Genomic DNA, 57,671 nt, shown 5'->3' with positions numbered 1-57,671 from the left:
CCGAGGTACCCATGCGCAGGCGACAAGCTCTCCAAATCGCAGCAGCCGCAGCGTCGCTCCCATGGACGGGGTGTGGGGGCAACACGCCGAACCCCGCGGCAGGGCAAACGGCCTCCCCGACAACGGCTCCCGGCAAGAGCGCTGCCCCCACGCCAGAACCGACCGCGCAGCCGAGCGCGACCGCGGCTTCTTCCGGGCAAGCCCCTCCGGAGCCCGTCGCGAATCCGACGCCGGAGCCCGCAGCCAAGCCGCCCGAGCCGTCGTTTTCAAGGGTGATTTGCAGGGTAGGAAAGAACCACGGCCATGTCTTCGTGGTGACGCTGGCCGACGTCCTTTCGGGAGCCGACAAGACCTATCAGATCGCAGGGACGGCGAAGCATCCGCACGAGGTGACGCTCACGGCGGAGGATATGAAGACCCTTTTGAAAGGGGAGCTTTTGCGCGCCAAGAGCACCCAAGGCCTCACGCATACGCACCGCGTGCACGTACGATGTGCGCCTGCGGAGGATCCGCCGGAGTGGGTGAGCGTCTGCTCAGCCGAGTTCACCGGGAAAGACGAGCACGAGGTGGTGATTACCGCCGCCGATATGGACTCCGGTGCGGACAGGACCTACGATGTGCAAGGTCTCGCCGGGCATCCGCACAAGCTGACGCTGACCGCGGCGGATTTTCAGAAGCTGAAAAAAGAGGGGGCGGTCTCGATTCAGACCTCCCGCCTGGACGAAGATTCCCACCTGCACGTGGTGATCATCCGGTATCGGCCTCCGAAACGGGGGTAATCAGGGACAGAGGGCGGGGTCCTCGAGCCGCGCGGCGGCTTTGGGATCGAGCGGGGCGTCTTTCAGGCCCTCGGCAAACGCAGCCCACGCCATGGCGTCGTCCGCCGTCAGCTTGATGGCCGCGCACACGGCTCGTTGATGCGCCACCCGCGTCCACGGCGAATGGAGCAGCACGTCGAGGCCCGCCAGCGCGTCCGCATTCTCGGCCGCCGTGGGGGCCATCGTCGTTACAACTGCTCGAATGGCCTGCTGGAGCACGTCGGTGTCCTCGGTCGTGCTGAGCAGCTCGACGAAGAATGTGCGCCACGCGGGGATGTCGGCGGGTTCGAGCCCGCTCAGGTACGACCGGAGTTCCATGGTCGCGAGCCAGCGCGCCCTCGCCGTGTTGGCTTGTTTTGCGACGCTGCCCCAGGTCGACATGGCGAGTGGCGCCGGGATGTCGAATGCGGTGAGGTAGCTCAGCCGGAGATAATCGAGTTCCCCGGACGAGAGCCCTGTCGCGAGGCTCGTCCAGTCGTCCGCGAAGGCGGTCACTGGATCGAACATGCTGCACGCGCCATAGCCGTAGACCTGGAGCAAATCGAGCGAGAAGGGCGGCGGCGGAACCAGGAGCGCCTCGTTTAGCGTGGTCGTCCAGGCGGCCGCCGTCGCTGGCTCGAGCCCCGGGTCGCTGGCCACCGAGCAAGCGGTGCTCAAGGCATTGGCTTGCGTCCACTCCGAGTCGAGCCCTGCCATGAACGCGCCGAACCCCTCCGGTGTGGCGCCCGGTAAGGTCGACGACGTGAAGATCACTTCATCCTGGGCTGCCGAGCCGATGTCGAGAAATCGGGCCTCCGCCGCCGGGCTCATGGGCACGAGGAGCGGCAGGACGCTCGCGTAATAGGCATTCATGGATTCCTCGTCTACCAAGAAGGAATCCCAGGGGAGGTGGTGGTCTTTGGGATCGATCACGAGGAACTCGCCACTCGCCTGCGGCGCCACGTCGAAGGGCTCCCCGATCGGGAGCGTCTCCGTGCGTACCGAGCCGTCTTCCGCGACCCAGCCGATATCGAACGGAACCATCAGCACCCCGTCGGGGTCGTGGACCGTCACGGTGGCGCCTCCGGAGGGCAGAGCGGCGATCGTCAGCGTGGGAAGGCCCTTCGCGTCGACCGCGTGTTTTGCTCGTGCCGTGGCCTCCGGACCGAGCGCCTCTGCGAAAGTCCCGAGGAAATCATCGGTCCCGATGGCCCCGAAGCGGTGCTCGTCGAGGATGTTCCGCAGCGTCGACCAGAAGGCCTCCTCTCCCACCAGGCTTCGTATCTGCGTCAAGAGCCAGGCGGCGCGGGTGTAGGGCCCCGTGGTGTACTTGTCCGCGATTTTCAGCGACGTGTCGCGGATGGCTTCGCCCTCCATCGCAAAGAACTCATTGGCGTTCAACGTGAAGGGGCCGTCCGTGTCCGTGTGCGCGCGAAGCCCTTCCGGCTCGAGGAGCGTCGCAATGCCCTCCTTGATCCAGAGGTCGTCCCAGCTCTCGATCGTCACGAGATCCCCGACCCACTGGTGTGCGATCTCGTGCGCCGTCAGCGAGAGCTCGGCGCCGAGCGGCTCCGTGCCCGCGCCTTCGTAATGGAACGAAATGCTTGCATTCTCGATGCCGGTCGCCGGCAGGTTTGGCAGGTGCACCACTGCGTATTTTTCGAAAGGATAAGGACCGAGGAGCCCCTCGAAATGGTCGAGCATGCCCACCATCTCCCCGAGCACTGCCTCGAAATGCCCCTGCAGCCCGCGCCGGTGCCAGATGGAGACGGGAAGGTCGCCCTTCATCGTGCTCTCCACTTCGAAATCGCTGATCGCGAAGGCCATCAGGTAGGTCGGCAGTGTGTACGTGGTCTCGTACTTCATCCGGTGGGCCCCGTCCCCCTCCGGCTCGTCGGAGACGAGGCCTCCGTTGGCGATCATCTTTTCGGCGCCATCCATGCCCATGGAGACGGAGAAGATCGCGCGGTCCGACGGCGTGTCGTGGCAAGGCATCCATCGACGCGCGCCGATCGGCTCCGACATCGTGAAGACCGCGCGCACGTTCAAGGGGTCGCCTTTGCGGTTTTCGATGACGGGAATCAACGAGCCGCTCGGCGCTGCCTCGTAATCGACCTCCAGGGTGATCTGCGCACCCGTCCCGAGAGCGGGCACCGCGGAGACGTCCACCTGGAGCTGCTCCGCGCTGGCATTCGCCGAAAAAGGCAAAGCTCCGCCGCCTGCGAGCCGCACGGCTTTCACCTCGGCCACGGCGCTGTCGAGCGTGATCGTCGTCGTCCCCTTGGCCAAGGGCGAAAGGGTGATCCCGACCGTCGCGGCAAGGCGGCCTCGCACCCAGTCGTAATCTCCCTTCAATTCGTATCGCTCGACGTCGACCTCGGCGCTTCCGGAACCGGGCGGCTCTGGCTCTGGCGCGGGCGTGCATCCGGCGACGAGCGACGACGCCAGGAGGATGCTGGACGTCCAGCGCAGGCCGGGACGCGAGGGCCGTCTCGTGAAGTTCATGGATTCTCCTCGAAGGGACAAGGAAAGACGCCACCCTGGCGCCGATGGGCGACCGGCCGAGGCAAGGCTCGTCAGGCGCGCGCGCGCCCGATTGCAGCGGGTGTGCCAAGATGCCGTCCGGCGTTCCGGCGTACGAAAGAGCGGACGGCGCGCGGCCGGTTCGCGCAACGTTGCCCGAACTGTGAAGACCCACTTGCGCAATCTGCGCAACGTGATCGTGGGACCGACCTCCCCCGTCGCACCGAGGAGAACGATTTTCAGGTCTCCTGCCCTCGAATGCTCGTCCTTTGATGCGCGACTTGCGTGGCCGGCTGCCAGCGCCCTCCGCGCTTGGCCCGTCGCGGTCCTCTCGGTCTCCCGCAGCGGCAAGCACATCACGCGCGCCGCGATGGTCATGCTCTCGACGAATTCCTCGCGCGTCGCGCTGCCGTGCTTCAGTCCGCGTCAACCATCCTTGACAGGGATGACGTGAATTGTAAACCTCGTCGCGTGCGATCGTCAGATCCTCCGCCGGGCCCCGCGGCGAGCCGCTCGCTCCGCAACATGAAGATCGCCGCCGTGGCTGCGGTGGCTCTCGGGCTTGTCGTGGCGCAGCGATTGGGCCTGTTCGAGGTCTTCAGCGAGCCCGCGCGCATCAAGCAGGCGCTCGTGGAGCTCGGTCCGGCGGGGTATTTCGCGTTCGTAGCGGCGTACGCAGCGCTCCAGCCGTTTGGCGTGCCAGGCACGATCTTCATCCTGGCGGCGCCGCTCATCTGGCCGTGGCCGGTGGCGTTCGCGCTCTCCATGGCCGGCACCATGGCGGCGAGCGTGGTGGGCTTCTCGTTCGCGCGCTTCGTCGCGCGTGATTGGGTCTCGAAGCTCGTACCGGCGCGCTTCCGTGCCTACGAAGAGGCCCTCGAAAAGCGAGCCTTCTTCACCGTGTTCCTGCTCCGGCTCATCTTCTGGATGCCGCCCATGCTCCACGTGTTTTTCGGCATCTCTCGGGTGCGGTTTCAGACGCATTTTTGGGGATCGCTGGCCGGGTACTTCCTGCCCCTGCTGGCGACCGCCTATTTCGGCGAGAAGGTCTTCGATGCCATGCGCAACGCGCCGCCTTCGGTGTGGATCGGAATGGGCGTGGCGACCATTACCATCATCGTCGTCTTCTGGATCGTCACCCGTCGCTCCATGCGAAAGGTCATTCCTTCCTGACCTGCGGCGATAGGTCTGGATACCATTGCGGGCGTCGCCGTCCACGATGCATTTTAGGCGGTTTCCATCGATGACGTGCGGGTCGCCCGCGCGCTCGGAGAGATTTCGGGCGTGGCGTAATCGCCCTTACGGCGACGGCGACCACGGCGGCGCGGGCTGAGCGTAGTCAGCCGAGGCGCCCCGTTGTAGGATCCGGAGTGCGTGGTGCGACTTGTGCTTCCAAACGCAGGCAGCACACAGCCGCACCCAGCGCCGCCGCCGATCGTCCGCTCCTCGCAGCAGATTTCATGGAGATGCAGAGCCCCTCCGCGTACACGATCACCGAGACCCTTTTCGAGGGTCGGGGGACGATCGTGCTCCGCGCCATCCGAGTAAGTGATGGCCGCCAGGTGATCCTCAAAGCGCTCGATCCGAAGAGCAGCCGCCCGCAGGACATCGAGCGATTGAAACACGAGCAAGCGCTGGGCGAGGCGCTGGACCTGCCGACCGTCATCAGGCCGCTCGCCCTCGACACGTATCACGGGCAGCCGGCGCTCGTTCTGGAGGACACGGCGGGCACGCCCCTCGATCGCTTGCTCGGAGCGCCGATGGAGACGGAGCGTTTTTTGCGGCTCGCGATTCACATCACGACCGCGATCGCTGACATCCACCGGCAGGGCGTCGTCCACAAGGACATCAAGCCCCAAAATATCATCGTCAATCCCGTGACAGGGGAGGCAAAGCTCACGGATTTTGGGATTGCGTCCCGCCTTCCCCGTGAGCACACCTCGCCGCAGAGCCCGGACAGAATCGAGGGCTCGCTGCCGTACATGTCGCCGGAGCAGACGGGGCGGATGAACCGAGCTGTCGATTCCCGCACCGACCTCTATTCGCTAGGCATCACCTTCTACGAAATGCTCACGGGCAGGCCCCCGTTCGAGGCCCGAGACCCGCTCGAGTGGATTCATTTCCACCTGGCGCGTGTCGCCCCATCCCCCTCCGAGGTCGTCCCCGAGGTACCCGAGGCCATTGCGCACATCGTGATGCATCTCCTCGCGAAAATGGCCTGCGACCGGTACCAGAGCGCGCGCGGCGTATTGCACGACCTGGAGAGGTGCCTCGCGCAATGGGTCGAAGGCGGGCGTATCGAGCCCTTCTCCCCGGGCGCGCTCGACGTGCCAGACCGCCTCCAGATCTCGCAAAAGCTTCATGGCAGGGAGGCGGAGATCGCCCTCCTGTGCGACGCCTTCGAGCGTGTCGTGGCCACGGGGACGCCGGAGCTCGTGCTCGTCGCCGGGGACCCGGGGGCCGGCAAATCCGCGCTCGTCCACAAACTCCACGAGCCCGTCGTCCGCGAGCGGGCCTTTTTCGTGTCGGGCAAATTCGACCTGATCAACAGCGATATTCCTTATTCCACGATCGTCCAGGCCTTCCAGGAGCTCGTGCTCGGGATCCTGGCCGAGAGCGAGGAGCGGATCGCTGCATGGAGGCAGCGGCTCGCGGCGGCCCTCGGGATCAACGGAAAGCTCATCGTGGACGTGATCCCCCCGGTCGAGCTCGTCCTCGGCGAGCAACCCCCGGTCCCGGTTTTGCCGCCTGGCGAGGCGCGAAACCGGTTCCATCTCGTGTTCCGGCAATTCATCGGGGTCTTCGCGCAGAGGGAGCACCCGCTCGTGCTCTTCGTCGACGACATGCAATGGGCCGATTCGGCCAGTCTCGCGCTCCTTCAGGACCTTCTGACCGATCCCGAGATGCATAACCTCCTCGTCGTCGGTGCATACCGCAATAGCGAGGTCCCCCCCGCCCATCCGATGATCCTGGTGACAAACGAGGTGCGGAAGGCGGCCGTGCGTGTCTCCGACATCTTCCTCGGCCCCCTTGCCAAGGCTCACCTCGCGGCGTTCATCAGCGACACCCTCCGCTGCTCCGTGGAGGAGGCCGAGCCACTCTCGGATCTGGTACACGAAAAGACGGCCGGCAATCCATTCTTCGTCATCCAGTTCCTCACCGCGCTGTACGAGGAGCACCTGATCGAATTCGACGAAAATGCCGTAGCCTTTCGCTGGGACGTGGCCCGGATCCGCGAAAAATGCTTTACCGACAACGTGGTCGACCTGATGGTCGACAAGTTGAAGCGGCTCCCAGCGGATACCCAGGACGTGCTGACCAGCGTCGCGTGCCTCGGCAACCGCGCCGACGCGGCCACCCTCTCGATGATTCGCGGCGACGGGGAGGACGAGGTGCACGCGGCGCTCTGGGAGGCCGTCCGCGTCGGGCTCCTCCTCCGTTTGGGAGATGGCTACCGTTTCGTCCACGATCGCATTCAGGAGGCGGCCTACTCGCTCCTCTCGGAGGAAGTCCGCGCGGAGGTGCATCTGCGGATCGGCCGGCTGTTCCTGGCCAACATGCCCGAGGAGGCCATCGAGGAGCAGATTTTCGATATCGTGAGCCAGCTGAATCGCGGCGTCGCGTTGATCACCGACCCGCGCGAGAGAGAGTCGCTCCGGCGGCTCAATTTCCTGGCGGGAATGAAGGCAAAGGCCACGGTCGCCCATGTGTCGGCGCGCAATTACCTGGCCCAGGCGACGGCGCTCTTGCCCAAGGACGCCTGGAGCGCGCTCTACGACGACACGCTCAGGCTCTCTCTGGAGCGGTCCGAGTGCGAATACCTCGTCGGCAATTTCGAATTGGCGGACGAGCTGTTCAACCTGATCCTCGCGCATGCACGCTCCAACCCCGACCGCGCCGCGGTGTATGGCCTGCGCATGCGGCTGTACCAGGTCTCCGGGAGGTACGACGACGGGGTGACCGTCGCGCTCGAAGCGCTGCGCCTCTTCGACGTGACGTTCCCCGATTCGGACGAATCATTGAAAGCGGCGACGGAAGCCGAGGTCCAAGTCATCCGGACGAACCTCCGCGGTCGTCGCGTCGCCGACATCTTCGACGCGCCCGTGGCCACCGATCCCGACGGACGGACGATCATCGGCCTGCTCGTCGAGGCGGCGCCCTGCGCGTACATCGGGCGGCCGAAGCTCTTTCCCCTGCTCGCCCTCAAAGCCGTGAGCTCGTCCCTGTGGTACGGGAACACCCAGGAATCGTGCTTCGCTTATAGCGTTTATGGCATGATGCTCGTGTCGGCCTACGGCGACATCCCGCTGGGCTACGCGTTCTCCGCGATGTCGCTGCGGCTGAACGAGAAGTTCCACGATCTCCGGCTGAAGGGGACGCTCCTTCACCTCCACGGCGACCACATCAACTTTTGGCGAAGGCCCTTCGCCACAGGCGTCCCCATCCTCGAGAAGGCCTTCCAGGCGTGCCTGGAGGTCGGCAATCTCGTTTATGCCGGCTTCCTCGCCTTCGAGACCGTCTGGCAAGCCGTGGAGAAAGGCGACCCGCTCGACGAAGTGCTCCGGGTGTCGCAAAAATATGCAGCGTTTGCCCGGCAAAGCCATAACATACCGGTCTACGAGACCATTCGGCTCGAGCGACAGTTCGTGGCTTGCCTGAAGGGCGAGACGCAGGGTCCGACGAGCTTCGACGACGCCACGTTCCACGAGGCCACATGCCTCGCGGGGATCCGCCGGGCGACGTTCGGCTGTGGCCTCGTCTTTCACGACATCATGAAGCAGATCACGGCGTTCACCTATGGGCGTCATGCCGAGGCGCACTCGTTCGCGGCGCGCGCGGCGGCGAACCTCGGCGCCGCGATGGCCATGCCGATCGAGGCCACCCACCATTTTTTTCACGCGCTCACGATGGTGCAGCTCCTCCCCGACGCTCCCGCCGACGAGCGGGAAGAGCTCGCGGGGATCCTCGGGGGCGTGCTGCAGAAGCTCGCGTCATGGGCGGAGAACTGCCCCGAGAACTATCTCAATCGATACGCGCTGGTCTCGGCCGAGGTTGCGCGCGTCGAGGGGCGCGATCTCGAGGCCATGCGCCTCTACGAGCAGGCCATCCGGTCTGCGCGGGAGAATGGCTTCGTCCATAACGAAGGCCTCGCCTACGAACTCTCGTCGAGGTTTTACCGGGCGCGGGGGTTCGAGCAGGTGGCCGACACGTACCTCCGCGACGCCCGCGCCTGTTATGCGCGCTGGGGGGCCGATGGCAAGGTGAGGCAGCTCGACGAGCAGAATCCGCGCCTCCAGGAGCACAGGCCTTTCACGCCGACCGCCACTTTCGCGCTGCACACCGAGCAGCTCGATCTGCTTTCGGTCGTCAAGGCATCCCAGACCATTTCGGGCGAGATCCTCCTCGACGAGCTGGCCCGTACGCTTCTCCGGGTCGTCCTCGAAGAGGGCGGCGCACAGAAGAGCTACCTGCTCCTCCGCCGTGATGGCGACCTCTCGATTGAAGCAGAGGCGCGCCTTGAAGAAGAAGGGGTGGTGACGAAGCTCCTCCCCTCGCTCGTGGTTTCGTCATCGCCCCTCGTCCCGGCCACGATCGTACGGTATGCGCAGCGAACGAAGGAGCGGGTGCTCCTCGACGACGCGACGGCCAGCAAGTTTGCCTCGGACCCGTACATCGCTCGCGAGCGGCCCAAGTCGGTCCTGTGCCTCCCCATTCTGAGGCAGGCCCACGTGGTCGGTTTGCTTTATCTCGAGAACAACCTGCTCATCGGCGCGTTCACGCCCGGTCGGCTCGTCGTGCTCTCGCTCCTCGCGGTCCAGGCCGCCATTTCCCTCCAGAATGCGCGGCTCCTGTCCGACGAGCAGGCGGCGCGGGCTGCGGCTGAGGAGGCGGAGCGACGCTCGGCGTTCCTGGCCGAGGCTGGAGAGCTGCTTTCGGAGTCGCTCGATTACGAGGACACCCTCGCGCGCCTCGGGCGCCTATGCGTGCGATCCATGGCTGACTGGTGCGTGATCGACACTGTGGAGGGGGAGGAAATTCGGCGCATCGCTGTGGTGCACAAAGATCCTGCAAAAGCGGCGCTGGTCGAGGAGCTCCGGCAGCGATATCCGCCCTCCATGGGGTCGCCCCACCCGGCGGCCAGGGCCATTGCCACCGGTGAACCGGTCCTGCTCCCCGACCTCGACACGCGCCTCCAAGGCCATACCCAGGACGAAGGGCATGAGAGGATCATCCGCGCGCTCGGGATTCGATCGCTGCTCGCCGTGCCTCTCCTGGCGCGCGGACAAACGCTCGGGGTGCTTTCCCTCGTCTCGGGCGCATCGGGCCGCAACTATGGGAGCGCCGATGTCGAACTCGCGAAGGAAGTGGCGCGCCGGGCTGCGAGCGCGATCGACAACGCGCGGCTTTATCGCGCGACCCAGGAGGCCATCCGCGCGCGCGACGAATTCCTGTCCATGGCGTCGCACGAGCTCAACACACCGCTTACGTCGCTCATGCTCTCGCTCCAATCGATGGGCCGGGCCGGCCAGTCGGGCCCCTCCAGCGACCCGCAGATCATGGCCAAGCTGGCCGAGCGCGCCTTGCGGCAAGGCGCGCGCTTGCGCCGTCTCAACGATGAGCTCCTCAGTGTCGCGCGGATCCACACGGGCCAGCTCCCGCTCGAGCTCGGCGCCGTCGACCTCAGCGCCCTCGTCCGGGACGTGGTCGATCAATTCAAATTGCAGATTTCGCAGGCTCGTTGCTCGGTCTCGATCCGCGACAGCGTTCCGGTCGTGGGGAGCTGGGATCCCGCGCGGATCGAACAGATCGTCGTCAACCTGATCTCCAATGCGATCAAATTCGGGGCCGGCAAACCCATCGAGATCTTCATCGATCAAGAGGCTGGGATCGCGCGGCTCGCGATCAAGGATCACGGAATTGGCATCGAGCCTGCGCAGCAGGGACGCATCTTCGAACGCTTCGTGCGCGCCGTGCCCAGCAGGTATTACGGCGGGCTTGGGCTTGGCCTTTACCTCAGCCGCAAGCTCGCCGAGGCGCACGGCGGCTCGGTCCATGTCCAGAGCGAGCCTTCCGCCGGAGCAACGTTCATCGTGGAGTTGCCTGTTGCCGGGCCCTCCATCCTCACCGGCCGAGGCGAGGGGTAGGGTCGTCAAGGCATGCCTGTTGCACAGGTCCGCGCTCGGGAGGCGCGTGCGCCCCACCCATGAGGGACACCAACATGCTTGCAAAGACGAACCTTTCTTTTCTCTTCGCCATTGCCACGGCTGGCGCTTTGTTGCTTGGCTGCGGAACCGACGACCCCCCTCGAATCGACGGCACCGGCGGGAGCGGCGCCGGCGGCGCGGGTGGCGCGGGTGGCGCGGGTGGCACAGGTGGCACAGGGGGAACGGGCGGCTCCACGCCCGGCTGGGCGTTGCCTGCGTGCGAAACGGTGAGCGGGACGTCCGCCGTGACGTTCACGCTCGACGACGGCGCAAACCTCGCAAAGACCCCGGGCGAGCTCCAGGGAATCGGATACACCTACGGGCTCGCGGCGCTCGATACGCCGAACACGCTGCTCGCCGAGCACAAGGGGAAACTCCTGCGCTCCGGAGACGCGGGCTGCACCTGGAACGAAGTGGGCACGCTGACGGGGAGCAATTTCAGGATTACGGCCGCGAAGGGAGGTCTCGCGTACGCATGGGCCGAAAATGGCGACGGGTTTTATCGAATCGATGAAGCCGGCCCCCACGCCTTTTCGACGCCCGCGGCGAACATCATCGGCGTGGGCGTCGATCCTGCCGACGGCAAACATCTGCGCCTGGGCGACGCGAACGGCAGCCTGCACGACTCGCACGACGGCGGTGAGACGTGGTCGAAGCAGGGCACCCCTCCCGCCTCGGGCAGCTTCATCGGGTATCGTTTCGCCTTCGATCCCGGAAACCTCGACCATGTGCTCTTCGGCCAGTCCGTGGGCGGCGGCGCCGTGACGTTCGACGGCGGCGCGACATGGAAGCAGAGCGCGGGACTCGGCGCGAATGGCGCGAACTTGTTCGCCATCGCGGTGTCTCCTGTGGAGGGGGACATCGTATGGGCCGAGGCGCTGGAGATCGGACCCGACATCCGTCACATTTATCGATCGAACGACGGCGGTTTGACCTTCGGCGCAGTCGTCACCGACTCGGCGGACATCAAGCTCATCAATGGTACGCTGCTCGTACCACATGCGACCGACATTGGCGTGCTTTATTTCGTCTTCGGCATGGAGTACAATGACTACGGGACAGACCTCTTCCGGTACGACCACATGACCGGCAAGGTCACGAAGACACACAACGCCAATGACGATGTATCGGCCATCGTCGCCTCTCCCGCGGATCCCAAGCTGCTCTATCTGGGGCTCACGGTCGAGAACGGCGGCGGCTGAGGCCGAGCGGGAGCGCCTATCCAAGCCGCATGGCGAATGCGATTCCGCTCTGCAGCGTGCTGCGGGTGACGATATTGCCGAGATCCACGCCGAGACTGATGAGCGTCTGGGCCCACCTCGGCGCGCTCCGCGCTCTCGAGCCCCACCAGGGTTCGTCCGGCCGTATTGACATAGAGGACCTTCCTCGCGAGCGGGCAATGACAACGAAATCCGTGCAGCACTCGAGGGCGGCGCTCATGAGGCGCCGCTCGTCCCCTACACGTTGGAGGAGCGCCTCCTTGGCGCGCAGGACCTCGATGATCCGCTCCTGCGCGGCGACCTGCGCCTCGAGCGCGGCGATGCGCCGGGAGAACGCCTCCAAGGCCCCTCGTTCGCCGCCCCCGCCCTTCGCAGCGTCATGCATGAAGACGCAGCTATCCGAGCAGCTGATCGAGGTGAGGCGCGTCGTGATCAGTCGGATCGTTTCGCTGCCACTCGCCAAGCCGGACGCGACCCTCGCGCACGGGTTGATTACGTGCTCGCTTTTAGGCCGACGATCGAAGTCAGCAACAACATGAGAAACCCGATTCGGGCCGGCGTCGCAGGCTCCTCGAACAGCACCATGCCGACGATCGCCGTCCCGAATGCACCGATGCCCACCCACACCGCATAAGCCGTCCCGATGGGGAGCGACTTCGTGGCGGTCGCGAGCAAGTACATGCTCGCCACGATCGCCGTGATCGTGAGCACGCTCGGGAGCGGACGCTTGAAGCCGTTCGTGTACTTCAATCCGACGGCCCAGCAGACCTCGAGAAACCCTGCGACGATGAGGGATACCCATGCCATGACGTGCACTCCTTCCTTCGGGTGCGTCGTCTTGGCCTGACCGGGTACGGCGCGTCTCGTCCGGGCCGGCGCTCGTCCGGCTTCAGAAGCCTAGCGCTGAAGAGGGGGACAGGCAAGCGCAGGACGAGTTCGGCTGCGCGGAGGCAGGCTCGCGAGCGTCATGGTGCTCGAGATGTCGAGCCCGATCATCGTCTGCGCCACCGTGGGCCGGATGCCCATAATGATGCCCTCGGCCCACATCAGGCGAATGGAAGAGATCCTCTGCAGGAGGTGACTTGCCGAGGCAAATGTCGGAATTCGTCGGAAGAAAAGCGACGCGAATAATGATTGGATTGCATCTCTGTGCTCAGCCCGTCTTCTCTCGAATTCGAGACCGCCTGCGGCGCCAACGGGCGCAATCCCGGAACGCGGTTTTGATTTCCCGATGAGCTTCTCTGGCTTGCGGCCCGCGGCGTCTGTGCGCATTGTCGCGCCCGTGACCTCGACAGCTCACGAGCCGATCGTCCTCTCCCCCGAGCAAGAGGAGACCCACACCCTCCACACGTCCTTCCACGATACGGCGCAGACGCAGCGCAAGTGTCAGTGGGTCACGCGCAAGAGCGACGGGAAGAACGACGGCCCGGTGCGCTGGTATCACCCGAACGGCGCGCTCTGGCGCGCCGGCACCACGAGCGTCGAGCCCATCGGGACGTGGCACACGTATCGCGAGGACGGCTCGCTGATGCTCGATGAAGTCGCGCAAGGCGGCGACGTCTGGCTCGTGACGGCCTTCGAGCTCGGCAATCGCGTGCGGGAAGGCAAGCGCTCGCGAAATGCCCACGGCCAGCAGGTGTTCGAGGGCTACTGGACGATCTTCAAGGACGGCATGCCCACGCATCAGGAGCATTGTCCGCGCGGCGACGCGTGGGGCAGCTCCCTGAACGCGACGCGACCGATGCCCGACGCGATGCGCGCGGCGCTCCTCGCGCCCGACGTGCCTGACGCGCTCGCCGCGCTCCGCCGCACGCTTCCCTCGCCGAATGCGCGCGCCGTGCTTTGGAACGGCGCCGACGGTTTGCTCGACGAGGGCTTCGCGCTGAGCCCCGAGGCCGCTGTCGCGCTCGCGTTCGATCCACAGGCCTGGGGCCACGACCCGGAGCCCAAGCGCGCGCTTCGCTACGTGTTGCCGATCGCGGCGGAGACGCTCCCGCGGGTGATCACGCGCGCCGAGGCGATCCCGCCGAACCGGCCCGATGTGACGCACGCGTGCGGGATTCTCTTGCCGCGCCTCCTCGAAGCCACGGGGACACCGCTCGACGCGCGCTGGGACACGCTCCTGATTCAAGCGATGACGGTCGCGTTCAGCCAACCGATCGTCGCGGTCCTCGGCGAGACGCTGCTCACGCTGCCACCCGAGCGGCGTGAGGCGCTCCTGCTCGCGATGCCCAGGATCGACTGGCAGTTCGCGCGCTTCGTGCCCACGCCGAAGATCCTCGCGCTCGCGCTCGACGATCTCGTGAAGCGTGTCCCCGATGCGCGTGGTCGCGACCACTGGAACGAACGCGTGATGCAGGAGGCGCTGGTCGCCTCGGGGTCTGCCGCGGTGGCGCCGCTCGTCGCGTGGATCGAGGGGCCAGGCAAGCAAGCGGCATGGCGTGGGGTTGCGCTGCGCGCGCTCGGCGCGATGGGCGGCGCGAGCGTGGCGAGGGTGCTTCTCGCGCATGCCGACGATCGCTACGAGCTCGTACGAAATGCCGCACGCGAAGCGCTCCGGATGCTCGGAGAGGCAGCGCGGCCGGTGCTCATCGAGGCGTCGAAGGGTGAGGGGACGCTCGCGCGTTGGGCGCGGGACGAACTGCGCGCCGTCGAGGCGTTGCCCTCGACGGCCGATGTCGCGTTGCGGGAGCTTCAGGCGTCGCTCACGCGCGAGGAGCGCACGCGGTACGCGGAGATCGTGGCCCCGGGCCGGGGTTACGCAGGTGTCTGGCCGGAGCCCGCACTCGTCCACGTGCGCGCAGCGATCCAGTCCGATCCGACGCGCGCGCTGGCTGCGTTCGCCGAGCTCGACGTGGTGCACGGGTTCTTCGGGTTCGCGTTGGCCGAGATCGGCAAGCATCCCGGCATCGCCGCGATCGTCGCGGATCTCCTGGCCGCGGATCGCGGCATCCACGGGCTCGACGGGACGTTGCTCGAACGCGCGCCCGCTGTGCTCGATCCGCTCGGCTTTCGGCTGGAGCAGCGACTTCCCGGCAACACGGCAAAGATCGCGGCGCACGTCGCCGAGCATCATGCGTGGGAGGGACGACGCGTGCTCATCGCGTGCGCGCGCAGCGAGGACGCGCCGGTGCGCGAGCTCGCGGTGCGCGGCCTCGTGCGTGCGGGCATGCGCGTGGTGCCCGAGGTGCTTTCCTTGCTCGCGCGGGACGACGACGAGAGCGTCGTCTCGGCTGCGCGTGTGATCTGCGCGCTGCCGGATCCGGAGGCGGTTCCGGCGCTCGAAAAGGCGCTCGCAGACGCGACCGGCGAGCGGCTCGCAGCGCTGACGCTCGCGATCGAATCATGCCGCACGAGGGCGCTCGCGACCGATCACGCGGCGCTCGATGCGTACCTCGCCGAGCGCGCGCGAGAGCGAGGCGCGAACGTCCCGCGGCTCCCCGGGCTGCCGGTGGTGCGCTTTCGTGACGGCGTGGTGCTCTCCGAGGACGCGCGCCGTGGGATTCTGGCCGCGCTCGCTGCCGACGATGCGAGCGCGCCCTACGGTGGCCTCGCTGCGATCCGTCGCGAGATCGACGACGGCGATGCGGCCGAGCTACTCGCGGTGATGCAGCGCGAGATGCTCGGGCACAAACCGTGGCGCGTGCTCGCGGTCGGCACGCTCGGCAGCGACGCGCAGATCGACGCGCTCGGCGCTGAGGCACAGACGCCGCTCGAGATCGAGGCGTTACGCCGGAGCGGCCGTGGCGTCGCGTTCGAATGGCTCGATCACCTCTCGGAGCACGGCAAACCGGCGCTCGCGTGCGCCGCGCAGGACGCGCTCCGCCGCGCGTGCGAGGAGCGTGGCGTCGATCGTGATGGCCTCTTCGAACTCACGACGCCGCGCGCGCCGTACGATCCCGAGAAGACGCGCGCGGCGCTACGGCGGCGGCTCGAAACGGCGATGATCGTGGGGCGGAGCTACGACGCCGAGCACTTCCGCGCATTCGTGCTCGAGCACCCGGTGGTGCGTGCGTTCGTGGCCGGGCTCGTGTGGAAGGACGCAAAGGGCCGGTTCGCGATCCTCACGGCGGAGGGCGCGGTCGACGCCGCGGGTGCGGTCGTGGATCTCGTGGCACCGGTGACGATCCCGCACCCGATCGAGATCGACGACGCGGCGTTCTCGGCGCTGCGTGCACGGCTCGCGGCGCTCGCGCTGGTGCAGCCCTTCGTGCAGCTCGAACGCCGCTTCACCCGCGACGCCCAAGCCCAGCTCTCCGCGCTGATCGCCGCGACCCAGCCGAAGCCGCTCGCGGCCTTCGAGGGCCTGCTGCGGCAGCGCGGCTATCACCGCGGTACGGTCGAGGAGGGAATCGTGACCGAATCGCGGCGTCCTCTTGGCGACGGCTGGTTCATGATGGCGCGGCACGACGCGATATGGGTCCGGCAGCGCGGCCAGAAGACGTGCGGCCTCCAGGACATCGAGCCAATCCGGCAGCCCGCATGGGCGGCGCCGACGCCCGCGCTCTGGAGCGAGGCGCTCGAGGACGCACGCGTCGTGCTCGAGGCCGAGGCGGGGACGAAGAAGGCGAGAGCGCCCAAGAAGCCCAAGGATACCGCGGATGCCGGCGAGCCCAAGGCACGCAAGCCGCGGAATGATCCTGAGGTGTGAGCGTTTGCGTGCAGGCACCTCACTCCGGACGTACGATGCCAATCTGATCGCCGCCATGGGTACCTTCGACATTGTCGTGGCCGATGCAACGTGCCCGCGCTGCGGCCACCTGCAACCCTATCGTATCCAGTACAAATACGGGCATTGCCGTCTGCACGAGTATGCGCCCGGCGACGCGATTGGTTGGTTCGATCCGCCTGGGCGTCGTGCACCTCGGATCGACATGGGGGAGAACGTGGGTGGCCTGGTTGCCGTGTCGGGCACGCCTGAGACCGCGTGTCGCTTCTGCGGAGTCGAGCTGGACGATGCAACGGTGTGGTTCGGGGACAACGTCGTGGAGAGCGTCGAGGTGGGCGTCCCCGTGCAAAACGACGATTTTATCCCCGTCGCCCCTCCGCTGGAATGGCTGCACGTCTGGTCGCAGCGGTGCGCGGGCAGCGCAAACGAGGATCGCCTTGAAGCGAGCTGCCGGGGTCGCCGGTGGACGCTGGTCGTTGCGGATGGTGCGGGTGGGCTTTCCGGCGGCGCGCTCGCTGCACGACGGGCCGCGGAAGCGGCGTCGGCCCTGGGGGCAGACATGGAGCTCACGCCTGCGGCCTGGGGCGAATGGCTCGCGCGACTCGACCAAGAAATGTCCGCCGATCCCAAATGCGGCGAGACGACGTTGGTCGTGGTCCAGGTAAGCGGCCGTGAGCTGTGGGGCGCGAGCATCGGGGACTCGGGGGCCCTCCTCGTGGAGAACGGGCGGGTCGTGGAGTTGACCGCGATGCAGAAGCGCAAGCCGCTTCTCGGCAGTGGGGCCTGCACGCCCACGGCGATCGAGCGGCAGCTTCTCGTGGGACGCCTCCTCCTGGCGACCGACGGTCTTCTGAAGTATCTGCCTCGATCGAGGCTATCCGAGGTTGCTCTTGCGGGGGACGTCCGCTCGGCCGTCGAGGCGCTCGTCGATGCTTTGAAGCTCCCTTCTGGGAGTTTCCACGACGATGTCGCCGTGATCCTCGGCGAGCGTGTATTGCGGTCGCAGTCGAACGGCCTGTAGCTGTTCCATCTCTCGCTTGTGATCTTTGCTCACGGATCGGTCATGGCCAGCTTCCGCGCGCTCACCGCGCTGGGCGTTGAACTCGGCGAACGGTACACCGAGAGAACGCGAGCGCGCAACGGCGCGCATCTTTCTCGCGCTCGTGGGACACGTCTCGCATCTGCGCGCCGGGCTGCTAGGCTCTCCGTGCGAAGATGTCCCTCGTTCGTCGTAACCGGGATCGTGCATGGCTCGTCGCGCTCGTGATGATCGGGTGCACGCCGCATGCGGGGCGCGCGGCGGGGGAACACGAGCCGCAGCCGCGGGGCAATGACGTCGCGGATCCGGTGTGCGAACCGTTGCCCGAGACGCGGCCCCCGGGGGTGGTGTTACGCGTCGGGCGGGTCGATGGAGAATCGCTCACGCACGTGCTCGACGTGGCGTTGGTCGCCGATGCCAAGTGCCCCACGCGCCCGCTCCTCGAGGCTCCGGCGTGCGTGCGGTTGGCCAATGACGCAATGGATTACGTGTGGCGCGAGCTCGTCACGGTCGCACCCCACGAGATCGCGGTCGAGCGCCACGGCGAGTGCATCCACTGCGGCGGTCCATGGTTCGCGATCGAGTGGCCCGAGGGCCGCTGCGATCGCGGCACCGACCCCTTCCACGACATCGCCCGCACGTCCTGGGACCGCTTCGACCGGGCCGTGCACCTCCTCGAAGCTGCCGCCGCCGCGGGGGGCATCACGCCGGCGGCCCCGCCGCGGTGATGGGCCTTCGGTATCCGTCGCAAGCGCTCTCATGAAGCATCATCAAGATTGCAAAGGAATTACAATATTCCGCTGAAACCGGCGCGATGCGCAAGCGCCAATGCGTGCCCCGGTTCCTGGATCCGTCGTCGGGATGCACGCGCAGAGGCACCGCTCCGATGCCTCGCTGCTGGGAATTGATGGGTCGAGGCAAGCTGTGGTACGTCCTCGAAGGGATTCGATCGGAGGATATGTCATGCAAGCTCCGCCTCCGGCGCTGAATACGAGGCGCTGGACCATCCACGAGATCATCGACGCGGCCGTTCTCGTCGTCCTGACGGCTGCTGGATTTCTTCACCCCGAGAGTTCGGGGACCTGGTTCTCGAGCCTCCTCTTTTCTTTCGCCGTTCTCGTGATGCCCGTATTGTCAGGCGCGGCGATCGTGACGTGGCTCTCGCGCCGCCTCGGGACGCGGATTCAGGGGCCACGTATCAAGCCGGCGCCCATGGCGCGGGAAGCCTTCGAGACGGCGCGCGCCATGTACGTCGCCGCTTGCCTCATGGCCTGGCCCCTCACGGCATGGCGATTGGGGCATCCGACGGGGCTCGTCTGGAACCTCGACGTGCACGGCGTGAGCGTGGCGGCTGTCGTCGTGCAGACCGCTCTCGGCGTCATCGTGATCGACGCGTGGCTCTACTGGAAACACCGGCTGCTGCACACTCGGCTCTTGTTCGGATTCCATAAATCCCACCACGTCTTCCGCGATCCCACTGCCTTCGCTGGCTTTGCGGTGGGTCCGATCGAGGCGCTTCTCACCTTCTGGCCGATTCTCCTTCTGTGCATCCCGGAGGCGCTGCACTGGGCGCCCCTCTATTTCGCGCTGGTCGTGGGATTCGTGAACCTCAACTTCTATCTCCACTGCGGCGTGACCCTGTCGTGGGTCGAGAAGACATTGCCTCGTATCTTCCTCAATACCTCGGCCTTCCACAACGTCCACCACGCCCGGGCAAACACGCATTTCGGCGAAGCGCTCTACCTGTGGGACGTCCTCTGCGGCACGCGGCTCAAGGCCGCCGAGGCAACGGCCACGGGATCCGCGCCCAACGCCTCCTCCTCCGTTTAGACTGCCGCCACGATCTTCGAACGTCCCTTTCTACGCGCGCTCTTCCTCTTCCAACTCACCCTCGCCGCTGCCTGCGGATCCTCCTCGAACCATGGAAACTCCGGCGCTACCGACGGGGCTGGCGGCAGTGGGGGCAGCGGTGGCGCAGGCGCCGGCATGCCCGCCGGCTCGGGCGGGGGCGGCGCTGCGGGAGGCGGCGGTGGCGCAGGGGGCAGCAATGCCGATCCCTGCGCCAAACCGTAGCCCGACGCGACGAACACCGGGATTCCGGCGGGCACGCCCGCGCTCGCGGTGATCGAGAACGATCTACACACCGAGTCTCCCCGGACCACACCACCGTGCGGCGGAGCCAAGCACACGCCGGCCCTGGAATGACGCGCAACGACGGCGATCAATTCGCTGCGTCGCATATTCTGCTCGAAGACAATCTCTTCGACAAGCTGACACCCGGCGCGCACGTCGACGGCATCCAGGACATGGGCGGGTCGATGTCGTGATTCGGCACAACTGGATCGACCCGTCCGCGCTGCCCGTCGAGAACGGCGGCGTGAATGCGGCCGTTTTCGTCAGCCCCGAGTTCGGCAATCCCTCGACGGACGTGACGGCCGAGTGCAACATGCTCCTCGGTGGGGGAGATGGTATCCGCTGCGGATCTATGGGACCACGGGCTCGGTGGTGGTGCGCGGAAACAGATTCGACCACTCTTTCATAGGCATCCCCGTGCACCTCGTCGATACGACCGTGACCACCTGGATAGACAACGCATACTCCGACGACGGCGAAGGGATCCCCGCGCCCTAGCTCATGGCGCGGGGGCCTTTCGGGCACGTCGTGCAGCTTTCTGGATGAGCTTCCGCGCCGTCTGGCTGCGTGGTATCATCCACCAATGCGCACCACGATCCTTTCGCTGCTCGGCCTGCTGCTCGTCCTCGGTTGTTCGTCCGGTCAGGGCACCGGTTCTCCGACGGGTGCAACGACTGCATCCTCCGGCGCGGGTTCGGGGGGTGGGGGAAACGGCGGCGCGGGGGCCGGCGGCGCGGGCGGCGAAGGTGGTCTCAACCTCACGACCTCCAGCAGCGGTACGGGCGGCGATACCGGCGAGGAGTGTTTGAGCACCTTGACCATGCGGGTGCGCGACTTCTCCGAAAGCCATCCCGACTTCCAGTGGAGCGACCACCCCAACTTTGGTGAAATCGTCGGTATTCGCCAGGGCATCCTGGCTGCCGAATTGGCCAAGCAGCCCGATGGCAGTTTCAAGCCCGTGTACGTTGCGGGCAATGATGTCAGCCCCGATGGCCCGACCTATGCGCCCTTCACCGGTGTCGCCAATTTCGACTCGTGGTATCGGGACACCCCCGGCGTCAATTTTGCTACCAATGTGCAGATCCCGCTCACGGGCAATGGCACCACGCTCGTTTACGACGACGCGAATTTTCATCCGATAGATGCGACGTTCGGGTTCGGGAACGAAGGTTTCGAGCTGAATGGCATGCCGAACAACTGGCATTTCACCACCGAAGCGCTCGTTTCCTTCCGTTACAAGGGCGGGGAGGTGTTCACGTTCCGCGGGGACGACGACATCTGGGTGTTCATCAATCACCGCCTCGCTATCGACCTCGGCGGCCTTCATGGTCCCGAGCTGGGCACGGTCGATCTCGACCAACGCGCATCGGAGCTCGGCTTGGTCCTCGGCGGCGTGTACGATTTGCAGGTCTTCCATGCGGAGCGGAATTACTCGGGATCGAATTACCGCTTCGAGACGAGCAATTTCTGCTTCTTGCCGGTGGACCCGCCCAAATAGCGCTACGCGATTGCTTCGCGGGAACGAAGCCAGACGCACCGAGGGTTGCGCCCGGGCCTCGTCGGCGCGACGAGCCATGTGCCACCTCCTCGCGCGCGACGGAACGGAGAAGAGCCCGGGCGCTGCGAGGCGCGGACAGGCCGCATGCTGACTGTGCGGGGCAGGCCCCCGTGTGCGCGACGTTCGACGAGGTGCCGAGGTCATCTCGGGGGATGCCCCCGGGGTCGTGCCGGCCAACGTCGCGTCCTCGCCCCCTCGCTGCGAACGTTCTGGCCTGGAAACGACCTGCGGGAGGCTCCGGGCGCGATGTTGTCCTCTGCTTGCGCGCGGTGATCCAGCGGGCGTCGCAGGGTGGGCAAAGGGCGGGCCCGAGTGCCGAGTGCCGAAGAGGCATCTTGTTTTTCTCGAGCGGTCCGCGATGACGCGAACTCCCTGAAAGACTCGTGCCAACGATGGCGTCGAATCTTCGTCGACGCTTCCCATTAATGCGCATGTTGGCACACACAAAATAAGCTTGAAATTTGACACGGACCGGGTACTTTATAAGAGCGCCCGAAGGCGCCCCCGATCGACCGGCAGGAGGGGAAGGGCGAGGGTCCGTGGATGTGGACCCATCGATACCTCCGGCTCGTCGGTCTCGCTGAAATTCATTCGTCCGAGTTTGGGCGATTGCTTCATCGCTGAAAGGGGAGATATGTCGACCGACCTCCACGCGCGGGAGCTCCATGGTTCCGGGCTCGATCACGCCATCCTCATGCCGGCGCGACGGCGCCGCGGCAAACCCTGGCTTGCCTTTGCGGCAGCTCTGTCGGGCGCGATGGTGTCGGTGAGCTCTGCCCGTGCGGCGTCCTATACACTCTTCGAGAGCGGCCAAGTCCGGCCTCTCGCGCTTTCACAAAACGGCCAGCGGCTCTATGCCGTGAACACCCCTGATAACCGGCTTGAGGTATTCCATGTCACGCCGTCGGGGCTGCTGCATGTCGGATCTGTAACGGTCGGACTCGAGCCCGTCGCTGTCGCGTCGCGAAACAACGACGAGGTTTGGGTGGTCAATCATCTTTCCGACAGCGTGAGCGTGGTGGACGTTACGGTCCCCTTTGCGTCGCGCGTCGTCCGTACGTTGCTCGTCGGCGACGAGCCTCGCGACATTGTGTTCGGCGGCCCCAACCGTAGCCGGGCGTTCATTACCGCGGCCCACCGCGGCCAGAACGCTCCATTTGATCCCCAGCTCACGACGCCCGGCATTGGGCGCGCGGATGTTTGGGTGTTCGACGCGACGAACCTGGGGGCGAGCTCGCTCGGAGGTGTCCCCCTCAACATCATCCGTCTCTTTGCGGACACGCCGCGGGCACTCGCGGTGAGCCCGGACGGGCAGCGTGTTTACGCGGCCGGCTTTCATACGGGCAACCGCACCACGAGCATTCATAGGAACCTCGTCCTTGCCAACGGCGGGATGCCGCCGCCGCACACGAATGCTCTCGGCGAACCCCAGCCGCCGACCGCGTTGATCGTGAAGTACGACGGCAATCACTGGGTGGACGAGAGCGGGACACCTTGGGATGCAGCCGTGAGGCTCTCCCTCCCCGACAAGGACGTGTTCGTCATCAACGCCATGGCTAACCCTCCCGCGCAGTTCGCCGGGACCGCGGGCTCTTATACCGGCGTGGGCACGGTCCTCTACAACATGATCGTCAACCCCGCGAACGGGAAGGTGTACGTCACGAACACCGACGCGAACAACCTCCAGCGGTTCGAGGGGCCGGGGATCTTCACTGGGTCGACGGTTCGGGGTCACCTGCATGAAGCTCGTATCTCCGTGCTGTCGAATGGTACGGTCACGCCGCGCCACCTCAACAAGCATATCAATTATGACTCTTGCTGCGCATCGCTGCCCAACGCGGCAAATGACAAGAGTCTCGCCACGCCCGTAGGGATGGCCATCACGAGCAATGGATCGAAGCTGTACGTCGCGGCACTCGGCTCCAGCAAGATCGGTGTCTTCGATACGGCTGCGCTCGAGAACGGCACATTCATCCCGAGCGCTGCGAACCACATCGTCCTCGACGACAGCGACGAGCCTGTCGGCCCGACGGGCCTCGTCCTCAACGAGTCCAACAAGCGGCTCTACGTGCTCACTCGGTTCGACAATTCGATCGCGATCGTCAACACGACGACAAGGTCCGTCCTCGATCGCGTCCCGCTCTACAACCCCGAGCCTCCGAGCGTCGTCGCGGGCCGGCAATACCTGTACGACGCCCGATTCAGCTCAGCCAACGGGGAATCGTCCTGCGCGAGCTGCCACGTCTTCGGCGACATGGATAGCCTCGCCTGGAATCTCGGCAACCCGGACATCGCGACGAGCGACCTACCGGGACCGATAGCCAGTCCGTTCCCGAAGTTTTTCCCGACGTTTGATGGTTTCTCCGCGCTCAAGGGACCGATGACGACGCAGAGCCTTCGTGGAATGGCGAACCATGGCCCCATGCATTGGCGAGGTGATCGCACCGGAGGCAACGCCGAGCCGAGTGCGCAGCCGAACGAGGGGACGTTCGATGAACGTGAGGCGTTCAGGCAATTCCAGGCCGGTTTTGTCGATTTGCTGGGCCGTAGCGAGCCGATCCCCGACGACGACATGGAGGCCTTCGCGGATTTCGCGCTCCAGATCATGTACCCCCCGAACCCGATTCGGAACCTAGATAACTCGTTTACGCCGGACCAGGAAGCGGGGCGCGAGCATTTCTTCCTGGTGGGTGGGGCCCTTGCCGGTGCCTGCGAGACGTGCCACAGGCTCGACCCGACCGCAAACGCCGAGTTCGGCGAGCCCATCCCGGGATTCTTTGGTACCGGGGGCGGATACGTCGTCAACGAGCAGCCACAAAGCCTGAAAGTTCCGCATCTCCGCAACCTTTACCAGAAGGTTGGTATGTTCGGTATGGCCAGGGTGCCGAATATCTTCCCCAAGGATAACGATCCCATGGGTGATCAGGTGCGCGGATTCGGCTTCACGAACGACGGGTCCGAAGACACGATCTTCCGCTTCATGAACTCGCGTGGGTTCGACGATCAGACCTCGTTCCCGAACAGCCCCCCCGTTTCTCCCAACGGCTTCGACGAGAGCCCTCCAGGGGCAGGCGACCCGGTGCGCAGGCAGGTCGAACAGTTCCTCTTGGCCTTCGACAGCAATCTGGCGCCGATCGTCGGGCAGCAGGTCACCGTCACGAACCAGAACAGCGCCGCTGCGAACGTGCGCCTCAATTTCCTCGTAGCACGCGCCGATGTAGGCGAATGTGATCTGATCGGAAAGACCCGCTTCGCGCAGGAGATCGGCTTCCTGTATGTGGGCGCGAATGAGTTCGTGTCGAGCTACCAGTCGTTCGGGACGATTTCAAGGACCGCGCTGTTGAACCTAGCCAACTTCTTCCAGCGCGAGCTGACATTTACGTGCGTGCCTCCCGGAACCGGTGAGCGAATTGGTATCGACCGGGACGAAGACGGCATCCGGGACGGCGACGAATAACCATACGCGCCGCTGCACCAAGGGACGCGAAGCGCTCCGGCAGCGGGTCCACGTCGAGCGTCAACGCACCCATCTCTCGGATCCACAACGCCGTGCTGGGCCTGGAGATCATCCAGCGGTGGGGTGGTGTGCTTGAACAGGTACAAGGTCGCGTAATTTCAAGTGGAATCGAAGGAGCAGACGTTCGAGCGCTGCACTTCCGGCGTAGATCCACGTTTTGGGGGGCTTGGCCCGGCAAGAGAACCCTTGCAGAAGCGCCCCCACCTCGGGTAGGGTCTCTCCTTAAAGCTAAGCTTCTCCGAGGAGGCCACATGGTCGCGCCGTCCGCTTTTCCCGCCTCAGCAGCCGATGCTTTCGACGGTTACACGTCCGTGGTGCCCGTCTATGAAGGCGCCGAAACGTTCGTGTATCGGGCGCGGAAACACGACAGCGCGGCGCAGGTCATCCTGAAGCAGACGAAGAACGATTATCCGAGTGCGCGAGAACTCGCCAGGCTGCGGCGCGAATTCATGATCCTGCGCGATCTCGGGCTCGACAATACACCCCACGCACTCGCGCTGGAGGAGCACGGGCGCGGCCTGCGCCTCGTGATGGCGGACATCGGCCACCCCACGCTGCGCGAGATCCTCGAGGGCGAGAAGCTTTCGATCGAGACCGTCCTCGTCCTCGCGATATCGGTATGCGACGCGCTCGCGGCGATCCACGAAAGGCGCGTCATCCACAAGGATATCACGCCGAGGAACATTCTGGTGGATCCGTCCACCTCGAAGGTGTTTCTTATTGATTTCGGGATATCGGCACGCATCTCTCGCGAGCTCAGTGCTCCAGCGAGCGCGCGCTCGCTGGAGGGCACGCCTCTCTATGTTTCACCCGAACAAACGGGACGGATGAACCGCGCGGTCGACGCGCGGTCGGATTTTTATTCGCTTGGTGCGATTCTGTACGAAATGCTCGTCGGACATGTGCCTTTCCCGGACCGCGAGGTCGAGGACGTTCTTCAGGCCCACCTGACACGAAGCCCGGTGCCGCCGCGTGAGATGGCTCCGTCCGTGCCCGAGACGCTCTCGGATATCGTCATGAAGCTCCTCGCGAAGACGCCTGAGGAAAGATACCAGAGCGACGCGGGTCTCGCATTCGACCTCGGCGAATGTCTCCGGCAGTGGAGGGAGCGCGGCTCCGTCGAGTCATTCCCTCTGTATACGAAGGACAGGGCGCCCGAGCTGCGGCGCTCGCAGCGCCTGTACGGCCGAGAGCATGATATCGAAGCGCTCCTCCAGGCGTTCGAGCGCGCCCGCCTGCGCGGCCCGGAGCTGGTCCTCGTCTCGGGTTATTCCGGCATCGGCAAGTCGGCGCTGGTCCGCGAGATTCACAAGAGCATCTCGCGGCATGGCGGCTATTTCATTTCTGGAAAATTCGATCAACTCTCCCGCGACGTGCCGCTCGCGCCGGTCGTCCATGCGTTTCGGGAATTGATGCGCGAGATCCTGACGGAGCCACCCGCGGCGCTCGCACGATGGAAAGAGGACCTCCTCTCCGCGCTCAAAGGCAACGGCGCGCTGCTCACCGAGCTCGTCCCGGAGCTCGCGCTCGTCGTTGGTGACCTGCCCAAAGTACCGGAGCTGCCGCCGGATCAGGCCAAGAACCGCTTCGAGCTGACGCTCCTCGATTTTTTGCATGTCTTCGCGAACGCGGCGCACCCCGTCGTCCTTTTCCTCGATGACCTTCAATGGTTGGACCCGGCCTCACGGCGACTGTTGCATCTTCTTCTGACGGACGCGTTCAGCCAGCACTTGCTGATCATCGGCGCCTACAGGGACAACGAAGTCGAGCCAGGCCATCCGCTCCTCTCGCTCATCGCGGACCTCGGCAAATTCGGATTCCGTGCCACCGAACTTCGGCTTGGGCCGCTCGCTCGTGAGACGTTGCACCACCTCGTCGCAGACACGCTCACGAGCCGGCCCGAGGAGGTCGAGAGCTTGGCGGAGCTGGTGTACGAGAAGACGCGCGGAAACCCGTTTTTTGCGCATCAGTTTCTGGTCACGCTGAACGAACGAAACCTCCTTCGCTTCGACCCATCCACGTACACGTGGTCGTGGAAGGTCGAGACCATCCGCGCGGCGAACGTGACGGACAACGTCGTCGATCTGCTCCTCGAAAGCATGCAGGAGCTCCCGGCAGCGACGCAGCAGGTGCTCATGCTCGCGGCGTGCATTGGCCATTCGTTTGATTATGGATGGCTCGCCATCGTCGCGAACAAACCGTCCGATGAGATCCTCGCCGCGATTTGGGGCGCGATGAAGGCTGGGCTCATCGTCTCTCTGGACGGTGACTACCGGTATCTCGAGGCCGGGCTCGGCGGCTCGGAGGCGAGCGCCTCGGCGGCGCGCTTCGACGTCCGTTATCGATTCGTCCACGATCGGGTCCATCAAGCTGCATATCTTCTCCTTCCGCCGGAGCAGCGGGAAACGCTCCATCTCGGCATCGGGCGCCTCCTCCAGCGGCACATCAAAGGCGCGTCCATGGATGAGCATCTCCTGGAGCTCGTCCGCCACCTCAATATCGGCGCCGCTCGCATGGATGGTCATGCCGAACGGGTCGACCTCGCGGCGCTCAACCTGCGAGCCGCCCAAAAAGCCAAGGCTTCCACAGCCTACCACGCGTCCGCCGAGTATGCACGCGCGGGCATCGGCCTGCTCCGCGACGGGGATTGGGATGAACTTTATGATTTGTGCCTCGCATTGTACACGATCGCGGGGCAATGCGCATCTTTGAGCGGCGACGCCGAACACGCCGAGGCCGTCTTCGCGGAGCTCGGGCGTCGGGTGAAGACCGATATCGAGCGAGCTACGATCCAGAGGGAGCGCGTATATGGCAAGATATCTCACGGGCAATTCATGGAAGGCGTCCGGATCGGCCTCGATACGCTGGGCCTGCTCGGACACCCGCTGCGGATGGAAGAGATCACGTCGCCGCAGGTGATGATGGCGGAGCTCGCCCAGGTGACGACCAACCTGCGCGGACGCCGCATCGAGGACGTGATCGACGCGCCGGAGGTGAAGGACCCTGTGGTTGGCGCGGTCCTCTCGATCCTCGACTCCATCGGCGACGGCTCACACCACCTCGGCGCGATTCCGTTTTCCATCATCAATCTCAGGGCAGTCAACATCGCCCTCGTGCATGGTCATACCGAGCTCGTCGCGCTGCCCTACAGTTGCGTCGGCTACATGCTCGCAGCGATCCGCGGGCGCGTGAACGAAGGGATGGACTTCTGCAAACTGGCGGAGGCGATCAACGCGAAGTTTCCAAGCGCCCTGCAAACCGCGAGGCTGGGCTTCGCCGCGAGCAGTTGCGCGCATATGCGATATCCGATGCGCCAAGTAGGGGAGAGGTTCGCCGTCACGCGGCAACGCTGCCTGGAGACCGGCGAGTTTCACATGCTCGGCGTCGCCTGCTTCCTCGGGACGATGGCAAACCTCTTCGCGGGGGATCAGATCGAGGATGTCCTCGACCTCGCCGAGAAGAACCTAGCGATCGCGCGGCGCACCAAGATCCAGCGCAACAACGCCGCCATGACCGCTGTTCGGCAAAGCATTGCATGCCTTGCGGGCAAGACGCGGGACGCGACGTCGTTCAGCGACGACAACTTCGACGAGGACAGTTTTGTTCGTGATCTGCAAAGCCAGCAACCCAGCAGCACGAATGTCCATTACGGTGTGTTGAAATCGTTTGTCCTCCTCGTGCACGGAAAACACGCGGACGCCTGGGAGGCGTCGGAGATTACCGAGCGTGCATTGATGTTCGGGGGTGGGACGATTCAACCGAAGCTTCACCCGTTCTTCCGAGCACTCCTGCTCCTCGTCCTACCGCCGGCGGAGGAGCCCAAGGAGGCGGCAAGGCGCAAGGAACTCTACACGAGATACAGGGCGGAGATCGCAGATCTCTCGGCGTGGTCCCCGAAGAGCTTCGCGCATTTGAAGGCGCTCGTCGACGCCGAGGAGGTACGAACGCAAGGCGATGTCGCCGGCGCCATGCAGCGCTACGAAAGCGCAATTGCGCTTTGCCATGAAAACAAGGCCCCGCACTTCGAGGCGATGGCCAACGAGCTTTTCGGCAAGTTTTTCGTGAGCATCGGCATCACCGCGGGCGCCGGTGCCTATATGCGGAATGCATACCGGGCATACCTGCATTGGGGCGCTCCTCTCAAGGCCGCGTCGCTCGAGTCGGAGTCATCGCACCTCTGGCCCTCCGCCCGTGAGATTACGCGTTCGAGCTCGAGAACGGGGACGACGAACACATCGGGCCTCACGGAGCTGGGCAGGACCCTCCTCAGCAAGACGGGCGCTGGCAGCCTCCGCGACGCCGCGCTCGTCGTCCGTGCCGCGCAGGAGATCGCGAGCGAGATTGACCTCGCAAAGGTCATCGATCGCCTCGCCCAGCTCGTCCTCAGCAACGCGGGCGCCGATCGCGGGGCATTGATCCTCGCGCGAGACGGGCAGTTTGCCATTGTCGCGAGGCTCGGGGAGGGGAGCAGCACCATCGACGTGGGCGAGGGGGAGCCGCTGGATAGCGCCGTCGAATGCGCCAAGAGTGTCATCCTTTATGTGTCACGTACACAGGAGGCCGTGCTACTCGACGACAGGGAGAGCGTCGAACGCTTTGCGAACGATTCGTATCTTCTCCGCGAGAATCCACGATCGATCCTGTGCCTACCGCTCCTGCACCAAGGCAGGCTGAGCGGCGTGCTTTATCTGGAGAATCGTACCATCGCAGGCGTCTTTCACGAGGCGCGCGTCGAGCTCCTCACCCTGCTCTCCTCGCAGGCCGCCATCGCCATTGAAATCGCAAGGCTCATCGAGAACTCGCGCGCCGCCAATGAAGAGGTCAAGCGCGCCAATGAGCGACTCGAGCTCGAGGTCGCGCGAAGGACCGAGGAGCTGCGGTACCTCAATCGTGACCTCACGGATGCAAACGCCCGCCTCGAAACCGAGCTCTCCCAGCGCCGTGTCGTCGAGGAGCAGCGCGAGGCGCTTCAGGCGCAGATCATCGCGGCCCAGCGCGATAGGCTCGCGGAGCTGTCGACGCCGCTCTTGCCCATCACGCGCGAGATCGTCGTCATTCCCCTCATCGGGACCATGGATGGCGAACGCGCCGCGCAGGTCCTCGCTGTCGCGCTCGAAGGCGCCCAGCGCCAAGGCGCGCGGGTGGTCATCCTCGATGTCACGGGGATGAAGGATGTCGATACCCATATCGCTCGAATGCTCATCGATGTCGCGGGCGCGCTGCGGCTCCTCGGCGCAGAGACGCTCATCACGGGCATCGCTCCGCGGAACGCACAGACGCTCATTTCGCTCGACGTCGATCTGCGGTCCTTCGTGACAATGAGCACGCTTCAGAGCGGGATGGAGTACGCTCTTCGGCGCGTCCGCGGCGCGACGGCCGTTGCCCCTGCGCCGAGACTCCGGGGGCGGTGACCACACTTTCCCGCGCAAAGGAGAATCCTTTGCGCGAACTCACATGACGCGGGATCGCCGGACGTAGGGCTTCTGGTGCTCGTCGCGGGTGCGTCCTTCCTTGGAGAGGAGCCTCGAGATGCGGTCTTCGAGGGGCGGGTGGCTCGAGAGGAGGGCAATCATGCGGCCGCCGCGGATGCCGAAGGCCTGCATGCTGGCGGGCAAGAGGCTCGGCTCACCTTGCTGCATGCGGAGCCTGTTCAATGCGCGGGCCATGGCCTGCTTGCCGACGAGCTCGGCGCCGCCGTCATCCGCGCGGAACTCGCGACGCCGGCTGAACCAGGCGACGATCAAGCTCGCGAGGATGCCAAAGACGATTTGCAGGACGATGCTGCTCACGAAGTAGGCGATGCCCGGACCTCGCTCCTCACCGTCCTCGGAACGGCTCAAGAATCGGTCGATGAGGAAGCCCACGACGCGGCTCAGGAAGATGACGAACGTGTTCAGCACGCCCTGCAAGAGGGTGAGCGTGACCATGTCCCCATTGGCGACGTGCGCGAGCTCGTGACCGAGCACGGCCTCGACCTCGCTCCGCTGCATGTTCCGCAAGAGGCCCGTGGAGACGGCCACGAGGGCATTGTTACGCCGCGCTCCCGTGGCGAAGGCGTTCATCTCTTGGCTGTCGTAGATGGCGACCTCGGGCCTCCCGATGCCTGCGTCGCGCGCGAGCCGCTCGACGGTCTGCACCAGCCAGGCTTCCTCGGCGGTCCGCGGGACGTCGACGACGTGCGCGCCGGTGCTCCATTTGGCCATGGTCTTCGACAGGAAGAGCGAAATCAGCGAGCCGCCGAAGCCGATCAGCGCGGCCGTGACGAGAAGCCCTGGCAGGCTGATCCGCACCCCTTGCTGTACGAGGAATCGTTCGAGGCCGAAAATCTGGGCGAGGATGGCGAGCATGGCCACGACGGCCAGGTTGGTCAATACGAACAGGGCGATCCGGGTGATGAATGTTCCTTTCATTCGTTATCTCCACGATCCGCACGAAACTAGTACGGGAAATCTGTGACGCCTCCGTCTGGGTGCAAGCGGCAAACCGGCGAAGGGCGCCGAAGCTTCCGTGAACCAGCATTGGAAAGACCGTTGGTTCGCTGAGACGTACCCCGGGAGGCGAGCAAAGGCGGCCTTACGTGTGGTGTACGCTCGCCAATCTCGTGGAAGATTGGGTGCTCAAGCCAGGCGAGGCTGCCTGTTTGAGGACGGATGGATGCCGCTGCTGGAGCCGCACGGGACGAATCTATCCTCCAGCGGCGGAACTCGTGCCGTGGAGAAGGTAAGGGGCACGTTTGAACCCTACGACGTCACGGATGCCCCGAATGGCCACGGCGGGCACTTGTCGACCGGAGGCGCCGCGGTAGACGCCTGCCGACTCCATCTCGACAGCGAGAACTTGGCGAGCGGCCTTGAGCAGGAATGCCACGAGAGAGCGCGGGTGTTCTTCACAAGCCGATCACTCTGCTCGGCGCGCGCCAGGTCGCGGGCAGCTTGCGTGTGGATGGCAGAATCGTGCTAGCAGGTTCTGTGCCAGCACTGTTGCCCCGCCTCCGAATCGCGCGCACGATTCGCCTTGTTCCCTGCGACGAACGTCGGATAACCTACGCCGAGTCCGTGGAGCTTGCGATGAAGCGGAAGTTCGAAGAGGGGCAGGCCAAGCACTTCACAACCAGCGAGGCGACGCGTGCTTGCGAGTAGCTTTTTGGATCCGGTGCTGGGCATCGACGTGCACTGGGAGCTCGTGCCCATGCCGGCGCCCACCCCCGTACCGATTCCCAATCCATTCACCGGGATCGTCTTCGATCCGATCGGGCTCGCCGCCGGTCTTGCGATCGGCGCCGCGTTCGCGCTCGCGGTCGGAGCACCCGTGCAGGGCCCCGTCCTTTATTGGGGGTTCTTCCCGGCGACGAACACCGGCACGGAAGCCATTCACATTCCGGGACACATCCTGTTCCCGCCGGGCGTATTCTGGGCACCGTTCCCAAGAACGCCGAAGCCGGTCATCCGCCCCGGCGATACGCTGAAGCCGCCCAAGCCGATCACGCCCGATAACGATGCCGTTGCGATCTTCGGCTCCAAGACGGTGTCGGTGATGGGCAGCAATGCCGTGCGGTTCGGCGACATCCTCCTGAGCTGCTCGGAGCCCATTCGGCTGCCGTCGTCCGTCGTCCTGGCGGTGCCCAAAGGCCGGCCGATCCTCATCGGGGGGCCGATGTCGCTGGACATCATGGCTGCCGTCATGGCCTCGCTGCGAACGCGATTCATGTCGGATTCGCTTCACGCGCTGGTATCGCGACTCTCTCCCGGCCGGTTCCGCAACTTCCTTCACCGCGCCGTATGTTTCTTCACGGGGCACCCGGTCGACGTCGCGTCGGGCAAGGTGATCTCGGAACACGTGGACTTCGCGCTGTCGAGCCCATTGCCGCTACAGATAGACCGCATCTACTCGTCGGCGTGGGCCGACCGAGCGGGTCGGATGGGCAACGGTTGGAGCCTCTCGCTGGACCAGGCGGTGTGGCGCGAACGCGGCAAGGTGGTGTTGCGCAGCGAGGACGGGCGCGAGATCGAGTTCGACTGCTTCGATAGGCCCCGTCATCGCATCGAGCCGGGCCAATCGATCTTCAACCCCGTCGAGGGCCTCACGCTCCGCTGCCTCCCCGACGACGCCTGGGAAATCGAGGCGAAGGATGGCGTCGTTCGAGAGTTCGCGCCGATCGCCGGCGATGAGGGCGAGCCCGGCGCGCTCGGTCCGACCGCCCGTATCGTCGCAATGCGCGATCGCACGCGTCATCATCGAAATGTGTTCTCCTATGACGCCCGGGGCTGCCTCGAATGGGTTCGAGATGCCTTGGGCCGCTACATTCGCATCGAGCACGACGCCGCCAGGCGGATCACGGCGCTCGTGCTTCAGAGTCCCCAGGGCGATCTCTGGACGACGCACCGTAGATACCGCTACGACGAGGCCGGCGACCTCGTCGAGGTGGAAGACGCCACCGGCGCCCGCTGGAGATTCGAGTATTGCACGCATCTGCTCACGCGCGAGACCGACCGAACCGGGTTCAGTTGGTACTTCCTATGGGATGGATTCGGCGCCGATGCATGGTGCACCCGAACGTGGGGAGACGGCGGCGTCTTCGATCACAAGATCGCCTATGACAAAAAGCAACACGTCACGTTCGTCACCGATTCGCTCGGCCATACGACCGAATATCGGATGAACGCCGCGGGGCTCGTCACGAAGATTCGAGATCCGCTGGGCGGAGCGACCGAGTTCGCCTACGATTCGATTACGATGCGGCGAACGCGCAAGGTCGACGCCGCCGGCCGCGTGACGGCAATGGAGTACGACGCGCGCGGCAACATGACCAAGCTCGTCCGGCCAGACGGGTCGGAGCTCGGTTTCACGTACGATTCGAAAGATCTGCTCGTCCAGGGCAAAGATCCGATTGGCGGTGTGTGGCGGTGGCGTTACGACGAGCAGGGGCAGCAGATCGCGACGAGCGATCCCCTGGGCCAGGTGACGACGTTTGGCTGGGCGAATGGCCTGCCGGCGTGGGTGCGGGGCCCCGGCAGGCGCGTCGTCGAGTTCGAGCACGACGCGCAAGGACAACTGAGCGTCGTGAAGGACGGCAGCGGTTTCGAGAGGCATTTGTCGTGGGATCAGCAGGGTCGCCAGACGCGGATCCACGAGGTCGGCGGCGCAGCGGTCTCGCTGCGCCATGACCAGGAGGGTCGGCTGGTCGAGCTTTCGCGCCCCTCGGGCGAACGGCAGCGAAGGACCTATGATGCCGAGGGGAACGTCGTAGCCATCGAGGACGGCCGCCGCGCCGTGCGTCTGCGCTATGGTGCGGCGCATCGCGTGATTGCATGCGAAGAGGAGGGTGAACTCCGGCGCTTCGAGTACGATACGGAAGGCCGGCTCCGCGCGCATGTGGATGCGGCCGGACGGCGGACTGCATTCGATCGTGACCCGATGGGACGCGTGGTTCGCGAGCGCAAGCCTGATGGGGGCGTGCAGTCGTACAAGCACGATGTCTCGGGCCGAATCGTCGGCGTGCAAAGCCCCGCGCAGCGCATAAGCTCCATCGAATACGACAAGGTCGGCCGGGTGACGCGAATGCAGCACTCGGATGGCACGTTCACGACCTTGAGCTGGCGGGCGGACGGCGCCTTGCTGGAGGCGGTCAATGAATCGAGCGCGCTGAGGTTCGAAGTCGACGCGCTCGGCCGTACGCTCCGCGAGATCAGCGGTGACGGCTGGGTGCAGTCGCAATACGGTCCCGATGGCATGCGAACGAGCGTCCGGAGCTCGTACGGCCTGCTGCAGGAGGTCGAGCGCGATCGCAGGGGATCGGTCAGGCGGATGATGCTCGGGATGCGCCCGGGGTCTGACCCGTCGGCCATTGAGATCGAGCGTGACGCGTCCGGCCACGAGATCACACGGCGCATGCCTGGCAACATCGGGCTGAACTGGCAACGTGACGATCGTGGCCGCGCGTGCCGCAGGTACACGGTCGCGGCCGTACCCGCGGCCGAGGGCGACGCGCGCGGCGGGCTGCAGGTGCTCGAGGAACGCCGGTGGCACTGGCAGGGCGACGACCGTCTCGTCACGCTCGAAGACGTGCGCCGTGGCGCGGCCACACACTACGATTACGACGGTCGCGGTCGCGTCGTGCGAGAGCGCCGCGGCGAGCGGATCCTCGAACGGGCTCACGACGCGCAGGGGAACGTGTACCGCCAGGCCGATCGGCGGGACCGGGAATATGCGGCCGATGGACAGCTCACCCATACCTCGCAGTCGAGCTACGTCCATGACGCCAATGGTCAGCGGATTCGCAGGATCGACGCAGGCGGGGCGACGTGGAACTTCGCCTATGACGAACGCGGCATGTTGCGCGCGATCGACAAGCCCGATGGACAGCGCATCGAGTACCAGTACGACGCCTTGGGCCGCCGCACCCGAAAGGTGCGAATCGGCGAGGGTCGGCGTGTGGACGAGGAGGTCCGGTATCTCTGGGACGGGCGCCGCATGGTGCACGAGAGCCGCGGCGCCGACGACCTCACATCGTGGTACTGGAGCCCGCACGATACCGCGCCTGTCGCGAAGCGGCGCGGCGACCGGCTCTGGTCGATCGCGGCCGATCACATGGGCAATCCCACGGAGATGTACGACGAGCACGGTCGACTCACCTGGCAGGCCCAGCTCGACATTTATGGGCAGGTGGATCTCCGCGCGGGAACTGCAGCCGATTGTCCGTGGCGCTGGCCGGGGCAATACGAGGACACGGACGCCGAGCTTTGCTATAATGGGTTCCGCTACTACGACGCGTTCACCGGCAACTACACGCGGCGCGATCCGCTGGGCCTGGCCGGGAACACGAATCCGTACGGCTATCCTGCGAATCCTTGGGCGTACAGCGATCCGCTCGGGCTCGAGACGCTTGATTGGATGGCCTTCATGAAGCGGGCGGATGCCTGGAACCTGGGTGAAGGTGTCGACACTCCGATGAGCGACACTTTCAAGAACCAGGCGTTCAACTTGTATAACAAGATACTCAAGAGCACCGATATTCCTGTCATCGGCGATTTCGGCGACGTCGACAGATTCCTGAAGAACAATGGTCCAGGGTTCGCGAAACTGTCCTTGCCGATGCCGCCCACCACGGGCTTCCACTGGAACACCTTCGTGAATGACATGTGGTTGCAGGCCTTCATCGACAATAACGCCGTGGTTCGGCTCGCGAGTGAGCCCACCGAGGAGCTGCTCAGCAGCAAGATGTACGGTAGGTCGGTGTTCGGGCGCGAGATGGATCAGCTCATCGCAGCGGGGTATAAGCTGGTCGGTAAGCTCGGCGATAAGAAGGATCCGCTGCGAATGGAGCCACCATGTCGATGAAAGGGGAGCCGACGGAAGAGCGCGATCTGGACGAGCTCTTTGCGCGCTGGAGCGATCAGATGGCTGCGCTCGACACAGCGCTTGTGATTCCGAAAATGGATCCGCTGGTGCCCGGCACGGCGCCGGGCCGGCCGGTCAGCGAGGCGTGGAAGGCGGAGATGCGTAAGCGGACCGACTTGCTGCATCCTCTCGCCCGCGAGATGGCGGAGGCCTACTTGCATCGCCTCGACGATGCAGGGCGCCAGCGCGCACAGGCGCTCTTGGCAGCGCATCGCAGAGTCGTCTGGCAGTTCGATGGCGTCATCGACGACTACCTCGAGCGCTTCCTGCAGTCCTTGGATCAAGCGGATCTCGACATCGCGCTCGCGCTCACGGCGATCTACGACGCCCGTGCGGGCAGCCGCGACTTTCACCGGGTCATCTATCCGCAGTACTTGAAGATGCAAAAGCAAGGCATCGATGCGAGGGCGCTGTTCGAGGCCGCGCTCCCGCTCACGACACGACACGACGATCCCGACTTCGGTGCGCATGGACTGTTCCTTCGTCTGGGTCGAAAGTTGGACGATGACACCGAGTCGTAATGTGCTGTCCGGGATGGGGTCCGTCCGGATCGCGACATGGAGTTGACATGCAGGCCATTTCCAGCGCGCTGAACCGTCTCCTCGAGGATGGAAGCTGGTTTGTTCGTGCGAAGGAGGTGAACCTCTTCGTCGTCAAGGCCAGCGCGGATCTGCGCAAACCGGCGCTCAAGATCCTTGGGGGGTTAGAGTTTCACCACGACAATCGAAGCGCGTGGGTCCTCTTCGAGGAGGCATACACCCGTGCGGATTCGGGCTGGCAGGTGCGCGCGCATCGATTGCTCGCACATTGGGAGGATCGTCGCGCCGCCTTCCTGAAGAACGAGGGTATCGAGATGCCCAGCGCGCCCGCGTCCGCGCTGGCGGGGCAGGCGGGCCTGCTCGCGCACCTGGAAGCTGGCGCTCGGACGGCTCGCGTGGCACCTTTTCGAGGCGCGGCGGGGGCCGTCGCGACAGCGCTGCGCCCGCCGCTGGAGGGTCTGGTGCTCGTGCTCGCGCCGACGATCGTGGAGGAGGTGGACGCGCTCGGGAATGAGATCGAGCTGCTCATCAAAGATCCTGCGATGAAGGCGTGTCGCTGGGTCTTGCTCGTCGATGCGGCGGAGCCACGGCCCGCGCTGCTCGATCGGCTCGACGCGAAGCATTGGCTCCAATGCGATTGCGTCCCGGATCCCAAGCAGCACGACAAGGACCTGCGGGCGCTCGTCTACGCGCCGAATCCCTCGTTCGCAGGCGCGGCACCTCGTGGCGTAAACCCGCCCAGGCGCGTCGACGATCCTCCGCCGGTCGATCCGGCGGTCGTGGAGCGGACCCTCAAGGAGGCTGGCCTCTCCTCCGAATATCTAGCGAAGGCGCCCGATTTGCAGCGGCTCGTGCTCGGCGCTGCACTCGCGATGAAGGAGGGGAAAGGCGTCGACGCCATACGTATGCAGCGTGATGCACGCGATCTCGCCGCTTCGTTGGGCCTCGCCGAGGTGACGGTCATCTGTCAGGTATCGCTCGCCAGCTACCTTTCGGGGCTCAACCAGCGAGATCTCGCCTTGACGGAGCTGCGCTCCGCGATCGAGCTTGCGACACGGCACGACCTCGGTCTGCAGGAAGCGCAAGCGCGGCTCGCGCTCGCGCTCCTCCTGTCGTTGCAGCAGCGTTTGCCAGAGGCTGCGCGCGAGTATGCAGCGTGCGCGACGCGCGCCGAGAAGGCGAACGTGCCCCTGATCGCGATCGAGGCGTGGAGGCTCGCGGCGCAGCTCGCATTGCAGGTGAAGGCGGAGCCGCAGGCCATTTCGTGCTTCTCCGAGGCGATCCGCGTCGCGGTGGGTTCGGAAAAGGAGATGGTCAAAGTCTCGAGCGCACCGGAGGCGGCGCGCCGCCTCGCGGCGCTTTGCCGAGAGCGCGGGCTGAACGCGCAGGCGGAATCGCTGTACACGCAGGCGGACGCCATGGAGCGGGCGGAGGTCGGCGTGGACACAGCCGCACAGGCTGAAGAATGAGGCGATACGGTAGATCCTGCGTCTGGAGCGATTTTTCGGGCGTCCGGTTCTTCCGATGGCAATGACCCAGACCTCGCCTTCCTCCGCGTGAGGCCCTGAGCATGTAGCGCCCAAGCCTCAGGAAGGTCTGCATGACGGCGCCCACGCCCGCCTTGGGCCGTGGTACGATGCTTCGCGTCATGGATGTCCTCTCCTACTGCCCGCTTCGCGTCGCTGCGCTTCCTTGGCAACCCCGTCCGGGATCCCATGCGTTGACCGTGGTCTGCAAAGCGACGTTCGAGCTCGGGCCCGGCGAGTCGCCACTCGCGAAAACGCAGGAAGACCCAGCGCAGGCGGATGTCCACTGGAATGACGATCCTCGGCGAAGCCTGCGAGTCGCGAGTGATCTCGTCCCGTTCAAGCGGCGCGCCGAGGTGCTCGTGCTCGGGCACGCCTTCGCGCCGACGGCCGCGCCCGTGACCTCGGTCGTAGCGCGAATCGCTGTCGGCTCGATCGATAAAGCCATCGAAGTGCATGCGGATCGCGCCTTTACGATGGACGGACGAATCGTCGTCGGAGAGCCTTTTTTGAAAGCGCCGCTCGTCTGGGAGCGAGCCGCGGGGGGCGCGAACAACCCTTCCGGGATCGCTCCGAACGCGCCGCCGGACGCGCGTGGGTTCAGGCCGGTTCCGAGCCTCGTGCCCCGAGGTTTCACGGTGCGAACACCGGCGGATTCGGTTCCAGCCATGGGTTTCGGTCCCCTCGCGCCCGCGTCGTATCCGCGTGCGTCGCTGCTCGGGCGTTATGCGAGCACCTGGGATCCGCGGACCTGGAATACGCGACCCTTGTTCGAGGACTTCGACGGTGCTTATTTCAATGCAGCGCCGACGGATCAACAGCTCACCGAGTTTCGAGGCGATGAGACGATCGTGCTCGAGCACCTGCATTCGAGCCACCCGCGGCTCACGACGAAGCTCGCGAAGGTGCAACCGAAGGTTGCCGTGATGCGTGAATCGGGAGAGGCACAAGAGATCCGGCTCCGTGCGGATACCTTGTGCATCGATACCGATCGAGCCCTGGCGACGCTCGTTTGGCGCGGCGTGGTGCTGCTCGAGAAGCCCGACGAGGCCGGGACCGTGATGGTGACGATGGTGGGCCCGGAGGCGAGCGCAGATATCGAGAGTACCCTGACGGCGGTGCCGACGACCGCGAAGATCGCGAATGCGCCTGCGCGGCCAGCACTGCCGTTCATGCCCGCCGCGGGCCCGCCGGATCCGGCGATCTTCGAAATGGGGGGGCATGAGACCTCTCGGCTCGAACATGACGAGGAGGTCGGCACGGGGACGATCGGACCTTGGACGAAGAACCCGGCCCCGGTGCTTCCCTTTCAATCGGCCGCGCCGCCGCCGATCGTTCCCCCGCCGGCATCTGTGGCGGTCGACCCCGTCCCTTTCGACGAACTGCCGCCGACGACGCAAAAGAGCCTGAAGGTCGCAGTCGATCGGCCCCTCGAAGCGCCGCGCCCCGCGGTCATCGCGCCCCCCGCGATGATCGGGCCTTTGGCCAAGCCGGCGATGCCCGAGGCGCCTGCGAAAGCGCCTCCACCCGAGGCAGAGCAAGCGAACGAGCTGAAAGCGGAAGAAGAGCCGAAGAAACCCGCGCCGCCCCCCGCAGCGGAGGAGCCGCCGGCCGATTTGACGATCGAAAAGACTGCGGCGATCGCGGCCGAGATCGCCGAGGGGAGAAGCGAGCGTGTGAAGATCCTCGAAGCGCATGGCTTGAAGGAGGGCGCATGGAAAGCGAATGAGCTGCGCTGGAACAAGGCGCTCGAGGAGGAGCCGCAGAAAGGAAAGAGCGTGCTGCGAGGCGCGTATGATGGGGCGTATGTCGCGCAGGTGGAGAAGCTTCGAGGTCCGATCGCCGTCGGGGAGTACGCTCGAATTTCCGTGGCCTTGGAGCGAGGAGGCGCGAAGGAAGCGCTCGACGCCCTGAAGATCCAGCAGCCAGCGCTGATGCCCATCGTGCGCGTGTGGGCGAAGCGCGTGGCGAAGGATATGAAGCTCGGGGAAGAGGCGAGGAAGGCGGTGCGGGAGGCGCGACGCGCGTAGGAAGCGGTTTCCGAAGCAGCTATCTCGATCGCGGACATGCGCTCGCGGCGCGCATCGGATCAGTTGATCTTCACCACGCCACCCGTGATCTCGTTCGTCCCTGCCGCCGACGAGTTGATCGCCGGGGCCGCGATGGCGACCTTCGCGCCGCCCGCAATGTTCACGTTCGTGCCGCCGATCGTCGCGTCCGCCGTGAACTCTGCGCCTGCGCCGTCTGTGGACGCAAGGGTCGCCACCTTGCCGGTGCTCGAGATGTTCGCGTCACACAACGTTTGACCGCCGCCGCTCGCTTGAAGCAGCGCGTTCGCGTCGAGGAAAACCTGGCTGTTGCCCGAGGAATGCATCTTCGCGTTCGTGTCGAGGAAGACCTCGCTGTTGCCCGAGGAATGCACCTTCGCGTTCGCGTCGAGGAAGACCTCCGTGCCCGCGCTCGACTTCATCAGCGCGTTCGCGTCGAGCACGATCTCGGCATTGCCGCCCGCCTTGATCGTGATCTTGCCAGGCTCCAGCGTGATCGAGCTGCCCTGGCATTCGAGCGTGATCTTGTTCGGCGCGCTCATGAACGAAGTATCGGACGCCGTCATCTTGTAATGACCCGTGATATCGGTGTGGCTGCCGTTGAAGCCGCCCTGCTTCGGCTGGCCGAGCACGGTGTTGAATTGGCTGCCCGTGACCGTATTCTTTTGGTCCCCGCCCACCGTCGTCGTGTGATTCGAGCCGATCGTGACCGACTGGTTCACGCCGATCGTGACGGACTCGTTGTTCCCCACCTGCCGTGACCGATCGTTGCCCACCGTGAGCGTATCGTCGTGACCGATGCTCTTCGTCCGGTCGTTGCCGATGTTGACGCTCTCGTCATTCTTGACGAGCTTGTTCAAATCCTTCTCGGCCTGCATGCGCAGGAGCTCTCGGCCCGCGGCGTCCTCGAACATCAGCTCGTTGTAACCACCGCCTCCGCCCGTCGAATTGCTCTTCCATCCGCTCTGCGTCTTGTTCTCCGGCAGCTTGTACGGCGTCTTTTGCAGCCCCGTATAAACACGGCCGACGATGACGGGGCGATCCGGGTCGCCGCCCAAGAAATCGACCAGGACCTCTTGTCCGACGCGAGGCAAGCTCGAACCGCCATATCCCGCGCCGCCCCAGGGCTGGCTCACGTGGATCCAGCAGGAGCTTTTGTCGTCCATCTTGCTCTCGCGATCCCAATGAAAATGGACCCGAACACGGCCGAATTCGTCGGTGTGGATCTCCTCGCCCGCAGGACCCACGACTGTCGCGCTCTCCACGCCATGGACCGTCGGCCGCGGCGTTTCTTGATCCGGCCGGAAAGGGACATCCGTCCCCCGCGCCGCGCAGCGGTGCGTCCACTCGCCTTGATCCGTGCCCCGCAAGGACGATTCGATCACGAGCAGCGGTTTGCCATCGCCCATCGCTGCGTGCGGATGCCCCTCGAAGCTCATCACCACGCCGGGCGCGAGGTCGTGCGCATTCGTCTCGAACGTGCAAACCCGCGCGCTGCCCCGGTGCGCGTCCAGGCGCTTTTGCGCCAGGATCGCGGCTTCCTTTTCATCCGTTCGCGCCTTGCCTTTGTCGTCCGCGACCGGCGTCGACTCGCCTTGATCCGCGCCAAAGAGGAACGCACCCGGCACGTAGTGGTATCGCTCGAGCTTCTCCTCGACATCGCTGCCGCCCGAAGCGCTCGCCGAGAGCTTGTAGCTCGGCGGCCTTCGATAATCGTGATCCCGCAGCGTGACCTTGCCGGGTTTCACTTGCTGCGACATGCGCACCGCCGTCACGAACTTGATCCCGACGTCTCGCACGCTCGACGTGTCATCCGCGAACGTGAGCGCTCCCTCGCGCGCGGGGTTCGTGTGCGCCGCGTCCGAGAGCACGAGCTTCGTGCCCTCGTCGGTCTGCTCGAGATAATACGCGATGCCTGCGTCCTCGAGCATCCGGTTGATGAACGAGAAATCGCTCTCCGCGTATTGCACGCGGTACTTGCGTTTCTTGTAGACCCCCGCGTCGTATTGCTTCTTCGGCGCGATGTTCCACTCGGCGAGGATCTGGAGCACGATGTCCGGCTCGGAGATCTGCTGGAACATGCGGTAATTCCTGCGCTGCGTGAGCAGCCACAAGGTCGGCACCACCGAGATTTGATACGTCGACACGCCGTCCGGCGCGACGCGCACGAGCTCGATGTGGTTGCAGAGGCCCGTCCACTCGCGCGTCGACGCGCCCGTGGCGAGCGCGAAGCGCGCGGGTTGCCCCACGACCTCGTCGAAGTCGATGCTCGGGTTCTTCGAGAGCGCGGTGATCGTGATCTGGAAGAGCGACGAAATCCGCTCGCGCACCTCGAATTGCCGCACGTCGAGGTGATCCTTGGAGGCAAGCTCGAGCTCGCAGTTGTTGGTGCCGACGAGCTTTCCCGCGATGGCCGCCGCGCCGCCGACGAATGCGCTGACGGCCTGCTTGGCGATGTTCGAGGTGATCGCTTTCTCCTCGAAGATCGGCAGCTCCTCCGCGATGCCGTACGTCGCGCCCCGGATGAGCTCTCTGCCTTTGCCGGAGGCCTTCGCCGTGGCAGCGCCGACCGCGCCTTCGAGCGTCGCTTCTCCCGCGGCTTGCACAGCCTCCTCTTTCGACGTCTTGACGAACGACATCTCCACCACCCTCCGAACAGCGAGCTTCGACGGTGCGCATGCTAACCTGTCAAGCCTGACCAAGGGAAGCCTTGTCGAAGCGTCGACCGTTTTTTTGTGTGGGATCGCTCGCCGCGTGCGGGCTGGAGGTTAGGAGGCTGCTCCAGCATCACACGACCGTATGCATTGCGTATCCGCGACTCCGCCGACGTGAGCCGAGGGCTGTGGTGGGCGCCAAGTATGTCAAATGCACCCAGGAGGTTCATTGGGTCACCTCGAACGCGCCGCTTTTCGCGATAGGGTTCGTCCCGGCCGCTTTTTTGTAATGCCGTTTGCGGCGGCACCGTGGTCGGGGGTACGATGCGTGGCGCCACGTCGATGAGCGATCGCCCGCTGAACCCCTTCAAAGGGCATGATAGCCGACGCTGAGCGATCACGCCGACGTGGGCAACGAGGAGGGGTGCGACGAACGCCTTGCGCGCGACGCCGTTCCGGCTAGCTCGACCGATGCGATCCGTGGTCATGTTCGCCGAGGCGGTGCCACATGAAGTGTCCTGAGGAGCGAAGGCTCAGCGCCCGTCTGCCGCCGGATGCGAGCGTCACCGCGGACTTCGCTCGTCACGAGCGGACAGGACGCTTGTCACAGGCTGTTTCGCCGTCCCCCATGTCCGGCGTGCGAGGCGCGCTCCCCGAGGCCTCCCTTCCGCTCGACGGCTTCCTCAAGCACTACGAGATCATCCGCAAGCTCGGCGAAGGCGGCATGGGGGTCGTGTTGCTCGCGCGGGACATCAAGCTCGCGCGCCTCGTCGCCATCAAGCTCCTCCAGGACAGCGGACAGGCGCCCTCACGCTTGCTCGCCGAGGCGCGCGCGACGGCGCGTTGCAGGCACGAGAATATCGTGGTCATCCACGACGTGGACGAGACCGACGGGCATCCATACATGGTCCTCGAATACCTCGAGGGCCGCACGCTGCGGGATCTCCTGTCCTCGGGCGCCGGAGGACCGAGCCGCGTGCTCCCGCGGGGCCTCGCGCTCGACATCGTGATGTCGGTCCTTCGTGCGCTCGTCGCCGCGCACGCGTGCGACGTCGTGCATCGCGACCTCAAGCCCGAAAACATCATGATCCTCGACGCTGGGGGGGTCAAAGTGCTGGATTTCGGGCTGGCGAGGCCAAGCGATGGCCTGTACCCGGGTGACGGCGGCACGCTCGCGTACATGGCGCCAGAGCAATGGCTCGGCGAGAAGGTCGACGTGCGCGCCGATCTCTGGGCCGTCGGCATGATTCTGTACGAGCTGCTCGCAGGCGCGCATCCGCTCGCGCCGATCACGATGGAGCGGCTCGAGAGCGTCGCCGACCTCTCCGCGCCCATGCCCAGGCTCCGGGACGTCCTGCCCGATCTCGCCGCGCTCTCGGACGTCGTGGAGCGAAGCCTGCGCAAGCAAAAGGCGGAGCGGTTCGCCTCGGCCGACGAAATGCTCGCCGCGCTCACGCCCTTGCGTGAAGGGGGAAAACCTATCACGTTCGCCGAGGGCGAGCTGCCGTTCGCGGGGCTCTCGGCATACCAGGAGGCGGACGCGGGCCGCTTTTTCGGCCGCGAGCGGGAGGTCGTGGCCGTCGTGGGGCGGCTCCGTCGGCAGCGGCTCGTCACCGTCGTGGGCCCGTCCGGCGCTGGCAAATCGTCGTTTCTCCGCGCGGGCGTGATTCCGGCCTTGAAGCACTCCGGCGAGGATTGGGACGTCCTCGTCCTGCGCCCGGGCCGCGCCCCGATGGCAGCGCTCGGCGAGGCGCTCGCAGAGGTGCTCGCCAAGAGCACGTCGGACGAGCCCCCCGCGGCCCTCGGCGATCTTCGCGCCGCGCCCGGGCTGTTCGGCGCTCGCCTGCGCGCCCATTGCCGCGCGCGGGGCCCAGAGAGCCGCGCGCTCGTCTTCGTCGATCAATTCGAGGAGCTTTATACCCTGGTCTCCGATCCGGGGGAGCGATCCGCGTTCCTTCAATGCCTCCTCGGCTCGGCGGACGACGCCTCGTCGCCGCTGCGGGTCATCATGGCCATTCGCTCGGATTTTCTCGACCGCGTCGCCGAGGATCCCCCTTTCCTGGCCGAGGTCACCCAGGGGCTCTTTCTCCTGCCGCCCATGAGGCGCGAAGCCTTGCGGGAGGTCTTGCTCCGTCCTGTGGAGGCGGCCGGGCATCGTTTCGAGGACGAGGCGATGAGCGCCGATATTCTGGACGAGCTGTCGCGCACCAAGACCCCGCTCCCGCTCCTGCAATTCGCAGCCGCGGAGCTATGGGAGGCGCGTGATCGGGAGGCGAAGGCCTTGACGCGAGCGAGCTACGAGCGGCTCGGCGGGGTGGTCGGATCGCTCTCCACGCACGCCGATGCGGTCTTCGGGGCGCTCGCATGGCCGAGCCAGCGCCTCTGCCAGGCCGTCTTCTTGCGCCTGGTCACGCCCGAGCGGACGCGCGCGATCGTGAGCATGTCCGAGTTCGCCTCCCTCGCCGAAGAGCCCGCCGCCGTGGAGGCGCTCGTCCAGCATCTCTGCGGCGCGCGGCTCTTGCTCCTCGAAGTCGGCGGCCTTCCGGGCGCGGTGACGGTGGAGCTCGTCCACGAGTCGCTCATCGAGCGCTGGCCGAGGCTCGCGGGGTGGCTCGACGAGAGCACGGCGGACGCCCAATTCATGGCTCGGCTGCGCGCCGCCGCCTCGCAATGGCAGGCCGGCGGAGAGGCGTCCGGCTTGTTGTGGCGGGACCGCGCCGCCGAGGACGCGCGGACGTGGTATGAGCGAAGGCGCGCGAACCCCGAGGCGGAGCGCGGTTTGCCGCTCGGCCGCGCGGAAGAGCGGTACCTCCTCGCCGTGATCGACCTCCAGGAGCGGGCGCGGCGGAGGCGACAGCGCTCGATCGCCGGGGCATTCGTGGTTCTCGGCACCGTGTCGGTCCTCGTGTTTTTCCTGGCCATGCGCGCCCAGGCCCAGGCCCGGCGCGCGGACGCCGAGGCCGCGCGTGTCACGGAGCAGAACGGCGAGCTCGCGCTCCAGGCGCTGCGGGGCCGCAATGCCACGCGGATGCTCGCCGCGCGCAGGCGGATCGACGATCCCACGCTGGTCCTCGCGCTCGCGCGGGAGGTCGAGCCCGAGGACATCCCCAAGGAGTGGGCCGAGATCGTGAGCGACGCGCTCTGCTCCGGCGTCGCGCGGGACGAGGTTTCGGGCCTCCACGGGGGTTTGCCGGTCTACGCGGCGACCATCAGCCCGGATGGCGCGCGCATCGTCACGGCGTCCGGGGACAAGACGGCGAGCATCCTGGCTGTGGGCGATTTCCAGAGGCTCGCCACGCTGCGCGGCCATGAGGCGCACGTCTGGTTCGCCGCGTGGAGCCCGGATGGAGAGCGCATCGTCACGGCGTCCGGGGACAAGACGGCCCGGATCTGGAGCGCGGATGGCGCCGGGGAGCCGCTCGTGCTGCGCGGTCACGAGGACGAGGTCAATTCGGCGCTGATGAGCCCGGATGGGCAGCGCGTGGTCACGGCGTCCATGGACAGGACCGCGAGGGTGTTCCGCGCGACGGACGGGAGCCCGATCGCCCTGCTCGAGCACCAGGCGAGCGTCACGAGCGCCCAGTTCAGCCCGGATGGAAAGCGCATCGTGACGACCTCGGTGGATAAGCTCGCGCGTGTGTGGAGCGCGGACGGCAAGGGCGCGCCGCTGGTCCTCCGCGGGCATACGGACGAGGTTGTCGCGGCAACCTGGAGCCCGGATGGAAAGCGCATCGCCACCGCGAGCAAGGACGCTACGGTGCGCGTGTGGGACGCCTTCGAGGGCGCCGAGCGCCTCGCGCTGCGCGGCCACGAGGACAAGGTCATGAGTGTGGCGTGGAGCCGCGACGGCAAACGCATTGCTTCGGCCTCGAAGGACAAGACCGCGCGCATCTGGAATGCCGACGGCGCGGGGCAACCGCTCGTCTTGCGTGGCCACAAGCACTGGATCTATACGGCGGATTTCAGCCCGGATGGCCGCTCCCTCCTCACGGCGTCGCTCGACAGGACGCTTCGGTTCTGGGATCTCGACGAGGTCGTCGCGCCGAGGGTGCTCGAGGGGCACACGGAGGTCATCAACGTGCTCGCGTGGAGCCCCGATGGCGCGCGCCTCGTCACGGCTTCGGGGGACGGGACCGCGCGGGTGTGGCGTGCGGAGGGGGAGGGGAGCCCGCTCGTCTTGCGCGGCCATGCCGCGGACATCGTCGGCGCGAGGTGGAGTCCCGACGGCGCGCGGCTCGTCACGGGTTCGCGTGACGGGACCGCGCGGGTATGGCGCCTCGACGACCCCTCTTTGCCCATCGTCCTCGGCGGCCATCGGACGGGGGTCTGGGGCGTCGATTGGAGCGCCTCGGGGGACCGGATCCTCACCGCGTCCATGGACGGAGCCCTTCGCGTGTGGTCGAGCGACGGCTACACGCTCCAGGCGGAGACAAGGGTTCCGATGGAATCCGAGTGCGTGGTGCAAGTGTGGTTCGAGCCCACGGGCGCGCGGATCCTCGCGTCGTACGAGACCGGGGACATCTATCTCTGGAACGCGGGCGAGGCGGGCGAGCTCGTCGCGCTCGCCGGGCCCCCTGCGAGGTTCGTGCCCACCCACTTCACGGGCGCGCGATGGAGCCCGGACGGCTCGCGCGTGCTCTCCCCGTTCGCGGACGGCGCCGCGCGAATCTGGGACGTGCGCGACGCTGCGGGCTCCCTCCTGCTGCAGGGGCACGAATCGAATGTCACCTTCGCTGCGTGGTCGCCCGACGGCGCGCGGATCCTCACGACGTCCCTCGACAGGACCGCGCGCGTATGGAGCGCCGACGGCTCCGGGCAGCCCGTGGTCCTTCACGGTCACAGGGAACGGGTTACATGGGCGTCGATGAGCCCCGACGGCACACGCATCGCCACTGCGTCCGTGGACACGACGGTGCGCATTTTTCATGCGGATGGATCCGGGCAGCCTTTCGTGCTCGGCGGCTCTCCATTCATCTCCGGGTATGCCGAATGGAGCCCCGACGGCAGGTACATCGCGCAAGGCTCCGAGGAGAAGGTCGCCCGCATATGGCCCGACGTGGAGCCTTTTACCGGCCCTGCGGACGCCCGGCTCTGGAGGGCGACCTCATATTGTATTCCCGCGCCGATTCGAAGAGAACTGCTCCAGGTCACCGAAGTCGAGGCCCAGAGGGACCAGGAAGCGTGCGAGCGCCGCGTCGCGGAGGCGCGCGCCGCCGAGGGACACCCAGGTCACGCTTCGGCTCGTGATAGGGTGGTGCGGCCATGACGAGGAAGTTGATCTCGCTCGGTACGACCCAGAACGCCGTGCGCGAGGAGCGGAGGGAGCAAGCCCTCGCGCGTCCTTTCCTCTTCGTCGTGCTCCATTGCGACCAGCCGGCGCTCGGCGGCGCGCGGTATTGCCTCTCGGAGCTCGACGTCGTCGACATCGGCCGCGGCCCCGAGCGTGTCGCCTCGCGCGTCCGCGAGGGGGGCGCTCGGCGGCTCGATCTGCGCTTGCCCGACGGGGCCATCTCGAAGGCCCACGCGCGCCTCGTCCGGAGCGGCGAGGGGTGGGTGTTCGAGGACATGGGCTCGCGGAACGGCTCGCATGTGAATGACAAGCGCGTCACGAAGGCGGCGCTGCGGGACGGTGATTTCATCGAGCTCGGCCACGTCATCCTGCGGTACCGCGCGGGCTTGTTGTCGTCGCCTGCCGCCGGCGCGGATCTCGATCTCCCGCCCTCGGAGGTCGGGGATCTCTCCACGCTCGTCCCCTCGCTCGCGGAAAACCTCTACGCGCTGACGCGTATCGCGCGGGCGCACATCCCGGTGCTCCTCCTCGGCGAGTCGGGCACGGGCAAGGAGGTGCTCGCGAGAAACGTCCACGCCCACTCGGGGCGGGCAGGGCCGCTCGTCGCCGTGAATTGCGGGGCGCTCACGGCGTCGCTGCTCGAGAGCCAGCTCTTCGGGCATGTCAAGGGCGCGTTCACGGGGGCCGTCCGGGACGAGCCGGGCTACGTGCGCCGGGCGGATGGTGGCACGCTCTTCCTCGACGAGGTCGGTGATCTCCCGCTCCCCGCGCAGGCCGCGCTCTTGCGCGTGCTCGAGGAGAACGAGGTCGCGCCCGTGGGCGGGACGAACCCCATCAAGGTGGACCTGCGCGTCGTCGCGGCGACGCACAAGCCGCTCGACAAGATGGCCCTCCGGGGCGAGCTCCGGGTCGACTTGCTCGCGCGGCTCTCCGGGCATCGGCACACGCTCACGCCACTGCGGGAGCGGCTCGAGGACATGGGGATCTTGGTCCGCGATCTTCTGCGACGCTCCAAGGTGCCGGGCGCGAGCGAGCTTGGTTTCACCATCCAGGCGGGCAAGTGGCTCTTGTCGCAGCCATGGTCGCTCAACATCCGGGAGCTCTCGCAGGTCCTCGGGGTCGCGGCTGTGCTCGCGGACGGGCCGCTCATCGAGCGCGCGCACCTGGTCGAGCGGAGCCTCGGGCCCTTGGCGCCGCCCAGCGAGGAGAGCGTCGTGGCGCCGGAGCCCGAGGAGGAGAGGGAAACGGCGCCGGACGCGCTGCGCGGGCGTATCGTGGCGCTGCTCGAGAAGCACAGGGGCAACGTGAGCGGGGTCGCGCGCGACATGGGCAAGTCGCGGGTCCAGATCCACCGCTGGATCCAGAGGTTCTCGATCGACGCCGACGCGTATCGCTTATGATCGTGGCCGGCTCACGGCATCGGGCACGTGTCGGTCATCGACGGCTCGCATGCCGCGTCCTTCTTCACCTCGAGGAGCTGCATCATGCCTTCATCCTCGTGCTCCAGGATGTGGCAGTGCAGCACGTATTTGCCCTCGAAATGGAGGAAGCGCGACAGGAACGTGACGGTGCCGTCGACGCCCATCATATCGCCCGTGGGGATGAGAAACGTATCGCGCCAGATGGCCTGTGCCGGCTTCTTCCCGTTGATGGACGTCACGAGGAACGAGTTGACGTGGATGTGGAAGGGATGGATCGACGCTCCTGCCGACGGGGTCACCTTGTTGTTGAGCGTCCATTCTTCCACGGCGCCCAAAGCCATGCATTGATCGATGCGGGTCTCGCAGAACGTCCTGTCGTCGATGGTGAAATGTGTTCCTTGCGCATCGATGGACACGGCGAAGTCGAGCTGGCGGCTATTGTCGATCTGGTTGCCAGGCTTCGCCATGTCGTCGAAGGACGGGTAAAGCGCCGGAGGCGTGAGCGCCTGCGGGATCTCGAGGCTCGTGTCCGGCGTCCCCGATACGATCACGGTGGCAAGGACCTGCGGCGCCCAGCAGACGAAGTCCAGGTAGCCGAGCGCCACCATCTGGTAGGTGCCCGGCTCGAATTGGACGAGCAGGTCCGCGCGGCCTCCCGGCGGGATGACGTACTCGACCTCCGAAACGGGATTGGCCATCGGCATCTTCAGGGGCGCAGCGTAGGTGATCCCGTCCGTCGCGACCTGGTAGTACGTGACCGACTTCGCCCGCAACGCGTCCCGGTTGAGCATGGGCGGCCCCCCGCTGCTCGCGCAAGAATAGCCGAACGGATCATAATCGGGCTTCGGCAATGACGTCGCGGCGTCCACCTGGTCGTCCGGTACGCGGAGGAAGGCGACATCCAGCGGAGCACGGAAGCCCGTGTGAAGGACCCGGAAGCGCTGCACCTCACTCGGGTGCAAGCGAAGGATCGGGTTGAGCTGGCCGTTGACGTGGAAGAAATCCACGACGTTCTCGGGCAAGGGGCCGGAATGGCCCATTTCACCGTACGTCGCGAGGCGGATCTTGCCATTGCAAGGATCCTTGGTCTGGAGCATGAGCTCGCCGACGACCAGGAGCTGCTCCTTGCCCTGCCCCTGCTCGGGCTTGGGAGAGAACAGTTTGTCGAGGTCGTCTTTCGTTTCATCGCGAATGATGAGGGCCCCAGCCATGCCGCCTCCCACCTGGATGGCCGTCGCTCCGTGGAAGTGCGGGTGATACCAGTAGGTCCCGGCCGGATGATCGGCCATCGTCCCATCCGGCATGACCTCGTCCTTGGGGATGTCGATGACGAAATCGTAGCTTTCGCCGGGACCAATCTCCAAGAAGACGTCATCTCCGGGCGGCCCGGGATCGACGTGCAGGCCGTGCGTGTGGAAGTTGGTCGTGTTGTTCTGCATGCCCGGGCCGTGCCCGCCATGCCCACCGCTGGTGGTCATGCCGCAATCGGGGGGGTCCACGGCGCTGTCGTCGTCCGGAAGGCCGTTGATGAGCTTGAGCTTGAGCTGATCACCGGGGCGAAGCTCGAGGCTCGGGCCTGGGATCGTGCCCGTATATGTTCCCTCGAAGCTCGCCTCTCCTGCATTGACTTTGAGGCCCGTGTACGCGCGGGTCATGAACGTATACGTACCCACCGTCACCTCGGTCTCGGTGATGGTCATCTCGATATCGAGAAGGCCGTCCTTGGCTCGGACCGTGGCTGGATTGAAGAGCTCTCTGCTCGGAGTCGGCTGCAGCGTCGGCGGCTTGTCGTCGGAGCTGCACCCGGTGGTATCGGGCAGCAAGAGGCCAGCGCTGATCGCGGCGCCCAGACTCAAAAAAGCGCGCCGATCGAACGTGAGCGTGGCGCGAGAACGATTTTTATCGGATGAAGATTTGTAATGGGACGTCACGAATTCACCCTGTGGGTTCGCCGTTTGCGCTCCGAATGGTCGACAATGCCCCGAGGAAGCTCCGGGGGACCATGGGTATCACGCGCGGCACCTATCGGAGATGGCGAGCCGCGGGATACGCAGAGAATCCGTCGTGGCTGCTCCGAGCGTGCGCTCTGCAACGAACAGGCCATCCGTGCGTCGCACGGGAGGTGCGTTGCGCGCCCGGCGAGCGTCGCCGAGCGTTGCCGAGCGTCCTGTACCTGTAACAGGACCTGTAACAGGACCATGTTACAGGTCCTGTTACAGCGGTCGGGCCAGCGTGGGTCGCATCTCCAAGAACGATGAGGCGCCCAGGCTCGGAAGACGAACCATGGGCTGGCACCTCGCTTGCTATGCCGCGGGCGTAACGTCTACCCACAGAGAACCTGGATAGCAAAAGGCGACCCCGAGCGCGCGAGAAGGCGAGACGTTCGCCGTCAGCGGCAGTGCCACCGCCCTGTTGGGCGACGCTGGCCGGCGATCGATTCCCATGAGCGCATCTCGAGGCGACCTTTCGACAGCAAGAGGACCCACGATGAGTGTCTTCGACGACGCAGATACCACCTTCGAGGTGGTCGTGAACCACGAGGAGCAGTACTCCATCTGGCCCGCCGGCCGGGAGATCCCTGCGGGCTGGCGCCTGGCGGGGAAGCGTGGGAACCGCGCCGAATGCCTCCAGTATATCGAGGAGGTTTGGACCGACATGCGGCCGCTCAGCCTGCGCAAGCAGATGGACGCGGCTGCGGCTGCGGCCAAGCCATCGGCCTGAGTCGCCGACGATGGAGCCGATCCCGGGTGCGTGGTTCTGGAGGCAAAAGCCCGTGGCGTTGCCGCGGGCGCGGCTATTTTGCTTCCCCTACGCAGGAGCGAATGCGATGGTCTTCCGGACCTGGGTCGCTCACCTGCCGCCCGACGTGGAGCTCGTCGCCGCGCAGCTCCCAGGCCGAGGGCCGCGAATTCGAGAGGCGCCCATGACGACGCTCAAGCCCCTGGTGGAGGCGCTCGGGCAGGCCCTCGCCCCGAGCCGCATCCCGTTCGTGATGTTCGGGCACAGCATGGGCGGGCTCGTCGCGTTTGCGCTTTGCCATTGGCTGCGCGCACGTGGCCTCCGAGCGCCGATGCACCTCTTCATCTCCGGCCGCCGCGCGGCGCAGTTTCCGGACTCGTACCCACCCACCGGTGAGCTGACCGACGCGTACATCCTCTCCTGCATCCGACGTTATGGCGGAACGCCCGCGAGCGTCCTGGCCGAGCCGGGGCTCATGGACCTGATCCTGCCCGTTTTCCGGGCGGACTTCGAGCTCCTCCGGTCCTACCGCCACGTACCCACAGAGCCTCTCGATGTTCCGCTGACCGCACTCGGGGGCGCGAAGGACGACACAGTGCAGCCGGCACAGCTCGAAGGGTGGCGCGAATCCACGAATGGTTCGTTTGCGCTCCGCATCTTCGAGGGAGACCACTTCTTTCTGCATTCCGCAGAGGCGGCTGTGCTGCGCGTGGTCAAGCAGGCTTTCGCGGGCATTGCATAGAGAGCGTGATCATGGCAGGCGAGGCTACGAAGGTCGATCGAACCGAGACGTCCACCAAGCACGAGGTCAGGGCGGACGGCGCCGAGGTGAAGTCGGATCTCGAGTCGAACGACGTGCGACCGCGCGCCAGCCGCGCGGAGGCGATCATTCGGCGGAATGTCCTCTGGACGCTCGTGGCCGGCGTCCTCCCTGTGCCCGCCGTCGACCTGATTGCCATCAAGGGGACTCAGCTCAAGATGCTGAAGGAACTCGCCGACCTTTATGAGGTGAAGTTCACCCGTGACGTCGCGAAGACGCTCCTTGGCTCCCTCATCACGAGCACGTGGAGCGTGGGTATGGGGACCACCCTCGGATACGGGCTCGCCAAATTCGTGCCCGTGGTCGGCTCGGCTCTCGGGATCATCTCCACGCCGCTCGTCGCGGGTGCGGCCACGTATGCGCTTGGCAAGGTATTCATGATGCATTTCGAAACCGGCGGTACGTTCCTCAATTTCGATCCGAATGCCATGCGGTCACATTTCAGATCGGAGCTCGAGAAGGCCAAGGAGACCGTCGCCAAGATGCAGCAGGAGCCGTAGGCCTGCTGGTCGGTCCTCGGGCTCGCATCGATACCACGAGACTCAATCACGACATACGATGAGCATGCACGACGAGAGCGTAGACATTCGGAGCCAGGACGCAGGCCGTCGCGGCGACCTCGGGGCGCGCTGGAACGAGGGGCACGTCGATCCGGCGCGCCCGATGGGGCGCCTGCCCTTGCTCACCTCCGACGAGCTGCGCCTGCTGGCGGCGTGGAACGACACGGAGGTGGCGTATCCCGCGTGCAAGTGCATTCATGTTCTGTTCGCGGAGCAGGCGGCGCGGACGCCCGACGCGGTGGCCTTGGTATTCGCCGAGGAGGAGCTGACCTATCGGGAGCTCGACGAGCGCTCGAATCAGTTGGCGCACCACCTGCGCGCGCTGGGCGTGGACCCGGAGGTGCGTGTCGGGCTGTGCGTCGAGCGTTCGTTGGAGATGGTGGTGGGGCTGCTCGGCATTCTGAAGGCGGGCGGCGCGTACGTGCCGCTCGACCCCGGCTATCCGCGGGACCGGCTGGCCTTTATGCTGGCGGACGCGCGTCCGGCGGTGCTGCTGACGCAGGAGCGCCTGGAGGGCAGGTTGCCCGCGCATGAGGTTGTCACGGTCTACCTCGATGCGGGCGCGGCCCCTTGGCAGGCGCAACCGCTCACGTCCCCCGACGTGCAGGTAGGTCCGGACCATGCAATGTACGTGATTTACACGTCGGGCTCGACGGGTCGGCCGAAGGGAGTGCTCAACACGCATCGCGGGGTGGACAACCGCCTGCGCTGGATGCAGCGCGCTTACGGGCTGAAGGCGAGCGACGCGGTGTTGCAGAAGACGCCGCTGTCATTCGACGTGTCGGGCTGGGAGCTGTGGTGGCCTCTCTTGGAGGGCGCCCGGATGGTGATTGCGGCGCCCGAGGGTCACAAGGATCCGCGTTATCTAGCTGCGCTGATGGGGGAGCGCGGGGTCACGGTGACGCATTTCGTGCCGTCGATGTTCGGGGTGTTTCTTGCGGCGACGGAGCCCCGGGAGCGTGCGTCGCTGCGATTGGTGTTCGCGAGCGGCGAGGCGCTGCCGGCGCACCTGCGTGTGTCCTGGTATGCGGGGAGCAAAGGCGAGCTTCACAATCTGTATGGTCCGACCGAGGCGGCCATTGATGTGACGAGCCACGCCTGCGGGCCGGAGGAGGAGGGGCCGGTGCCGATCGGGCGTCCGATCGACAACACGCGTACTTACGTGCTCGATGACGAATTGCGCGCGGTGCCCGTGGGCGTCGCGGGGGAGCTTTACCTGTCGGGGGTGCAGCTCGCGCGAGGCTATCTGAATCGCCCCGAGCTGACGGCGGAGCGATTCATACCTGACCCGTTCTCGCCCGAGGCGGGTGCGCGGATGTATCGCACGGGCGACCTTGCGCGCTGGAGGGAGGACGGCGCGCTGGAGTTCCTGGGCCGCATCGACCATCAGGTAAAGGTCCGAGGATTCCGGATCGAACTCGGTGAAATCGAGGCTGCGCTCGTGACGCACGCGTCGGTGCGCGATTGCGTGGTGGTGGCCCGGGAGGAAGCGTCGAGCGACAAGCGGTTGGTAGCGTACGTGGTGGCTGCCGAGGAGACGTGGGCGCCAGGCGCATTGCGGGAGCACCTGGGGGCGACGCTGCCGGAGTACATGATCCCGTCTGCATTCGTGCGGCTGACAGAGCTGCCGCTGAATCCAAGCGGCAAAGTGGATCGCAAGGCGCTGCCGGCACCCGAGGCGACGCGCGACGGGGCGGAGACATCGTACGTGGCGCCGCGGACCGAGACGGAGCGCGCGCTCGTGGCCATCTGGGAAGAGTTGCTCCAGGTGCGGCCGATCGGCGTCAGAGACTCATTTTTCCAGCTCGGCGGCCATTCGCTTCTTGTCTTTCGCCTCGTGTCGGCCGTCGAGGCGCGGCTCGGGGGCGCGCTGGGCGTAGCGACGGTATTCCGCCATCCGACGATCGAAGCGCTTTCGACACTCTGGGACACCAGGGCGGAGCGACCGGCGCTTGCGCCGCAAATCCGCCTCTCGCCGCGCGCGGAGGGTGAGCCTCCTCATGAGGGCCTGTCGGGCACGGAGCGGCGCATCTGGTTTTTGGAGAAATTGTCGCCCGAGGCGAGATCGTACCAGATCCCGCACGTATTCGAGGTGGCATCTGCGTTCTCGGCGTCGGCGCTCCACGAGAGCGTCCACATGCTGGCATTGCGCCACGAAATCCTTCGCACAACGTATCCGGATGTGGACGGCACGCCGAAACGGCGGGTGTCGGACGATGTGGCCATTCCGATCCGCGTGGAAGACGTCTCGTCCCTGCCCGAAGCGGAGCGAGATTCCGCGCTGCAGGCGTTGCTCGCCGCAGAGGTCGCGACCCATTTCGACCTGGAGCGTGGCCCGCTGACGCGGGTCCTGGCCGTGCAGACCGCCGCGGACCGGCATGTCGTCGTCGTGCACCAGCATCACATCATCACGGATGAGTGGTCCTGGGGGCTCTTGCTCGCGGAGCTCTCGTCCCTGTACGAGGCATCGCGCCGCGGGGGGATGGCCGCGCTACCTCCCCTTGTCTCCCATTACTCGGATTACGCGCGCGCAGAGCGGTCGGCGCTCGCCCGCGACGGGCTCGCGGCGTCGCGGGCATACTGGAAGGACGCCCTCTCCGGCGTACCGAGGCTCGACCTGTCGATTGTTTCTCCTCCCTCGGGCGTAGGCTCGGGGCCGGAAGGGGGCGTCTCGCTCCATTTGTCGCCGGAGACGAGCCACCGGATGCAGGCGCTCTCGCGCGAGAGCGGCGCGACCCCCTTCATGGCATGGTATGCGGCTCTCGCGGCTGTGCTGGCTCGGTACAGCCGGCAGACGGATTTCGGTCTCGGTGCGGTCCTCGCGAATCGCCAGGTCGCTGGGACCGAGGCGATGCTCGGGTTTTTCACGAATACGGTCGTGCTGCGGACCGACCTCTCGGGAGACCCTACGTTTGCCGAACTGCTCTCGCGTGCGCGGCGGACCTCGCTCGACGCGTACGAGCACCAGGCGCTGCCGTTCGACGTCGTGGTGCAGGATCAGGGGCTCTCACGGCAGGCCGGCGAGAATCCGCTGTTCGACGTCACCTTCTTCGAGGTGACGCCTCCGACCACCGGAGATGCGGCCGGCTGGTCACCGCTGCTCGGTGCGGTGTCGGAAGGCGTGACGACGGCGAAGAATGCGCTCGCGGTGACCGTACGCCACGGCGCCGAGGGGGCCGTCGTGGAGGTCCTGTACGACACGAGGCGTGTTTCGCGCACGGCAGCGGAGCGATTGTGCGGCCATTTGCGGGCGCTCGCGACGGATGCCGCGGTGCACCCGGACAAACGTTTGTCGGATCTGGACCTCTTGACCGAAGAGGAAACGGAGAAGCTCGCTGCGTGGAACGACACGCCCAAGGTGGACCCCGCCGCCCGGTGCATTCACGAGCTCATTGCGGAGCAGGCGGCGAAGGTGCCTGGGGCGGTGGCGCTTGAACAGGACGGCCGGCAGCTCAGCTATGGTGAATTCGAGGCGCAGGCCAATCGGCTGGCGCACTACCTTCGCTCCCTCGGCGTCGGGCCCGAGGTGCGCGTGGCGCTGTGCGTGGAGCGGTCGTTCGACATGGTGGTGGGTCTCGTCGGGATCCTGAAGGCTGGCGGCGCGTTCGTGCCTCTGGATCCAGCGTATCCGGCGGAGAGGCTCTCGCTCCTGCTGTCCGAAGCGCAGGCGCCGGTGCTGCTGACGCACGCGCACATCGAGGACCGGTTCACGGCATCCGGCGTGACGGTGGTGCGGCTCGACGTGGACGCGGGGCAATGGGCGTCGCAGCCAGCCACGCTACCCGAGAGCGGCGTCCGGCCCGAGCACGCGAATTACGTGGTGTTCACTTCCGGCTCCACGGGCAAACCCAAGCCTGTGGTCAACGAGCACCGGGGGCTTGCGGCGCGTGTGGCATTCCAGCGCGAGCATTTCGTGATCCATCCGAGCGATCGCGTGCTGCAGAGCGCAGCGGTGGCGTTCGACGGGGCGATCATCGACTGGATGATATCGCTGTGCAACGGAGCCGCGTGCGTGT

28 protein-coding genes and 1 riboswitch are annotated in these 57,671 nt (G+C 65.9%); of the genes, 22 read left to right on the top strand and 6 right to left on the bottom strand.

The genetic code is table 11. The features are described 5' to 3' along the window. The first annotated feature begins 311 nt into the window (after positions 1-311). Positions 312-779 (top strand): hypothetical protein, encoded by a 468-nt coding sequence (locus QHF89_RS04380; RefSeq protein ID WP_284720045.1) that lies wholly within the window; start codon positions 312-314, stop codon positions 777-779. On the opposite strand, the gene QHF89_RS04375 is transcribed toward QHF89_RS04380, so the two are convergent. Continuing rightward, entirely contained in the window at positions 780-3,302 is a 2,523-nt protein-coding gene (locus QHF89_RS04375) for a M1 family metallopeptidase (protein WP_136967362.1), read from the bottom strand. A 489-nt stretch (positions 3,303-3,791) separates the two neighbouring features. Here QHF89_RS04375 and QHF89_RS04370 point away from each other — a divergent pair, with 489 nt between their 5' ends. From QHF89_RS04370 to QHF89_RS04360, 3 genes are all read left to right on the top strand, one after another. Then, the gene (locus QHF89_RS04370; RefSeq protein WP_232379952.1) at positions 3,792-4,493 is read left to right on the top strand and encodes a TVP38/TMEM64 family protein; all 702 of its coding nucleotides are present in this window, start codon (positions 3,792-3,794) and stop codon (positions 4,491-4,493) included. Positions 4,494-4,786: 293 nt separating this feature from the next. Next, positions 4,787-10,465, top strand: coding sequence for a sensor histidine kinase (locus tag QHF89_RS04365; protein WP_284720044.1), 5,679 nt, complete (start codon positions 4,787-4,789; stop codon positions 10,463-10,465). Between the two features lie 74 nt (positions 10,466-10,539). Further along, positions 10,540-11,727, top strand: a complete 1,188-nt coding sequence (locus QHF89_RS04360) for a sialidase family protein (RefSeq protein WP_136967364.1) — start codon at positions 10,540-10,542, stop codon at positions 11,725-11,727. A 16-nt stretch (positions 11,728-11,743) separates the two neighbouring features. Here QHF89_RS04360 and QHF89_RS04355 read toward each other — a convergent pair whose 3' ends face one another. Together QHF89_RS04355 and sugE are read right to left on the bottom strand one after the other, a co-directional pair. Next, positions 11,744-12,130, bottom strand: a complete 387-nt coding sequence (locus QHF89_RS04355; RefSeq protein WP_136967365.1) for an STAS domain-containing protein — start codon at positions 12,128-12,130, stop codon at positions 11,744-11,746. Positions 12,131-12,237: 107 nt separating this feature from the next. After that, the gene (gene sugE / locus QHF89_RS04350) at positions 12,238-12,552 is read right to left on the bottom strand and encodes a quaternary ammonium compound efflux SMR transporter SugE (protein WP_136934279.1); all 315 of its coding nucleotides are present in this window, start codon (positions 12,550-12,552) and stop codon (positions 12,238-12,240) included. A 20-nt stretch (positions 12,553-12,572) separates the two neighbouring features. Continuing rightward, positions 12,573-12,638, bottom strand: a riboswitch (guanidine-III (ykkC-III) riboswitch). A gap of 389 nt (positions 12,639-13,027) precedes the next feature. Between sugE and QHF89_RS04345 the strand changes: the two genes are divergently transcribed. The 8 genes from QHF89_RS04345 to QHF89_RS04310 all read left to right on the top strand — a co-directional run bounded on the left by QHF89_RS04345 (position 13,028) and on the right by QHF89_RS04310 (position 30,072). Continuing rightward, positions 13,028-16,396 carry a DUF4132 domain-containing protein gene (locus QHF89_RS04345; RefSeq protein WP_284720043.1) on the top strand — a complete coding sequence of 1,123 codons (3,369 nt, stop codon included), beginning with the start codon at positions 13,028-13,030 and terminating at the stop codon, positions 16,394-16,396. Further along, positions 16,347-17,435 carry a SpoIIE family protein phosphatase gene (locus tag QHF89_RS04340; RefSeq protein WP_136967367.1) on the top strand — a complete coding sequence of 363 codons (1,089 nt, stop codon included), beginning with the start codon at positions 16,347-16,349 and terminating at the stop codon, positions 17,433-17,435. Before QHF89_RS04345 ends, QHF89_RS04340 begins: the two co-directional genes overlap by 50 nt. A 194-nt stretch (positions 17,436-17,629) precedes the next feature. Beyond that, complete coding sequence (locus QHF89_RS04335) at positions 17,630-18,181, top strand: hypothetical protein (protein WP_136967368.1); 552 nt, start codon at positions 17,630-17,632, stop codon at positions 18,179-18,181. A 235-nt stretch (positions 18,182-18,416) separates the two neighbouring features. After that, the gene (locus QHF89_RS04330) at positions 18,417-19,283 is read left to right on the top strand and encodes a sterol desaturase family protein (RefSeq protein ID WP_170230031.1); all 867 of its coding nucleotides are present in this window, start codon (positions 18,417-18,419) and stop codon (positions 19,281-19,283) included. Between the two features lie 371 nt (positions 19,284-19,654). Further along, positions 19,655-19,780, top strand: a complete 126-nt coding sequence (locus QHF89_RS04325; protein WP_284720042.1) for a hypothetical protein — start codon at positions 19,655-19,657, stop codon at positions 19,778-19,780. 389 nt (positions 19,781-20,169) lie between these two features. Beyond that, positions 20,170-21,084 carry a fibro-slime domain-containing protein gene (locus QHF89_RS04320; protein ID WP_136967370.1) on the top strand — a complete coding sequence of 305 codons (915 nt, stop codon included), beginning with the start codon at positions 20,170-20,172 and terminating at the stop codon, positions 21,082-21,084. Between the two features lie 694 nt (positions 21,085-21,778). Further along, a complete protein-coding gene (locus QHF89_RS04315) occupies positions 21,779-24,601 on the top strand; it encodes a hypothetical protein (RefSeq protein WP_342763956.1) in 2,823 nt (940 codons plus the stop codon). 311 nt (positions 24,602-24,912) lie between these two features. Then, the gene (locus QHF89_RS04310) at positions 24,913-30,072 is read left to right on the top strand and encodes an AAA family ATPase (RefSeq protein WP_136967371.1); all 5,160 of its coding nucleotides are present in this window, start codon (positions 24,913-24,915) and stop codon (positions 30,070-30,072) included. Between the two features lie 39 nt (positions 30,073-30,111). Here QHF89_RS04310 and htpX read toward each other — a convergent pair whose 3' ends face one another. Continuing rightward, positions 30,112-31,071 carry a protease HtpX gene (htpX, locus tag QHF89_RS04305; RefSeq protein WP_136967372.1) on the bottom strand — a complete coding sequence of 320 codons (960 nt, stop codon included), beginning with the start codon at positions 31,069-31,071 and terminating at the stop codon, positions 30,112-30,114. Between the two features lie 742 nt (positions 31,072-31,813). On the opposite strand from htpX, the gene QHF89_RS04300 reads away from it, so the two are divergent. The 4 genes from QHF89_RS04300 to QHF89_RS04285 all read left to right on the top strand — a co-directional run bounded on the left by QHF89_RS04300 (position 31,814) and on the right by QHF89_RS04285 (position 40,153). Then, on the top strand, positions 31,814-35,998 hold the full coding sequence (locus QHF89_RS04300) for a DUF6531 domain-containing protein (RefSeq protein ID WP_136967373.1): 4,185 nt from the start codon (positions 31,814-31,816) through the stop codon (positions 35,996-35,998). Beyond that, entirely contained in the window at positions 35,989-36,579 is a 591-nt protein-coding gene (locus QHF89_RS04295) for a hypothetical protein (protein ID WP_136967374.1), read from the top strand. The genes QHF89_RS04300 and QHF89_RS04295 overlap by 10 nt, the downstream gene beginning before the upstream one ends. A 47-nt stretch (positions 36,580-36,626) precedes the next feature. Beyond that, on the top strand, positions 36,627-38,066 hold the full coding sequence (locus QHF89_RS04290; RefSeq protein WP_136967375.1) for a hypothetical protein: 1,440 nt from the start codon (positions 36,627-36,629) through the stop codon (positions 38,064-38,066). A gap of 131 nt (positions 38,067-38,197) precedes the next feature. Beyond that, the gene (locus QHF89_RS04285) at positions 38,198-40,153 is read left to right on the top strand and encodes a DUF2169 domain-containing protein (protein WP_136967376.1); all 1,956 of its coding nucleotides are present in this window, start codon (positions 38,198-38,200) and stop codon (positions 40,151-40,153) included. Positions 40,154-40,212: 59 nt separating this feature from the next. Here QHF89_RS04285 and QHF89_RS04280 read toward each other — a convergent pair whose 3' ends face one another. Next, positions 40,213-42,810: a type VI secretion system Vgr family protein gene (locus QHF89_RS04280; RefSeq protein ID WP_136967377.1), complete on the bottom strand. Its 2,598-nt coding sequence runs from the start codon at positions 42,808-42,810 to the stop codon at positions 40,213-40,215. A gap of 643 nt (positions 42,811-43,453) precedes the next feature. On the opposite strand from QHF89_RS04280, the gene QHF89_RS04275 reads away from it, so the two are divergent. Both QHF89_RS04275 and QHF89_RS04270 read left to right on the top strand, forming a co-directional pair. Continuing rightward, positions 43,454-48,091, top strand: a complete 4,638-nt coding sequence (locus QHF89_RS04275; protein WP_284720040.1) for an nSTAND1 domain-containing NTPase — start codon at positions 43,454-43,456, stop codon at positions 48,089-48,091. Continuing rightward, the gene (locus QHF89_RS04270; RefSeq protein ID WP_136967379.1) at positions 48,088-49,515 is read left to right on the top strand and encodes an FHA and sigma-54 interaction domain-containing protein; all 1,428 of its coding nucleotides are present in this window, start codon (positions 48,088-48,090) and stop codon (positions 49,513-49,515) included. Before QHF89_RS04275 ends, QHF89_RS04270 begins: the two co-directional genes overlap by 4 nt. 11 nt (positions 49,516-49,526) lie before the next feature. On the opposite strand, the gene QHF89_RS04265 is transcribed toward QHF89_RS04270, so the two are convergent. Further along, positions 49,527-51,359, bottom strand: a complete 1,833-nt coding sequence (locus QHF89_RS04265; RefSeq protein WP_136967380.1) for a multicopper oxidase family protein — start codon at positions 51,357-51,359, stop codon at positions 49,527-49,529. A 664-nt stretch (positions 51,360-52,023) separates the two neighbouring features. On the opposite strand from QHF89_RS04265, the gene QHF89_RS04260 reads away from it, so the two are divergent. From QHF89_RS04260 to QHF89_RS04245, 4 genes are all read left to right on the top strand, one after another. Continuing rightward, positions 52,024-52,257, top strand: a complete 234-nt coding sequence (locus tag QHF89_RS04260; protein WP_136935499.1) for an MbtH family protein — start codon at positions 52,024-52,026, stop codon at positions 52,255-52,257. 10 nt (positions 52,258-52,267) lie between these two features. Then, on the top strand, positions 52,268-53,017 hold the full coding sequence (locus QHF89_RS04255) for a thioesterase II family protein (RefSeq protein ID WP_136967381.1): 750 nt from the start codon (positions 52,268-52,270) through the stop codon (positions 53,015-53,017). 11 nt (positions 53,018-53,028) lie between these two features. Further along, positions 53,029-53,595, top strand: a complete 567-nt coding sequence (locus QHF89_RS04250; RefSeq protein ID WP_136935497.1) for a YcjF family protein — start codon at positions 53,029-53,031, stop codon at positions 53,593-53,595. 64 nt (positions 53,596-53,659) lie between these two features. Continuing rightward, a partial coding sequence (locus tag QHF89_RS04245; protein ID WP_284720039.1) for an amino acid adenylation domain-containing protein occupies positions 53,660-57,671 on the top strand: 4,012 nt, incomplete at its 3' end.

The organism is Polyangium sorediatum, from assembly GCF_029946465.1.
Lineage (GTDB): Bacteria > Myxococcota_A > Polyangia > Polyangiales > Polyangiaceae > Polyangium > Polyangium fumosum.
This window is presented reverse-complemented; position numbering and strand designations above follow the sequence as displayed.

Bases quoted from the DNA above. Each gene is read 5' to 3' on its own strand.
- QHF89_RS04375 (WP_136967362.1), bottom strand. From the start codon at position 3,302: ATGAACTTCACGAGACGGCCCTCGCGTCCCGGCCTGCGCTGGACGTCC.
- QHF89_RS04365 (WP_284720044.1), top strand. From the start codon at position 4,787: ATGCAGAGCCCCTCCGCGTACACGATCACCGAGACCCTTTTCGAGGGT.
- QHF89_RS04360 (WP_136967364.1), top strand. From the start codon at position 10,540: ATGCTTGCAAAGACGAACCTTTCTTTTCTCTTCGCCATTGCCACGGCT.
- QHF89_RS04355 (WP_136967365.1), bottom strand. From the start codon at position 12,130: ATGCATGACGCTGCGAAGGGCGGGGGCGGCGAACGAGGGGCCTTGGAG.
- sugE (WP_136934279.1), bottom strand. From the start codon at position 12,552: ATGGCATGGGTATCCCTCATCGTCGCAGGGTTTCTCGAGGTCTGCTGG.
- QHF89_RS04340 (WP_136967367.1), top strand. From the start codon at position 16,347: ATGCCGGCGAGCCCAAGGCACGCAAGCCGCGGAATGATCCTGAGGTGT.
- QHF89_RS04335 (WP_136967368.1), top strand. From the start codon at position 17,630: ATGTCCCTCGTTCGTCGTAACCGGGATCGTGCATGGCTCGTCGCGCTC.
- QHF89_RS04330 (WP_170230031.1), top strand. From the start codon at position 18,417: ATGCAAGCTCCGCCTCCGGCGCTGAATACGAGGCGCTGGACCATCCAC.
- QHF89_RS04325 (WP_284720042.1), top strand. From the start codon at position 19,655: ATGACGCGCAACGACGGCGATCAATTCGCTGCGTCGCATATTCTGCTC.
- QHF89_RS04320 (WP_136967370.1), top strand. From the start codon at position 20,170: ATGCGCACCACGATCCTTTCGCTGCTCGGCCTGCTGCTCGTCCTCGGT.
- QHF89_RS04315 (WP_342763956.1), top strand. From the start codon at position 21,779: ATGTCGACCGACCTCCACGCGCGGGAGCTCCATGGTTCCGGGCTCGAT.
- QHF89_RS04310 (WP_136967371.1), top strand. From the start codon at position 24,913: ATGGTCGCGCCGTCCGCTTTTCCCGCCTCAGCAGCCGATGCTTTCGAC.
- htpX (WP_136967372.1), bottom strand. From the start codon at position 31,071: ATGAAAGGAACATTCATCACCCGGATCGCCCTGTTCGTATTGACCAAC.
- QHF89_RS04295 (WP_136967374.1), top strand. From the start codon at position 35,989: ATGTCGATGAAAGGGGAGCCGACGGAAGAGCGCGATCTGGACGAGCTC.
- QHF89_RS04290 (WP_136967375.1), top strand. From the start codon at position 36,627: ATGCAGGCCATTTCCAGCGCGCTGAACCGTCTCCTCGAGGATGGAAGC.
- QHF89_RS04285 (WP_136967376.1), top strand. From the start codon at position 38,198: ATGACGGCGCCCACGCCCGCCTTGGGCCGTGGTACGATGCTTCGCGTC.
- QHF89_RS04280 (WP_136967377.1), bottom strand. From the start codon at position 42,810: ATGTCGTTCGTCAAGACGTCGAAAGAGGAGGCTGTGCAAGCCGCGGGA.
- QHF89_RS04275 (WP_284720040.1), top strand. From the start codon at position 43,454: ATGTCCGGCGTGCGAGGCGCGCTCCCCGAGGCCTCCCTTCCGCTCGAC.
- QHF89_RS04270 (WP_136967379.1), top strand. From the start codon at position 48,088: ATGACGAGGAAGTTGATCTCGCTCGGTACGACCCAGAACGCCGTGCGC.
- QHF89_RS04260 (WP_136935499.1), top strand. From the start codon at position 52,024: ATGAGTGTCTTCGACGACGCAGATACCACCTTCGAGGTGGTCGTGAAC.
- QHF89_RS04255 (WP_136967381.1), top strand. From the start codon at position 52,268: ATGGAGCCGATCCCGGGTGCGTGGTTCTGGAGGCAAAAGCCCGTGGCG.
- QHF89_RS04250 (WP_136935497.1), top strand. From the start codon at position 53,029: ATGGCAGGCGAGGCTACGAAGGTCGATCGAACCGAGACGTCCACCAAG.